The organism is Hydrogenophaga sp. (assembly GCF_011772445.1).
In the GTDB taxonomy this organism is placed as follows: Bacteria; Pseudomonadota; Gammaproteobacteria; order Burkholderiales; family Burkholderiaceae_C; genus Hydrogenophaga.
The window spans coordinates 111,700-167,782 of sequence record NZ_WVZN01000013.1 but is presented as its reverse complement, the minus strand read 5'-3'; the positions used below and the strand labels follow the sequence as shown (position 1 = coordinate 167,782).

The 56,083-nt window shown below is 66.6% G+C and carries 53 protein-coding genes (1 of these 53 cut by a window edge); 16 read left to right on the top strand and 37 right to left on the bottom strand.

The genetic code is table 11. The features are described from left to right. Nucleotides 1-187: 187 nt before the first annotated feature. The 14 genes from GTO19_RS06460 to GTO19_RS06395 form a co-directional block, all read right to left on the bottom strand. Nucleotides 188-661: a GspMb/PilO family protein gene (locus GTO19_RS06460; RefSeq protein WP_291019333.1), complete on the bottom strand. Its 474-nt coding sequence runs from the start codon at nt 659-661 to the stop codon at nt 188-190. A gap of 86 nt (nt 662-747) precedes the next feature. Beyond that, nucleotides 748-1,137 (bottom strand): Imm50 family immunity protein, encoded by a 390-nt coding sequence (locus tag GTO19_RS06455; RefSeq protein ID WP_291019331.1) that lies wholly within the window; start codon nt 1,135-1,137, stop codon nt 748-750. Nucleotides 1,138-1,272: 135 nt separating this feature from the next. After that, nucleotides 1,273-1,731 (bottom strand): hypothetical protein, encoded by a 459-nt coding sequence (locus tag GTO19_RS06450; RefSeq protein ID WP_291019328.1) that lies wholly within the window; start codon nt 1,729-1,731, stop codon nt 1,273-1,275. A gap of 236 nt (nt 1,732-1,967) precedes the next feature. Next, the gene (locus GTO19_RS06445; RefSeq protein WP_291019326.1) at nt 1,968-2,282 is read right to left on the bottom strand and encodes a hypothetical protein; all 315 of its coding nucleotides are present in this window, start codon (nt 2,280-2,282) and stop codon (nt 1,968-1,970) included. A 3-nt stretch (nt 2,283-2,285) separates the two neighbouring features. After that, a complete protein-coding gene (locus GTO19_RS06440; RefSeq protein WP_291019324.1) occupies nt 2,286-7,253 on the bottom strand; it encodes an RHS repeat-associated core domain-containing protein in 4,968 nt (1,655 codons plus the stop codon). A gap of 43 nt (nt 7,254-7,296) precedes the next feature. After that, nucleotides 7,297-10,374: an FG-GAP-like repeat-containing protein gene (locus GTO19_RS06435; protein WP_291019323.1), complete on the bottom strand. Its 3,078-nt coding sequence runs from the start codon at nt 10,372-10,374 to the stop codon at nt 7,297-7,299. A 267-nt stretch (nt 10,375-10,641) separates the two neighbouring features. Further along, nucleotides 10,642-11,817, bottom strand: a complete 1,176-nt coding sequence (locus tag GTO19_RS06430) for an NAD(P)/FAD-dependent oxidoreductase (protein ID WP_291019321.1) — start codon at nt 11,815-11,817, stop codon at nt 10,642-10,644. An 80-nt stretch (nt 11,818-11,897) separates the two neighbouring features. Continuing rightward, on the bottom strand, nt 11,898-12,443 hold the full coding sequence (locus GTO19_RS06425; RefSeq protein WP_291019318.1) for a phosphatase PAP2 family protein: 546 nt from the start codon (nt 12,441-12,443) through the stop codon (nt 11,898-11,900). Between the two features lie 83 nt (nt 12,444-12,526). Next, complete coding sequence (locus GTO19_RS06420; RefSeq protein WP_291019316.1) at nt 12,527-13,831, bottom strand: RNA polymerase sigma factor; 1,305 nt, start codon at nt 13,829-13,831, stop codon at nt 12,527-12,529. 13 nt (nt 13,832-13,844) lie between these two features. Continuing rightward, nucleotides 13,845-14,273, bottom strand: coding sequence for a VOC family protein (locus GTO19_RS06415; RefSeq protein WP_291019315.1), 429 nt, complete (start codon nt 14,271-14,273; stop codon nt 13,845-13,847). A gap of 52 nt (nt 14,274-14,325) precedes the next feature. Continuing rightward, nucleotides 14,326-14,742, bottom strand: coding sequence for a YciI family protein (locus GTO19_RS06410; RefSeq protein WP_291019314.1), 417 nt, complete (start codon nt 14,740-14,742; stop codon nt 14,326-14,328). Nucleotides 14,743-14,879: 137 nt separating this feature from the next. Then, a complete protein-coding gene (locus GTO19_RS06405) occupies nt 14,880-17,048 on the bottom strand; it encodes a hypothetical protein (RefSeq protein ID WP_291019312.1) in 2,169 nt (722 codons plus the stop codon). A gap of 99 nt (nt 17,049-17,147) precedes the next feature. After that, a complete protein-coding gene (locus tag GTO19_RS06400) occupies nt 17,148-17,513 on the bottom strand; it encodes a YciI family protein (protein ID WP_291019310.1) in 366 nt (121 codons plus the stop codon). Nucleotides 17,514-17,533: 20 nt separating this feature from the next. Then, on the bottom strand, nt 17,534-18,490 hold the full coding sequence (locus tag GTO19_RS06395) for a LysR family transcriptional regulator (protein ID WP_291019308.1): 957 nt from the start codon (nt 18,488-18,490) through the stop codon (nt 17,534-17,536). Between the two features lie 134 nt (nt 18,491-18,624). Between GTO19_RS06395 and GTO19_RS06390 the strand changes: the two genes are divergently transcribed. From GTO19_RS06390 to GTO19_RS06380, 3 genes are read left to right on the top strand one after another with little or no spacing between them, the layout of a single operon-like run. Then, nucleotides 18,625-19,179, top strand: coding sequence for a carboxymuconolactone decarboxylase family protein (locus tag GTO19_RS06390; RefSeq protein ID WP_291019305.1), 555 nt, complete (start codon nt 18,625-18,627; stop codon nt 19,177-19,179). A gap of 5 nt (nt 19,180-19,184) precedes the next feature. Next, a complete protein-coding gene (locus tag GTO19_RS06385) occupies nt 19,185-20,324 on the top strand; it encodes a DMT family transporter (RefSeq protein ID WP_291019303.1) in 1,140 nt (379 codons plus the stop codon). After that, complete coding sequence (locus GTO19_RS06380; RefSeq protein WP_291019300.1) at nt 20,321-21,646, top strand: hypothetical protein; 1,326 nt, start codon at nt 20,321-20,323, stop codon at nt 21,644-21,646. The genes GTO19_RS06385 and GTO19_RS06380 overlap by 4 nt, the downstream gene beginning before the upstream one ends. Nucleotides 21,647-21,679: 33 nt before the next feature. Here GTO19_RS06380 and GTO19_RS06375 read toward each other — a convergent pair whose 3' ends face one another. The 6 genes from GTO19_RS06375 to GTO19_RS06350 form a co-directional block, all read right to left on the bottom strand. Further along, entirely contained in the window at nt 21,680-22,882 is a 1,203-nt protein-coding gene (locus tag GTO19_RS06375; protein ID WP_291019298.1) for a tetratricopeptide repeat protein, read from the bottom strand. Nucleotides 22,883-22,960: 78 nt separating this feature from the next. Beyond that, on the bottom strand, nt 22,961-24,190 hold the full coding sequence (locus GTO19_RS06370; protein WP_291019295.1) for a Tm-1-like ATP-binding domain-containing protein: 1,230 nt from the start codon (nt 24,188-24,190) through the stop codon (nt 22,961-22,963). Further along, nucleotides 24,187-24,630, bottom strand: a complete 444-nt coding sequence (locus tag GTO19_RS06365; protein WP_291019293.1) for an SRPBCC family protein — start codon at nt 24,628-24,630, stop codon at nt 24,187-24,189. Before GTO19_RS06365 ends, GTO19_RS06370 begins: the two co-directional genes overlap by 4 nt. 42 nt (nt 24,631-24,672) lie before the next feature. Then, on the bottom strand, nt 24,673-25,506 hold the full coding sequence (locus GTO19_RS06360) for a phosphoenolpyruvate hydrolase family protein (protein ID WP_291019291.1): 834 nt from the start codon (nt 25,504-25,506) through the stop codon (nt 24,673-24,675). 32 nt (nt 25,507-25,538) lie between these two features. Beyond that, nucleotides 25,539-26,429: a branched-chain amino acid ABC transporter permease gene (locus GTO19_RS06355; RefSeq protein WP_363302957.1), complete on the bottom strand. Its 891-nt coding sequence runs from the start codon at nt 26,427-26,429 to the stop codon at nt 25,539-25,541. A gap of 119 nt (nt 26,430-26,548) precedes the next feature. Then, nucleotides 26,549-27,442, bottom strand: coding sequence for a branched-chain amino acid ABC transporter permease (locus GTO19_RS06350; protein ID WP_291019288.1), 894 nt, complete (start codon nt 27,440-27,442; stop codon nt 26,549-26,551). A 31-nt stretch (nt 27,443-27,473) separates the two neighbouring features. On the opposite strand from GTO19_RS06350, the gene GTO19_RS06345 reads away from it, so the two are divergent. Then, nucleotides 27,474-28,322, top strand: coding sequence for an AraC family transcriptional regulator (locus GTO19_RS06345; protein ID WP_291019286.1), 849 nt, complete (start codon nt 27,474-27,476; stop codon nt 28,320-28,322). A gap of 13 nt (nt 28,323-28,335) precedes the next feature. On the opposite strand, the gene GTO19_RS06340 is transcribed toward GTO19_RS06345, so the two are convergent. From GTO19_RS06340 to GTO19_RS06330, 3 genes are read right to left on the bottom strand one after another with little or no spacing between them, the layout of a single operon-like run. After that, nucleotides 28,336-29,040, bottom strand: coding sequence for an ABC transporter ATP-binding protein (locus tag GTO19_RS06340; protein ID WP_291019284.1), 705 nt, complete (start codon nt 29,038-29,040; stop codon nt 28,336-28,338). Next, nucleotides 29,033-29,824 carry an ABC transporter ATP-binding protein gene (locus tag GTO19_RS06335; protein ID WP_291019282.1) on the bottom strand — a complete coding sequence of 264 codons (792 nt, stop codon included), beginning with the start codon at nt 29,822-29,824 and terminating at the stop codon, nt 29,033-29,035. The genes GTO19_RS06340 and GTO19_RS06335 overlap by 8 nt, the downstream gene beginning before the upstream one ends. Then, a complete protein-coding gene (locus GTO19_RS06330; protein WP_291019279.1) occupies nt 29,821-31,038 on the bottom strand; it encodes an ABC transporter substrate-binding protein in 1,218 nt (405 codons plus the stop codon). The genes GTO19_RS06335 and GTO19_RS06330 overlap by 4 nt, the downstream gene beginning before the upstream one ends. Before the next feature lie 238 nt (nt 31,039-31,276). On the opposite strand from GTO19_RS06330, the gene GTO19_RS06325 reads away from it, so the two are divergent. Beyond that, nucleotides 31,277-31,816 (top strand): shikimate kinase, encoded by a 540-nt coding sequence (locus tag GTO19_RS06325; protein WP_291019276.1) that lies wholly within the window; start codon nt 31,277-31,279, stop codon nt 31,814-31,816. Here GTO19_RS06325 and GTO19_RS06320 read toward each other — a convergent pair. Beyond that, complete coding sequence (locus tag GTO19_RS06320; protein WP_291019274.1) at nt 31,808-32,122, bottom strand: hypothetical protein; 315 nt, start codon at nt 32,120-32,122, stop codon at nt 31,808-31,810. The genes GTO19_RS06325 and GTO19_RS06320 overlap by 9 nt on opposite strands. Before the next feature lie 139 nt (nt 32,123-32,261). Here GTO19_RS06320 and GTO19_RS06315 point away from each other — a divergent pair, with 139 nt between their 5' ends. Beyond that, nucleotides 32,262-32,762, top strand: coding sequence for a hypothetical protein (locus GTO19_RS06315; RefSeq protein ID WP_291019271.1), 501 nt, complete (start codon nt 32,262-32,264; stop codon nt 32,760-32,762). 42 nt (nt 32,763-32,804) lie between these two features. Here the strand turns inward: GTO19_RS06315 and GTO19_RS06310 are convergent, their stop codons facing one another. Next, a complete protein-coding gene (locus tag GTO19_RS06310; protein ID WP_291019269.1) occupies nt 32,805-33,569 on the bottom strand; it encodes an enoyl-CoA hydratase in 765 nt (254 codons plus the stop codon). A 105-nt stretch (nt 33,570-33,674) separates the two neighbouring features. Here GTO19_RS06310 and GTO19_RS06305 point away from each other — a divergent pair, with 105 nt between their 5' ends. From GTO19_RS06305 to GTO19_RS06295, 3 genes are all read left to right on the top strand, one after another. Further along, the gene (locus tag GTO19_RS06305; RefSeq protein ID WP_291019267.1) at nt 33,675-36,005 is read left to right on the top strand and encodes a patatin-like phospholipase family protein; all 2,331 of its coding nucleotides are present in this window, start codon (nt 33,675-33,677) and stop codon (nt 36,003-36,005) included. Between the two features lie 75 nt (nt 36,006-36,080). After that, complete coding sequence (locus GTO19_RS06300) at nt 36,081-36,362, top strand: DUF1778 domain-containing protein (RefSeq protein WP_291019265.1); 282 nt, start codon at nt 36,081-36,083, stop codon at nt 36,360-36,362. Next, nucleotides 36,359-36,859, top strand: a complete 501-nt coding sequence (locus tag GTO19_RS06295) for a GNAT family N-acetyltransferase (RefSeq protein ID WP_291019263.1) — start codon at nt 36,359-36,361, stop codon at nt 36,857-36,859. The genes GTO19_RS06300 and GTO19_RS06295 overlap by 4 nt, the downstream gene beginning before the upstream one ends. 37 nt (nt 36,860-36,896) lie before the next feature. Here the strand turns inward: GTO19_RS06295 and GTO19_RS06290 are convergent, their stop codons facing one another. Then, entirely contained in the window at nt 36,897-37,703 is an 807-nt protein-coding gene (locus GTO19_RS06290; RefSeq protein WP_291019261.1) for a thioesterase family protein, read from the bottom strand. A 214-nt stretch (nt 37,704-37,917) separates the two neighbouring features. On the opposite strand from GTO19_RS06290, the gene GTO19_RS06285 reads away from it, so the two are divergent. The 5 genes from GTO19_RS06285 (at nt 37,918) to GTO19_RS06265 (ending at nt 42,656) form a co-directional block, all read left to right on the top strand. After that, nucleotides 37,918-38,703, top strand: a complete 786-nt coding sequence (locus tag GTO19_RS06285; protein WP_291019259.1) for an ABC transporter ATP-binding protein — start codon at nt 37,918-37,920, stop codon at nt 38,701-38,703. Nucleotides 38,704-38,790: 87 nt separating this feature from the next. Beyond that, complete coding sequence (locus GTO19_RS06280; RefSeq protein ID WP_291019257.1) at nt 38,791-39,495, top strand: ABC transporter ATP-binding protein; 705 nt, start codon at nt 38,791-38,793, stop codon at nt 39,493-39,495. Between the two features lie 60 nt (nt 39,496-39,555). After that, on the top strand, nt 39,556-40,761 hold the full coding sequence (locus GTO19_RS06275; protein ID WP_291019353.1) for an ABC transporter substrate-binding protein: 1,206 nt from the start codon (nt 39,556-39,558) through the stop codon (nt 40,759-40,761). A gap of 19 nt (nt 40,762-40,780) precedes the next feature. Further along, nucleotides 40,781-41,668 (top strand): branched-chain amino acid ABC transporter permease, encoded by an 888-nt coding sequence (locus tag GTO19_RS06270; protein ID WP_291019255.1) that lies wholly within the window; start codon nt 40,781-40,783, stop codon nt 41,666-41,668. 97 nt (nt 41,669-41,765) lie between these two features. Beyond that, entirely contained in the window at nt 41,766-42,656 is an 891-nt protein-coding gene (locus GTO19_RS06265) for a branched-chain amino acid ABC transporter permease (protein WP_291019351.1), read from the top strand. A gap of 13 nt (nt 42,657-42,669) precedes the next feature. Here the strand turns inward: GTO19_RS06265 and GTO19_RS06260 are convergent, their stop codons facing one another. The 7 genes from GTO19_RS06260 to GTO19_RS06230 form a co-directional block, all read right to left on the bottom strand. Continuing rightward, the gene (locus tag GTO19_RS06260) at nt 42,670-42,975 is read right to left on the bottom strand and encodes an addiction module antidote protein (protein WP_291019253.1); all 306 of its coding nucleotides are present in this window, start codon (nt 42,973-42,975) and stop codon (nt 42,670-42,672) included. A 9-nt stretch (nt 42,976-42,984) separates the two neighbouring features. Then, the gene (locus tag GTO19_RS06255; RefSeq protein WP_291019251.1) at nt 42,985-43,275 is read right to left on the bottom strand and encodes a type II toxin-antitoxin system RelE/ParE family toxin; all 291 of its coding nucleotides are present in this window, start codon (nt 43,273-43,275) and stop codon (nt 42,985-42,987) included. A 139-nt stretch (nt 43,276-43,414) separates the two neighbouring features. Then, nucleotides 43,415-44,623, bottom strand: coding sequence for an acetyl-CoA C-acyltransferase (locus GTO19_RS06250; protein ID WP_291019248.1), 1,209 nt, complete (start codon nt 44,621-44,623; stop codon nt 43,415-43,417). A gap of 11 nt (nt 44,624-44,634) precedes the next feature. Next, nucleotides 44,635-47,034: a 3-hydroxyacyl-CoA dehydrogenase/enoyl-CoA hydratase family protein gene (locus GTO19_RS06245; RefSeq protein ID WP_291019246.1), complete on the bottom strand. Its 2,400-nt coding sequence runs from the start codon at nt 47,032-47,034 to the stop codon at nt 44,635-44,637. Between the two features lie 26 nt (nt 47,035-47,060). After that, the gene (locus GTO19_RS06240; RefSeq protein ID WP_291019244.1) at nt 47,061-47,495 is read right to left on the bottom strand and encodes a DUF2147 domain-containing protein; all 435 of its coding nucleotides are present in this window, start codon (nt 47,493-47,495) and stop codon (nt 47,061-47,063) included. A 111-nt stretch (nt 47,496-47,606) separates the two neighbouring features. Then, nucleotides 47,607-49,403, bottom strand: a complete 1,797-nt coding sequence (locus GTO19_RS06235; RefSeq protein ID WP_291019242.1) for an acyl-CoA dehydrogenase C-terminal domain-containing protein — start codon at nt 49,401-49,403, stop codon at nt 47,607-47,609. 44 nt (nt 49,404-49,447) lie between these two features. Continuing rightward, nucleotides 49,448-50,071, bottom strand: coding sequence for a TetR/AcrR family transcriptional regulator (locus tag GTO19_RS06230; protein ID WP_291019348.1), 624 nt, complete (start codon nt 50,069-50,071; stop codon nt 49,448-49,450). A 342-nt stretch (nt 50,072-50,413) separates the two neighbouring features. Between GTO19_RS06230 and GTO19_RS06225 the strand changes: the two genes are divergently transcribed. Further along, on the top strand, nt 50,414-52,282 hold the full coding sequence (locus GTO19_RS06225) for a ShET2/EspL2 family type III secretion system effector toxin (protein WP_291019239.1): 1,869 nt from the start codon (nt 50,414-50,416) through the stop codon (nt 52,280-52,282). Between the two features lie 190 nt (nt 52,283-52,472). Beyond that, nucleotides 52,473-52,901 carry a hypothetical protein gene (locus GTO19_RS06220; RefSeq protein ID WP_291019237.1) on the top strand — a complete coding sequence of 143 codons (429 nt, stop codon included), beginning with the start codon at nt 52,473-52,475 and terminating at the stop codon, nt 52,899-52,901. A 9-nt stretch (nt 52,902-52,910) separates the two neighbouring features. Here GTO19_RS06220 and slmA read toward each other — a convergent pair whose 3' ends face one another. The 4 genes from slmA to argB all read right to left on the bottom strand — a co-directional run. Beyond that, the gene (gene slmA, locus GTO19_RS06215; RefSeq protein ID WP_291019345.1) at nt 52,911-53,564 is read right to left on the bottom strand and encodes a nucleoid occlusion factor SlmA; all 654 of its coding nucleotides are present in this window, start codon (nt 53,562-53,564) and stop codon (nt 52,911-52,913) included. Nucleotides 53,565-53,724: 160 nt separating this feature from the next. Continuing rightward, the gene (locus GTO19_RS06210) at nt 53,725-55,191 is read right to left on the bottom strand and encodes an ATP-binding protein (protein WP_291019235.1); all 1,467 of its coding nucleotides are present in this window, start codon (nt 55,189-55,191) and stop codon (nt 53,725-53,727) included. Further along, the gene (locus tag GTO19_RS06205) at nt 55,163-55,855 is read right to left on the bottom strand and encodes a response regulator transcription factor (RefSeq protein ID WP_291019232.1); all 693 of its coding nucleotides are present in this window, start codon (nt 55,853-55,855) and stop codon (nt 55,163-55,165) included. The genes GTO19_RS06210 and GTO19_RS06205 overlap by 29 nt, the downstream gene beginning before the upstream one ends. A 51-nt stretch (nt 55,856-55,906) precedes the next feature. After that, nucleotides 55,907-56,083: the end of an acetylglutamate kinase gene (gene argB / locus GTO19_RS06200; RefSeq protein WP_291019229.1), read on the bottom strand. The gene runs 720 nt beyond the window's last position; only the last 177 of its 897 coding nucleotides appear in the window; its start codon lies off the right edge, out of view — the gene reads right to left on this strand; the stop codon is at nt 55,907-55,909.

Here is a 56,083-nt window from a genome sequence, read left to right as displayed (position 1 = left end):
TGGCCAGTGATGCTGCGAATCGGAGGACAGCCCGAGCTGTGGCGACGCTGGCACCACAGCCTTCGGCACGGACTGGGACTGAACACCAGTGAGACGAACGCCTGTCACGCCGGCAGCAACCAGCACGGCTACTCCCAACACCGAGGCCATTTGACCCCGCGATTGAAAGCGGCTCATGAGGTGCCAATCAGGGGGTTTCATACATTACCCAGGACATCCGAGCCTCCACGGCCTCACCGGCTCCATCTCGTGTCTGAGAGCGCAACTGCAGGTTCAACATGGCAATGAACGGGTCGCCCTGCTGCAAGTCGATCTGCCAACGCCGCAGGGCGGCATAGCTTCCTTGAGCTGACCAGTCCATCCGCACGCTACGCAGACGTTGCGGGTCGGGAGACTCGTGTGTTGCAGACAATGACCGAAGCGTCACGCGCTGGGCCGTGGCGCTTTCAAATAGTGCGTTAAAGCGCTGATCGAAGGTGCGGCTCCACGAAGCTTGGTACGCAAGACCTGACGAATTCGCCGCCACCTGCGGCACGCGTACCTCGTCGCTTTGGACGTGAAGGTGATCAATTCGCTCAGTCAGCTCGAGGCGCTGTTTGAAAGCCGTCCCGCCCAAAAGCATCAGTCCAATGACTGCGAGAGATATTGCGAGAGAAGTCATTTAATTGGAAATAATTCGGTCGGGCAAAAATCCGCAAACGACGACGACTGTCATTGACCAAGTACCACGGCGCAACCCCCAGTTGCTCATTCCTTATAAGCACTGACCGTCTCCACAAATACCGACGTCGCCCTCATATCAAACCGCACGACACCGTTGTCGGCGCGAAGGCGTACACGGGCTCCATCCTTGACCACAGCTAGATCCAATACCATATTTTTCCCCAAGCCCTCTAGTTTCACGCTTTGAACGTCTGTAGCACACAAGCGTATCTGCACTCGATTGAATCCTGAAGAGGACCATTTTTTTGGGGGGAAAGATGGAAAATCCTTTAAATCAAACCGCAGCAGCGCTCGTGGTCCGTCACGATGTAGGCATATTTCATGGAGATCTATGCCCTCAAGTGTGGGAAGGTGCAAGCCATATATCGCTTTTATAGGCGCTGCATCCCGCAACAAATCGGTCCAGTTGCTCATTTTCTATCCTTTGCCAGCTTAAAAAACCCACTCACTCCATACGCCAAGCCTATCAATGAGAATGCGACTACAAGATTTCTGCGTCACCGCGATGGTTAGTACGCGTGCATAGTTTTAAAAATTGGAAGCGCCCTTCTAGGAGTCCTGCTGAAAGCAATATTTCACTTCGCTCCAGTTCCTCCCCTGCACCTCAACTTTCATTCGATGCTCGCCGGCAGACGAAGAAAAGAAGTCCAGCAACAACCTGTCTTGAACATCCTCAGTCAAAAAAACGAGCACCCCCTCTGAATTGATGTCAAATCCAAAATTATACTTTATTGTTGAAATGGGACCTGCAAGATACACACCACACGCGTCAGTGCGAGGCGTCCATATATAGACAGCCGAAGGGTTTGCACAACACAGCCTTTTGATGAAATCCAAAAATTGTGCTGAGCATCGCTCTGAGAACGGCATCTCGAAAGACTGCAGCGGTTCCGGATCAATGACCTTCGCTGCTTTCTGCAATGCAGCCGGCTGCTCAATCGGGCCCAATTCCGCCACGGCCACCGGCGCCCCCACCAATGGGGCCAGCTCTTCCAAATATGCCTTCAAGTGCGCTCGCCTTTGAATCTTCCGTGATAAGGATTTCTCCAACATTAGCAGCCGACCTTGGATTTGTCGTTTATGAGCGCGGGTCGGCCGTAGCTATTCTGGCGTCCAGACCCCGAAACTGGATCAGTCTTAACTCGCCCGACTCGCATTGCGGCGGCGCTTATATTTCCAGAGATCACAAACTCACCTCCCTATATTGGGCCCAGTCTTTCCATGACATTAAACATTACGTCCACTCATGACCAAACAACCCTTGCACCATCGGGCCCAATGTACTCCATGGCTTCAGCCCCTCGGTAGTCAGCATCCCCAATAGCGACACAAATGTGTCGCCCGCTCGACATTATCAAACAGACTTCACCCTCAGTGGAAATTAACTCCGCCACTTCATCGCCGATAATATCTGCATCCGAGCCACCAACGACACGGTAGCCATTAAAGATGTTCAAAATTGAGCCATCACTTAAACAAAATTGAACATAGTCATGAACTGGCTCAAATTTCACAATGCGTCGGCGCAACAGCAACTTCCGCACAATGTCCATCTTCAACCCCTAATCAATGGAAAAATGACTTTGACTATTTGGCAAGGTGCGCCCTGAGTATGGATCCACTCCTTGCCCCCCACGATTTTCATATTTTATGTATCCATTGGGATATCCAGGGCTACTACCACGCGCGGGCGTGGGATTCATGATGCGCATGGTATCAACCTGTCCGTTGGCCCCACCACTACCTCCGGTGAAAGCGGTCCCTGTCGTTTTGCCGGCCGGATTTACGACCGGAGTAGGACCTTCAGCCCCCTTCGGGACAGGATATGCGGTACCCCTTGGAGACACGATGAAATCCGGCGCATCACTTCCCCCTCTTGCGGAACGCCCACCGCCGCCTGCTCCACCACCCGCACACATTTCAGGCCCACAAAGCGCCGCATTTCTCTGAAATCGACTAGCCAACTGATTGAAGAGGTAACCATAGGCTGCAGTTTCCACGCCTTTCCAGAAATTCCCGCCTGTGAGTTCAGCCCCCACTCCTCCTGCGAAGGAAACCGCCGCACCCTGAAGAATCAACTCCTCTAAGCCAGCGTTAGGCGCCGGTTCACCCAGATAGAAGCTGGTGAGTTTCCCAAACAAGGCGCTCGTCGCTCCGGTATCACAGGCCCCACCGCCGGCAATTGAAGATGCGCACCCGACCAGCATATGGGCACCGAAGTGCGCAAAGCTGTATTGCCCATATATCTCGCCGATCTTTCCTGCCCATCCAAACGCTTGGTAAGTTGCCATGATGATGGCACCCACCTTTGCCGCCTCCGACATGGAACCCGTGCGTTGATAGGTGTAGTACGACGCCCAGATCGCCCCCCCACACCCTCCACATGCCGCAGTGAACGCAGTCGCGGCTATCTGCCCGATCGAGTACGCCCACTCGTTCGTCATGATGAAGTTGTCAATCTGCGCCTGCCCCGGGTGTGCGGAGATGAACTTGAACAGGTTCTTGGCCGTCGGCGCACGCCAGAACTTGTGATGCGCCTTGATGAACTTCTTCAGACTGAAATAGCCACTGGGATCGGTATAGGCCAGCGGGTTGTTCAGCACATACGCATAGCGGTTGAAGCTCTGCAGATCGTCCGGATGCTGGATGAACGGGTCCGCGCTCATGAAGCGCCCGATCAGCGGGTCGTACAGGCGCCCGTTCATGTGGACGATGCCCACCTCGTCGAGGTGCTCATGCATGGTGTAGCCGCGGTCGGTGTGCACGCCATACAGCGCATCCAGCACGTCACTCTGGCCGTCGACGTTCCTTCGTTTGCCCCAGGGGTCGTAGGCCAAGCGCTCACTCACGGCACCGGTTTCATTGGTGATCACCGCCACCGACCCCAGGTGGTCGTGGTGCAGGTAGCTCACCGTGGTGGCGGGTTTGCCGTTGAGGCTGCCCTCGCGCTTGACGTAGAGCGCGAAGGTCATGCTGCCGACTGAGACGTAGTGCTTATGCTCGATCAGGCCGTTGGCTTGAACGGTCTTCTCGTAGGTCAGGCCCTGGCTGTCGGTGCCGTTGAGGTACCAGGTTGTGCCCGGTTCCATGTGGCTGGGCGCGGTGCTGGTCAGTTCGACCGTCTGGCGAACGCGTTGGTGTTCGGGGCCGTAGGTGAAGGTGAGCTTCCGGTCGGCGACCACGTTGGTGGGGTCGCTGCAGGTGTTGCCATTCAAGGCCAGACCGGCCGGACAGCTATAGACCGGAGTGGCCGCTTGCGTTTGGACTTGCGTGGAGGAGCCTTGGCACGATGCCCCACTCAAAGTGGTACCGGCAGGACAGGTGTAGGAGCTTGCGGCGGCCTGCGTCAAGGTTTGCGCGCATGTGGCTCCGCTGAGCAAGTAGCCTGATGGGCAAATCCGAACAACCGTGAACAGGCACTTGCCGATCTGTTCGCCTTCCCACATGCCCGTTTGCTCAAAACCGATTTGGGTGGCGCCGAAGTCGGCCGCCCAGATCGGACAGGCGCTCGGTGTCACCTCGCCTCGTTCGCAGCGGTTGTAGGTCGCGTTGTAGGTGGCGCCGGGAACCGCGCAGTGGACGGTACCCGCTGTTGTACTAACTGTGGTGCAGTTGGATCCGTTGAGCGTGTAGCCAGCTGGGCAGCTATAGACCACGGTCGCAGGAGTGCTGGTCGGCGTGACCACCGTGCGTTCACAAGAGGTGCCATTCAGTGTGAAGCCGGCCGGACACGTGTACCCCGTCAAAGTCGCGGGGGTGGGCGTCCCGGGGCTGCAGACAGACCCATTGGGAATCGAGCCAGAAGGGCAACTGTAGACCGGCATTGCCGCCACGGTATGAGTGGTCGTTCCCTGGCAAGTGTTGCCGGACACCGTAGCACCCGCGGGACAGCTGTAGCTGGTCACCGCTTCGGCTTGCGTCACGACGCTGATGCAGCTTGAGCCCGATAACGTCGTGCCAGCAGGACATGAGTAGGTGATGCGGGGCGCGACACGGACAGTCAGCCCGACATCTTCCACGATGACCCAACCTTCTTGTTGTCGATAGTTGCGCCAAATCACCTTGGCGGTGAGGTTCGACGCGGTGTAGGTGCAGCTCGGCTGCGGGCAGAGTTCCGTCGCTGTGGCTGGTGCGCTGGTGCTTCTGGTGCATGTCATGCCGGACAGCGTGAACCCGACAGGGCACCCGTATACCGGTGTGGCGGCGAAGGTAGTGGCCTCTGTTTTGGTGCAGTTGGTGCCTGCGAGTTGATAGCCGCCCGGACAGGAATAGCCTGACACGGTCGCTGGCTCACCGTCTTGACCCAGATTTGCCCACTGCAATTCGCGGGGCATGTTGAAACTGGTGTAGGACTCCCAGCGCACGGTGTGGCGGCCGTGCGTCTCGTCTTCGCTCACCGTGTACCAGAGGTTGCCGTTGCCCATCGACAGACTGGCGCCGTTGGCCTGGATGCTTCGTGCACCTGCACGGCTTTCGTCGTAGGCATAGGACAACGCACGCGTGCCGGTATTGGCCACCGTGACCGAGCCGACCGCGCTCCAGTTCGATTCGGGCGCCAGCGTGACATGGTTGAGTCGGTTCGGCCGTTGCACGTCGTAGTGGTAGTAGCCGACGTCGCTCTTGTATTTGAGGTTGCCCCTCGCGTCGTAGAGCGTTTGTACGGACTGTACGCTCGACAGGCCTCCGCCCAGGGCGGTGTAGAGACTGAGCCGATTGAGTGCATCGTATTGAAAGCTCTCGCTGACCCCTGTATTCAGGTCGGAGCGCGTGAGCAGATTGCCCACCTTGTCGAAGCCGTAGTTGTGGCTCAGGACGTTGCCGTCGCTCTGACCCTGCAGCGTGGCGCGCACGCTGTTGAGTTTGCCGGTGGGCTGGTCATAGGCCCGCACCGTGGTGACGTTGTTGCCCTGCCTGTATTGCGTCACGCGCCCTTGCGGGTCCATCGCGAGCACTTCGAGGCTTACGAGCTGCGCGTGACCTGCGACACCGCCCCCTTCGACTTTGCTCAGGAAGCCGGAGCTGGTGTAGGTGTAGCTCGCGCTGTAGCCGGTGGGCCAAGTCTGGCTCGCCACGCGGCCAGTGTTGGGTTCGTAGGTCTGGCTGACTGCGGCCAGGCTTGTCGAACTGTCCAGCGCGGTCTCTGTCCTGTCCGGGCGCCCTTGCGCATCGTAGCGATGCAACCGTCGGTAGCCGTTGTCGGCGGTGGCTTCGCACAACTTGCCGACACTCAAGCCACAAGCGGTGGCATCTGCCTTTGTGTCAAAGTACCAACGGCTGACCAGGTCGGGCTCATTGCGTTGAACCATGCGCCCCAGGCGGTCGTACGCCATAGTGGCCGTCTGCCCCAGGCTGTCTTGCTGCCAGACAAGCTCGCCGTGTACGTTGTAGGCATAGTCCCAACGCCCCATGGCGGGGTCTTCCATGCTGGCCTTCTGGCCTCGCTGGGTGTAGGTGATTCGGGTAATCAAGCCAGCTGCCGTGGTTTGCAGCAGCTGCCCCAAGGCATCGTGAACATAGAGGACTTCACCACCCAGGTGGTCCACCAGCTTGGCTACGTTGCCACTCGCGTCCTTGTGCGTGGTTTTGATCTGACCCAAGGGATTGGTCACCGAGCTCACAAGGCCGCTGTAGGCCATCTGTGTCACAGCGCTGCCCCCGCTGCCATCCGGACTGGTTTCCGTGAGTGGTCGACCGATGGCGTCGTAGGTCAAGGTCGTCCAGTGCGGGTTACCCCCGCTCAGGCGATAGACGATGGACTTCTTTTCGATCTGGCCCAGTGCGTTGTAGTGCGTGTCCTGGACCACATCCTGGCCGTGGAAGTCTTTGGTCTGCGTGCGGATCGGCCGGTCGAGGGCATCGTGGAACTGAAGCTTGAGTGGTTCCAGTTGCGCGCCGTCGGCTCCGTGCACGGATTCGCTGACGTACCACACCAGGGCATGGGGTCCAACCGTGGTGGGGCACAAGGGATCGCGCGCTTGACCGACCACTTGGCACAGCTTGTAGTCCCAAACTGAGTAAGTACCGTCAGAGCGTGTCTCTCGAGTCTTGCGACCCCAGTCGTCGTACGTCCAGTTCGTCGCCAGGCCATTGGGGCCGACGAGTCGGGTAACGCCCCCGTGCCGGGGGTCGAACTGCTTGCTCTCGGAGTGCCCCAATGCATTGGTCACCGACGTGGGGAACATGCCCGCGACGTTGCTCAGGGCCACGCCGCCCACCGTGACGGCATGCGCCTGAAAGCTGCCTGTATTCGTGCGAGCGGTACCAGCGCTGGAGACCGAGTGGCCACTGGCGCCTGCGCAAGCACTGACGCTGCTGGACACCTGGTTGCCGAAGGTGTCGAGCGCGTAAGTCGTCCGCAGGCAATCGTCGGGGCGATCGGGCTCGACTGTCTCCGTGATCAATGCACCTTCTTCGTCGTACTCAAAGCTGCTGACCCGGGTCAAGGTGCTGGATTGAGCCCAAGCGGAGTTGGTCGCACACAGCACCGCCAGCAGCGCGAATCGGCTGGCCACTTCACGAATCTTCTGCATCCTACCCCTCCGGTCCCTGAATATATGGGCGGTTCTCGCTGTCTCAGTACTGGCTACTGCTCACAGTGGCCTTCTTCAGGCGTCCTAACTGCCATTGGTTGCCGCTCGCTTTGGCGGGGTAATACTCATTGACCGTCTGCTTGCGGTGTTTGAGAACGCCCCCATGGTGGATGTCAACCGTGATCTGCGTGGGATCACCAAACTGCCGAGTCGAACCGACGTCGTCTGGATAGCCTCCATAGATGTGAGAGGTCGAGACCTGCGGCATTTGCGCACCATTGAGGTCCCAGCCTTCCTCGACCGCCAGTTGGAGTACTGGCGCGTACACCTTGCCAGCCGCCCAGCTGCCGCAGGGGGCCGTTGCACTGGCGGGCGGCGCGCCCCCGGCGACAGAGTGGCTCAAGATGCATCCGTGCGTATTGGTTGTTCGATTCAGTACACCGCCGCTGCCCGCCCCGACGAGGCGGGTTTCGCTTTTGACGACGCCGCCGATCGTTGGCCAGGTCTGCGAGTACTCGGTGTAGGCCTCGATGCCCGTGGCCAACTCCTTGGACTTCATCCAGCGAAAGCCCAACACGCCACGCCCACTGCCGGGGTGGGCGGCCGAAGCGTGCTCGGCTTTCAAACCCCCATAGGAATAGCTCATCGCGTTGACGCCACCCAGCCCATTGCTTCGGGAGCTGGTGGCGACCAGTGGAATGGGATAGGTTGGCACTGACAGGGGATAGGCTCCAGCGGGTTCCCGCGTATGTACCGAGGGCGAGCTTTGCGAACCGTAGGTCCACTGCATGACCGAGGCGCTTGACGCCGCTTGCGTCATCAATCGTGGCAAACCGTTGTTCTGAACGGTATAAAGGTTTGTGCTGAACTGGGCGACCTGATTGCACTCGTGGTCACCGCACACCCACTGCATCTTCTTGCCGTGCAGCACCATCTGCGTTGAACCATCGCCTCGATTCCCGATCGCCTGCAAGGTAAGCGACTGAGGGTCAACGTTCGCCATCAACTGCGGCTCACCGAACACCGACCAGTTGCGCACCACGAACAGGCCTTGCTCATCAAAGAAGAAGGGCAACATGTGCAATTGACCTTGGCTCTGACGGGTTCCATACACCATGACGTCCAGCCGGCCATCGTGATTGAAGTCGCCCAACAGCCAATTCCAGGCACTGCCCACCGGTTGACCCAACGCAAACCACTGCGCTGCCTTGGCTTCGTAGCTGCCTTCTCCTTTACGAATATAGACCTTCATGGTGAGCGCGTCTTGCACCGGACCAGCATTAAAGATGCTGTCGTTTCTCAAATTGGTGGTGAAAAAGTCGACTTGCCCGTCGCCGTTCACATCGGCCGCAACAGCGAGCCATTCAGCGAAACTCCCGCTATCGACAAGCTGCTCCGCTTGAACCGAGAACCCTCCACCTGGGAAACCATGCAGCTCACGCACGCGAAGCCCGCTGGCATCTGCCTTGTAGACCAACAGATCGGTGATTCCGTCGCCGTTCAACTCTGTGGGAACGAGTTCCCACCCCGTCATACTGGAGGCGATGTGGGTCACCTCTGACTGCATGGAGAACCCACCCACACCGTTGGACAACAAGGCCTTGGTGATAAGACCATTGGGGCCCAGGTAGTACATCAACAGATCAGAGCGACCATCGCCGTTCAGATCCAGAGAAAGCGGCGCCCCCAATGCCCAATAAGACGCGCCTGTGTGCAGTTGATGGGCGTGGTGCGTAAAGGCTCCCGACGAAGTTCCGGTGGCCACCATCGTCCGAAGCCCTACGCTTGACGACGCGTCGTACGCAATCAGGTCCGAAATACCATCGCCGTTGATGTCCCCCGTCGTCATGGCCGCGTATCGAAAATCGAGCTGCCTCGTATCGAAGCCAGCGCTGACATTCATGGGCACGAACCCTCCGATTCCATTGGAGAGCATCACGCGGTACTGAATCAGCGTCTCATATGTGATGCAACCACCTTCGTCGCATGGGATGGCGTACTCGGAGTTTGGGGTCAGGAAGAGCACCAGATCTTCCAAGCCATCGCCATTGAAGTCACCCCCGTGCACTCGCTGGTTGGGCTCTTTTCGTCCAGGCGCTGTGTGCACCACATTGAGGGCAGGACTCGAGGTCGTCATCGACAAGGCGGCCTGAGTGACCCCTGAGGCCGCTCCTCGGTAGCTCAACACCACCGGATCGGTGCATTGATTCGACGGTGTGCACTGCTGCAAGGAGGCCGGCAGCGAACCATAGACACTCGAGTGCTCCGAGTAGACAACCCGCCACTCCATGACCGGGGATTCATCGACGAAGGCACGAATCCGCATTAACCTCGCGTCCAGCGTCTGTTTCGCGCCGGCAATGTAGACAATGGAGATGTCTGGCCGGCTCTCATACTCGAACCGCACAGAACGGTTCGCATAGCTCACGCGTTCAAGGCGATGGATGCCTTTGATAGCGTCCTTGAAATAGGAAAAATCGATCGCGTTGCCCTTCACATCGCGCATGCGACTCACCGACCAGGCATGCACGGCAGACTTGCCCTGGGCTTCCATGCGTGCGTCCACAGTCCCGCCCAGCTCAAAGACCATCCCTTCCTTGGAGAAGACGTCAAAGCGTTCGGGCCCGTTGACGGCGTTCCCGCCAGCGCTTCCGACAGCCAGCACCTTCTTGAAGCTATCCACTTCTGTGCGGTATTCGCTTCCAGCACTGCCGTACGCACCAGCGACATTTATCAAACGCTGGCCGTCGAGGCAAAAGCGGTCTTCAACGTTGTATTGGATTCGTCCTCGCATGCCATCAGTCGGCATGGTCTTTGCGCAGCGCGTCACGGCAGACAGTCCTTCCAGACTCCAACCCGCCCCCATGAGACCATTCCCCGCGTGGCTGTTGTAGACCAGCGCCAACTGAGGCTTAACCCCCGCCACACCAGGCGGGACCTGTATGGGCACCCGGAAGATCGCCGCGCCCGTGGGCGACACACTGAACTCAGCACCAAGTTTTCCCGGTGTATTCGGCTGCGCCGAAACCAAGCTCGCCCACATGAAGGCCGATACACCAACAAGCCGGCGCACCCGTTCGCGCATGGCTGCGCCTGCCTTGCTTGGCAAGAAAACTGACATGGGGATCCCTCCGCTGATTCAACGCCTCACGCTTGTGGCCGTGGCTCGTCAGGCGCGCGACATGGTCGCATTCAGGTTTTTAAACGTGAAGGAATGTAAGAGAGCGCTACACCACATGTCAATCGTTGTTCACTCAGGGTGATCACGAACTTGTCACTGTGAAGCTGGAGGCAGCTGAATCCGGCTATTTGATGCTACGAATGAAGTAGTGTTGAAGCAGAAACGCTTGATCTAAAGAACACTATTTCTCGCTCGACTACGCTTCACTCACATACTTTTATCGCTCATGGCGAGACGCCGCGCCACCCGCTCGGCCTGCATCGCGATCGTGCGCAGCAGCCCACCCGGCTGGCGGATGTCGAAGCCGACGAAGTGCAGGCCGTCGAGCGGTCCCTCGCCGTGCAGCACCGTGGGCAGGCCGCGCTCATCGAGCGGCAGGGGGTGGTCGGGAAACAGGCCCTGCAGCAGGGGCTGGTAGCCGGTGGCGAGCAGGATGGTGTCGAAGGCCTGGCCGCGTCCGTCGGTGAAGCGCACGCCGCCGCGCATGAGCGTGGCGATGCCGGGGTACACCGGAATCTCGCCGCGCTTGATGCGCGCGAGCGTGCCGACGTCGATCACGGGCGTCTTGCCCTCATGGCGCAACTGGCGCAGCGGCGACACGGCCGGTGTGCGCAAGCCCCAGCGCGAGAGATCGCCCACGGTGAGATGGCGCAGCAGCGTGGCACAGGCGTCGCCGATGGGCTCGGGCAGCTTGGCCAGCGCGATGCTGGAGAGTTGCGTGGGCCGGCCCAGCACGTCGCGCAGCACGATGTTGACCGGCGAGCGCACCGACAGCGCCACGCCCACGCCCTGCTCGGCCAGGTCGAGCGCGATCTCGGCCCCCGTGTTGCCCATGCCCACCACCAGCACGCTCTGGCCCTTGAAGGGCGCGGCGTTGCGGTAGGCGTGGCTGTGCAGCACGCGGCCAGTGAAGGCGTCCTGCCCCGGCAGCACGGGCGTGCGCGGTTCGCGGTTGGCGCCGGTGGCCAGCACCAGGTGGGTGGCGGTCCACACACGGCCGCTGGCGGTGTGCACGCGCCAGCGCGCCACGTGCTCGGCGGTCGGCCCGGCGGTGATGCGCACCACCGTCTGGCCACCCAGCGGCTCGATGCCGTGGTGCCGCGCGTAGGCCTCGAGGTAGTCCACCACGCCCTGGCGGGGCACGTAGCGCGGCGCCGCGTCGGGAAACGGCAGGCCCGGCAGGGCCGAGTGCGATTTGACGGTGTGCAGGTGCAGGCGCTCGTAGTGCTCGCGCCAGGACGACCCGGGCAAGGCGGCTTCGTCGACCACGGTGGACGACCGCCCCAGCAGGCGAAGGCTGCCGGCAACCGCGAGGCCCGCGGGGCCGGCACCGACGATGAGCACGGGGTGGTGATCGGGCGGGGCGGCGGCGGGCTCGGTCATGGTGCCCGCAGTGTGACGGGGCGCCCCGCTGGCGCGCCATCGGTGTTCCCCCGTGGCGCAACTGCCCCGCAATCAGGCCATCATGCCGGGAGCACGAGCCCGAAGGCCAGGCCGCTGGCCACGCCCAGTGCCAGGCCGGCGGCCACGTCGAGCGGGAAGTGCGCGCCGGTGTGCACGCGCGCCCAGCCGGTGCCCAGGGCCACGGCCGCCATGGCGGCCATCAGCGCGCCGCTGCCGGTGTGCGGCAGCAGCACGCCCAGCACGGCGCCCATCACCAGCGCGTGGCTGCTGGGAAAGCCCGCGCGGCCACCGTGCCCCAGGTGGTTGGCGCACAGACCCATGGCGAAGGGCCGCTGCGCCTGCCAGCGCCGCGCCAGGCGCTTGCCCGCCAGCTGCACCAGCCCGGCCCAGGTAAGGCACATCAGCGCCAGCCACGGGCCCAGCCGGTGCGGCAGCGAGACCAGCACCACGAGCACCAGCAGCGGCAGCCAGCTCCAGTTCGCCACCAGACGCGCCAGCGCGAGGCCGATGGCCGGCCCGCGTCCCGCGCCGATGCGGCGGAACAACCACACGTCGAAGCGCAGCCAGGGGCTGGCGTGGGAAAGGGTCAGCGTCGGATCGGGCATGCGCGCACTGTGCGGCGCGCAGATGACGTGAACATTAAGAACGTGTTCACCGTCCCGGCGCGGGTCGGGACAGTGAACACGTTCTATGCGCGACCGGCGCGCGGCTGGTCCGACGGAGCGTCGCGCAGCGCGTCGGCGCGCTCGCGCATCAGGGCGCGGTCGGCCTCGTTCTCGGTGAGGCCGGCCGCGCGCTCGAAGGCCTCGCGCGCCTCGTCGGCGCGGCCCAGTTGCTGCAGCAGGTCGCCCCGCACCGCGCTGAGCCAGGGGTAGCGCGCGAGCGCGGGTTCGTCGAGCAGCGGCGCGAGCACGGCCAGGCCGGCGGCCGGGCCGGCGTGACGCGACACGGCCACGGCGCGGTTGAGTTCCACCACGGGCGATGGCGTGATCCGCGCGAGTTCGGCGTAGAGCGCGGCCATGCGCGCCCAGTCGGTCTCGTTGACCGAGGCGGCGCGCGCGTGGCAGGCGGCGATGGCGGCCTGCAGCTGGTAGGGCCCGGGCGATTCGGCGATCAGGTCGGCGCGCGAGAGCGTGTCCAAGCCGCGGCGGATGAGCAGGCGGTCCCAGCGGGCGCGGTCCTGCTGCTCCAGCAGCACGGGGCGGCCTTGGGCGTCGGTGCGCGCGGCGCTGCGCGAGGCCTGGATCTCCAGCAGCGCCTGCAGGCCCAGCACCTCGGGCTCGCGCGGCATCAGGTCGGCCAGCACGCGCGCCAGACGAAGGGCTTCGTCGCACAGCGCGGGGCGCATCCAGTCGCTGCCGCGCGTGGCGGTGTAGCCCTCGTTGAAGATGAGGTAGATGACTTCCAGCACCGAGCCCAGGCGCTCGGCCAGCGCGGGGCCGTGCGGCAGTTCGAAAGGCACGCCGGCGTCGCGCAGGGTGCGCTGGGCGCGCACGATGCGCTGCGCCACCGTGGGCTCGGTCTGGAGCACGGCGCGGGCGATCTCGTGCGTGCTGAGGCCGCCCAGCAGCTTGAGCGTGAGCGCCACGCGCGCGTCGGCCGAGAGCACGGGGTGGCAGGCCGTGAAGATCAGGCGCAGCAGGTCGTCGCCGATGGGGTCGCGGCGCGCGGCGTCGACCTGATCGGCCACGTCGGGCGCGCGGTCGGCCTGCAGGGCCACCAGGTCGGCGGCGATGTCGGCCTCGTGCCCCTCCCGCGTGGCGCGCTGGCGCAGGTGGTCGAGCGCGCGGTTGAGGGCGGTGCGCATCAGCCAGGCCCCCGGCTTGTCGGGAATGCCGTCCTTGGGCCAGTGCTCCAGCGCGGCCACCAGGGCGTCCTGCGCGATGTCCTCGGCCACGCCGAGGTCGCGCACGCGGCGCATGACGGCGGCCACGACCTTGGCGGATTCGAGGCGCCAGGTGGCGGCGATGCGCTGGTGGATGGCACTGTGCATCGGTCGACGCGCCTCAGGCCTGTCCGTCCTGCTGGGCCTGTTGCGCGAACGCCGCCTCGTCCATGTAGAAGACCTCCCACTGGTGGCCGTCCGGGTCGGCGAAGCCGTGCTGGTACATGAAGCCGTGGTCCTTGGCCGGGTTGGGCGTGCTGCCGCCGGCGGCCAGGGCCTTGGCAACGAAGGACTCGACCTCGGCGCGGTTCTCGCACGACAGGGCGTTGAGCATGGCCGTGGCCTTGGCGGGCTCGGCCACGGGCAGGTGGGTGAAGGTCTGGAAGTACGGGCGCACCAGCAGCATCACGTAGATGTGTTCGCTGATGACGATGCAGGCGCCCTCGTCGTTGCTGAACTGCGGGTTGAGCGTGAAGCCGAGGCCGGTGTAGAAGGCGCGGGCGCGCGGCAGGTCGGCGACGGGGAGGTTGACGAAGATCTGGCTGGGCATGGTGTGTTCCTTTTGAGGGTGTGAATGATGAGGGAGGCGAAGGGCGATGCCATCATGTTTGCAGCATCTGGCGGAAGGCTTCGACGCTGGGGCCGTCGGCCTGGATCTCGTCCAGGTCGACGAGCTGGCGCACCTCGACGGTGGCGGGCTTGCCTTCGCCCACCGGGTTGGGGAATCGGCGCGACCACTCGATGGCCTCGTCGCGGCTGCGCACCTGGATCAGGGTGTAGCCGGCGATGAGTTCCTTGGCCTCGGCGAAGGGGCCGTCCACGATGCGCGGCGCGCCCTGGCCGTGGCGCACCTGCCAGCCCTTGCGGCTGGGGTGCAGGCCCGAGGCGTCGAGCAGCACGCCGGCGCGGGCCAGCTCCTGGTGGAAGCGCAGCATGGCGTCGAAGACGGCCGGATCGGGGCTGGGCGTGGTCTCGGCCTCGAACTCGGGGATGGAACGGACGATGATCATGAAACGCATGGGGATCTCCTGATCGGTGCGGGCGACCCATTTCGCCCGCTTCATGCCCACGACGGTCCGGGACACCGGTTTTCGACGGGGTCGATCTAGGTGAAAACCCTAGCCCCTGGATGACGCACCCGCATCGCGCCCCGGGCTCATTCCTGCGCCGCCGAGTGCTCCACGGCTTCCAGCAGCTTCAGCAGGTGTTGGCCCCGTTCCACCGTTCGGCGCGCCCAGCCGTTGATCCACACCCGGTACAAGGGCGAGAGCGTCGGGTCGTCGGTGAAGCCCTGGCGAATGGCATCCGGATCCCATGAGCCGGACAAGGCGGCCCGGATCGCCTTCACCCGTTCCTCATACGCCTGGGGCGGCGAGATGGCCTGGAAGGCGTTCTCCCGCTGGGCGCTGCATTGCTCCAGCAGCTGGCGGCACTGCTGGAGCGAAAAATCGCTGCTGCGCGTCAGTGCGCCACGCAACGTCTGTTCACTGTCACGTTCAACGGCCTGCGCAACGAAATGAGCAGCGACGGCAAATTGGCTTTCCTGCATGCCCTCTCGTTGACTCGAGGTGTCCAGATGGCTCAATGTCTGCGCGAATGCCCTGATCTCGGCAAACCGCTTCGGCGATCGTTTCGCATCGAACAGCATCTGTCGCAGTTCGTCGTCGTGGCCGAGATCCAACTGCATCCACAAGCGCCGCTTGTCAATGGGCTCAGGTGCCTTCGGCACGCGGTTCCCGTCCTCATCCTCGAATACCCAGCCCTTGCGCGACAACTCCTCTAATTGAGGTTGCAGCGCCGTGATCTGATCTACGTGCAACACGATCACCGGAACACAGGCCGGCACATCGAATCCATCGAGCGTCCTGACGTCGCCCTCGCCGAAGCCGGCCCATTGGAGGCGAATGGCGCCCGGAATTCGCCCGTCCTTCACTGTCCAGGTGCGCAGATCCAATGTGCGCAAACCACTGTCGATGAAAGTCCTTAGGAACTCAGCCCGTCCGCCCGACGAGGCCAACACCTCGACATTGGCGAATCTCAGCGCGCTGAGGGGACAGTCCGGGTGTCTGAGCAACTTCGCCAGTTCGCGCCAGACCTCGCGGCCACAGTGGCCGGCACCAAATCCCAACTCCAGATAGGTCGTGCGAAATTCCGGCCACTGGAACAGCTGATCCGGGCTGCCAGCCACCTTCCTCTTGAGCAAGCGATCCCAGCACTGCTGCTGATACTTGAAGGCCCCTGCCTCGTTGAATCTCGCCAGGTCCTTCACGCGCAGATTCGGCAACTGGGCGCCACACGCCACGAGCGTATCGACGTCGTCGGAATCCCCCATCTCGGGTACGACCAGGTACAGCCCCACCGGTCGCAGCGCCAGGGCCGATGCCTGCTTGTCCACCTGCCGGGGACTCCAGTCCCGCAGCTCGACCACGTCCAGCGCGGGATAGCGACGGGGGCCCTTGTCCACCGGGCCAAAGATCCGATCGAGGTATGCCTTCCGTTCACTGACATGCAGGCCGAACAGGTGGAGGATGGTTTCGCACGGTGGCGGCAGCACCAGGGTTCGAACGGGGCAGGCCTGGCTGGCCAGCACCAAGGGCAAGCCCCGCCAGGGACGCCCCTGCTGGAGCATGTCGGCCACGTTCAGTTCGCGCATGTCCTTGAAGCGGGGATCGGCCAGAAGGGCATCCACCTCCTCGGCCGTGAAGCCGCCGCACAGCAGTTCCTCCCACGCGTCGCGGACCAGGGTCTGAACCTCCTGCGCGCTGAGGTCCGACGGTGCGAACTCGAGCTGCACGCCGAGTTCGCTCGACAGGTCCTGCCAGCCCTTCTCCTGCGCGCTCGGGCACGTTTGAGAGGCAATGACCACTTTCTGGAGTGGGTGCCCGCGGGTGTGGGATTCGCGGAACGCCGCCTGCAAGCGCTTCACCTGTTGGATGGAAGGCACAACATAGCGCTCCCCGACCCGTACTCGCAGCCGCGACAGGTCCAGGGTCTGCACGTATCGCGACCACGGGTGCCCGCACAAGGCCCGGACATCATCGACCTTGCCCAGCTTCAGGATCGGGACGCAAGGCGGTTGGTGATTCCACAAGCCCTGCAGCGCCCAGAACAGCCGATCGGTCGCCTGCTCGCTCAGGGCGTCTTGCTGCGACAGATCCAGCACGCCCGCGGGCAAGGTCTTGAGCAGGCTTTCGACTTCCCGCTGCCCGCCATCGGACTGCAACAGCCTCCATACCCGCTGGCCAATCTCCTGCACCGAGGGCGGTGGTTTCGGCCCCTCCCCCATTTTTTTTGAAACGCCACCGCTTCCCGACACGCCACGCATTCCCGGTCTCCAATGAACACAAGGCTGCTTGCGTGCGGCCTCGCCCCCTGGAGTTCCCTGGCCCCGCGCGGCGCGGCCAAACGACTGGCTACGCGGGTCTCAGGCGCGGCTCTCGTCGAAGCACGGCGCCAGCCCGCGCACCTCCACCGTGGCCCATTCGGCCGCCGGGCACTGGCGAGCGAGTTCGATGGCCTCCTCGCGCGTGACGCCGTCGAGCAGGAAGAAGCCGCCCACCATTTCCTTGGCCTCGGCGAAGGGGCCGTCGAGCCGGCGCGCGGCGCCGGGCGCCTGGCTCACGCGCACGGCGCTGTTCATGCCCTCGAGCGATTCCACCGCCTTGAGCTTGCCCTGCGCGCGCAGCGAATCGCCGAAGGCCTGCATGCGGGCGTAGACCTCGTGGCCCTGGGCCTCGGTGCGTTCGGCGCGCTGGCCGGTGGGTTCGATGATGAGCAGCATGTAGGACACGAATTTCCCCTGTGAATGGATCAACCGGCATCGTATGCGGGGAAAGCGCGCGCGCCTTGACGTGGCAGGTCAAGCCGCGCCGCGACGTGATCGCCGAAGGCGCGCACCTTGGCCGACTGGCGCCGCTGCGCGGGGCTCACCAGGTGGATGGGCAGGTCGGGCGAATACCAACCGGGCAGCAACTCGATCACCTGGTGATTGAGCGCTTCGGCGCCGAACAACCAGCAGGGCGTGTGCGCCACGCCCAGCCCGGCGAGCACGGCCTCGCGCACCACCTCGGAGTTGTTGCATTGCAGCCGCCCGGTCACGCCCACTGTCTGCTGCGTGCCCGGGGGCTGGCTCGCGCCCTGGCCCGCAGTGAAAGACCAATGGTGCCGCGTGGCCAGGCCGGTGTAGACGATGCACTCGTGCGCCAGCAGGTCCAGAGGCTCGCGCGGCGAGCCCGCCGCGCCCACGCGCGACAGGTACTCGGGCGCGGCGTACACACGCCGCACGGTAGTGCCCACACGGCGCGCCACCAGGCTGCTGTCGGGCAACTCGCCGATGCGCACCGCCACGTCCACGCCTTCCTCCACCAGATCGACGAAGCCGTCGTCCAGGCGCAGGTCCACGCGCACCTCGGGGTGCAGGCGCAGGAACTCGGGCAGCAGCGGCATGATGCACAGACGCCCGAAGGCCACCGAGGCGGCCACGCGCAACCACCCCTTCAGGTGCAGCGTGCCGTCGCGCAACTCGGCCTCGGCCTCCTCCACTTCGGCCACCAGGCGCCGCGCCCGCTCGAAGTAGCGCTCGCCCTCGTCGGTGAGCGCCAGCGAGCGCGTGGTGCGGCTCAGCAAGCGCGCGCCCAGCGTGCGCTCCAGCGCGGCCACCTGCTTGCTCACCGCGCCCTGGGTGCTGCCCAGTTCGCGCGCCACCGCCGAGAAGCTGCCGCGCTCCACCACGCGCACGAAAACCTGCATGCCGGTCAGGCGGTCCATGCTTGCTTCCTTTCATTCCAGACTGGAATTTGATTTAGGCGAAAGAACAGTCTACCGGCGGATTCAAGCATCAATCACAGTTCGATCCACGCCGCGCGACGCCCTTCCACCCGACACCGTTTCAGGAGATCGAGATGAACACCGCCACCACCGCCCTCTTCCACGTGCCCTCGCGCGACGAGGTCAGCCCCGTCAACCAGGCCCTCTTCGACAACCTGCAGAAGGGCCTGGGCAAGGTGCCCAACCTGTACGCCACCCTGGCGCACTCGAACCAGGCGCTCTCCAGCTACCTGGCGCTGCAGAACGCGAAGTCGTCCGTCACCGGCAAGGCGCGCGAGGTGATCAACCTCGTGGTGAGCCAGTACAACGGGTGCGAGTACTGCCTGGCCGCGCACACGGTCATCGGCAAGATGCATGGCTTCAGCGACGCGCAGTTGCTGGAGATCCGCTCGGGCCGCGCCAGCTTCGACCCGAAGCTCGATGCGCTGGCGCGCTTCACGCGCCGGGTCGTGGAGGCCCGTGGCCACGCCAGTGCCGAGGACCTGCAGGCCGCGCTCGACGCGGGCTGGACCCGCGAAAACGTGGTCGATGCGATCGTGACCATCGGCGACAAGGTGATCACCAACTACCTGCACGGCGTGACCCAGGTTCCCGTGGACTTCCCGGCCGCGCCGGCCTTGAAGGCCTGAGGCACATGGCCTGCACGAACGCGACCGCCGCGAGCCCCCTCGCGGCGCCCGTCACCGCAGCGACCGCGCCGTCCCTGCCGGGCGGTGCGGCGCCGGGCGACACGTCCACTCTGCGGCGCGGCATCGCCGTCGGCCTGGTGGCCGCGAGCATCGGCGCGCTCTATACCGTGTTCGCTCGCTGGGGTGTGGCGCAAGGACTGGCCGCGCAGGACATGACCGTGTTGCGCTTCGGCGTCGCCGGTCTGCTCACGCTGCCGGTGCTGTGGACCGCGCTGCGGCGCGACGCCGCGGGCCTGCGGCGCCGTTGGCGCGCCTGGCTGGGGGTGAGCCTGCTGGCCGGCCCGCCCTTCGGCCTTCTGATGTTCGGCGCGCTGCAGTGGGCGCCGCCCAGCCACGCGGCGGTGTTCCCCTTCACCGCCATGAGCGTGATGGGCACGCTGCTGGCCATCTGGGTGCTGGGCGAGCGCTTCACGGCGCGCAAGGCGCTGGGCATTGGCGTGGTGGTCGGCGGCCTGCTGGTGCTCTCGGGCGTGTCGCTGGGCAGCCTCACTCCGCGCGCCATGCTGGGCGATGCGATGTTCCTGCTCGCCGGCACGCTGTGGGCCGGCTTCGGCATCGTCATGCGCCGCGAGCGCTTGGATCCGCTGTTGGCCACGGCGGTCATCTCGGTGGTGGCGCTGCTGACCTACGTGCCGGCGTACTTCGCCTGGGCCGGGACCGAGCGGCTGCTGTCGGCCGCGCCGTCCGTGCTAGCGGTGGAGGTGCTGGTGCAGGGCGTGATCGCCGGTGCCGGCACGCTGTACACCTATTCGCGCATGGTGGCGCTGCTGGGGCCTTCTCGCGCGGCGGTGTTTCCGGCGCTGGCGCCGGGTATTGCGGCGCTCATGGCCTGGCCGGTGTTGGGCCACGTGCCCCAGGCCAGCGAATGGCTGGGCCTGGGCATCGTGATGGCGGGGCTGGTGATCACGGTGCGGCCGGGGCGGGGCGATCAGGGGAGGCGACGGAACCGCCGCCGCGCCGGCCGGGACTCAGGCGATTTGTTGCACTCCGAGTCACCATGCCGAAAAAGTCCGCGCCGTCATCCGCCACGCTCCCGCCCCGAACCCACCTCGCGCCAAGGATCCGGGTGCCTGCCACCCCCGTGAACCATGAGGAAAGCCCCTCGTCCGCATCGCAAGCCCGTATCCAGCTGCTGGAGCAGCACGGTCTCGTCGTGCCGGACCGACACACGGGGGGAACGACGGGGCTTTACCGGTTCATCGACAACGAACCCCTATCCCGCGACGACTGCGCAGAGCTGTCGGACTGGCTGAGGCAGGACCGGCCACAAGACATCGATCTGCTGCGAGCCATGCAAGCCATGGAGAGCAGCTTCGTTCCCGTGCTGGACCTGACACGCACGGGTGCCGATCACTCTCTCGACACGTGGGCCCAGCTGGCACAAGACAACGCGCAGCTGCTGATGGATGCCCAGCGATGCGAACTGCGCTTCGCCGTGCAGTTGGACGAGACACTGGCGTGCGGAGTCGCCTTGATTCTTGCGCAGGCCATGACAGACGAGCGGTCGAAAGCCCGCGTCACCGAACTCCGGTTCCCGTCACGACCGCCCCACGTGCACTACGAGGACGTGGACAAGGTGCTTCGCTACGCCATCGACCACTGCAAAACCCCGCTCTGCGTGCGCGGCACCCTCGACGTGCTGCGCTTGATCCATCGACCAGTTGCGCTCCTTGACCTGGTGGCATCCGACACCCAGTCCCACCAAGAGGAGTTGATACGCGTTCTGAAGCTGAGAAACGGAAGAATCATTTTCAGAAGCGACTATTCGCGGGCATTCCTGGCATTTGCCCGCTTGATCAAGGCGTTCAACGCCAGTCAGCCATTGCCGGATTGGGTGAACAGCGTCGAGCTGCACGGGCTGGACCTCTCACCCAATGACTTCCTGCTTCACCCAACCGACGTGTTCCTTGACGGCTCGGCACGCGATGAGATGCGCGAAACGCTAAAGTTGTTGTTGTCCACCAATCACCTTGACGAGCTGATCGTGTCCGAGGTGAGTTGGATGCAACTGGCGAGCGTGCAAGACATCGTGGACAGTGCACATCAGGGTTCGCTGCAAACCCTGTGCATCCAGTCCCGCGAAGGGCTTGACGATGGCGCCCACGATTTCGGCAATACGCTGCGTCTGCAGCGGGTGACGACGCTGCTGGAAGGCCCGCTGGCCAAGCGCCATGAGCGTGAATTCTGGATCACGTTCCGGACCGGTCAAGCGCTGTCGGTTGTGCTCACCCGCGGCCACGAGATCGATGGCCTCGCCGCCCAGATTGCCTGGGACTTCAGCGAAACGCCCACACGCCATGCCCTGGTCCTGGTCAGCAAAGCCACATTCCACGCGGCCAAGGCGGCCCGCCAGGAACAGAATCTGCTAACCAGCGGCGTCGACGACGGATCGGTCTTGCGGGTGTGAGGCCGTCGGCGGTGCTGCCTCCAGGCGCTTTCCTCAAGGCGCCTTGCGCAACCAGGCGTACCAGCCCATCACCACCCGCCCCTGCTCCTCGCGGATCGCGCCGGCCTCGATGGCCTGCACCGCCAGACCGTGCGCGGTGGCCAGGCGTTCGATGAGTTGGCGGGAGTGCGCATAGCGCAGGCTGGGGCGCAGTTGCAGCTCGCGGCCGGCGTCGGCTTGCTCCACGCTGAAGGCGAAGCTGCCGCCCGGCGCGAGGCGCGCAGCGGCGGCGGCGAAGACCTCGTCGAGCGGGCCCACGTAGATGAAGACGTCGGCCGCGACGATGAGTTCGGCCGGTGCGTCGCCGGCGCGCAGGAAGCCCAGCAGGTCGCCGTGCGCCACGTCGCGGTAGGCGCCGCTGGCGCGGGCGCGCTCGACCATGGCCCGCGAGGCGTCCACGCCTTCGACGGCATCCGCGTGCGGCGCGATGAGCCGTCCACACAGGCCCGTGCCGCAGCCCAGGTCCAGCGCCAGACCCAGGCGGCGGCCATCGCTCAGCAGCGGCTTGAGCAAGGTCTCGGGCGCGGTGTACTTGAGCTGCGCGAGCAGGTGGTCCTGGAACTCGTCGGCGTATTGGTCGAACAGCGCCCCGGCGTACACCGGCGGCGGTGGTGGCGGATCGCGCAGGTCCTGCACCGCGGCGAGGAAGTGGCGGTGCAGTGCGGGCTCGCCGCCGTGCTTCACGGCTTCTTCGTAGCAGCGCGCGGCTTCTTTCAATTGGCCGGTTTCGCGCATCAGGTGGCCGCGCTGGCTCCAGGCCTCGGGCTCGCGCGGGTCGATGGCGAGCGCGTCGTCGAGCGCCTGCAGGGCCTCGCGCGGGCGGTCCTGCCGGAGCTCGCACTGGGCGATGGACAGGAACAGACCAGGCACCTGCGCGCCCAGTGCGATGGCCTGGCGCAGCGCGTGCGCGGCGCCGGCCCACTGGCCTTTGGCCTCGCGGCTCAGTCCCAGTGCGGCCCAGGCGTCGCGGTGCGTGGGGTCGGCCAGCAGCGCGGCGTCGAGTTGTGTGATGGCGGCGTCCCACTCGCCCAGGCGGCACAGGGTGACGCCCAGGTTGGCCAGCACCGACGGACGGCCCGGAACGAGCGCGAGCGCTGCTTCGTAGTCGGCGCGCGCCGCGGCCAGGCGGCCGGCCTCGAAGTGCGCGTTGCCGGAGAAGAAGTGCGCCTTGGCGCGTTCGGTGGTGTCGTCGGACATGGGCGGGCCTGCGATGGAACAGCCGCGCATCGTAGGCGATGGCGCCGGTGAATCGGCCACCTTCTGCCCGACGCAGCCTCAGGCGAGGGCCATCACCTCGCGCACCTGCCGCGCCACCGTGTCGGCGAACGCCGGGTCGTTGATGTGCAGGTCGAGTTCGATCAGTCGGTGCGCCTCGCTCGCGGCGAAGCACCGGCGCAAGGTGTCGAACAGCGCGGCGTTCGCCTCGGGCGCGTGGAAGGCCTGACCCGGCGCATCCAGCATCGACAGGCCGCGCAGCGGCAGCAGCAAACGCACCGGCCCGCGCGCCCGGTTGAGCTGTTCGGCGATGCGCTCGCCCGCCGCGCGCAACTCGTCGGCGTTGCTGCGCATCAGCGTCACGTCGGGGTTGTGCACGTGGAACAGGCGGTCGCGGTGGCGCTCGGGAATGGTGTGGCGCGCGCCGAAGTTGATCATGTCGAGCGCACCGAGCGAGCCGACCCAGGGCAGGCCGTGGCGGGCGGCGGCGTCCAGGCGGTTCGGGCCCGCGTCGCACACGCCGCCGTGCAGGTGCTGGCCGACCTCGGTGGTGGTCAGGTCCACCACGGCGTTGAGCAGGCCGGCGGCGGCCAGCGCTTCCAGCGTGCGGCCACCCGAGCCATTGGCGTGGAAGACCTGGGCGTCAAAGTCGGCCTGCAGGATGGAGCGCACGGCCTGCACGCACGGCGTGGTGACGCCGAACATGCTGAGGCCGATGGCGGGCTGGTCCTGCGCGGCGTCGAGCGCGGGCGCGTGGTGCGTGAGCATGCCGGCCATGGCGTGCGCCGCGTTCGCCAGGATGGTGCGCGAGAGCCGGTTGAGCCCCGCGATGTCGGTCACCGGGTACATCAGCATCAGGTCCATCACGTCCACGTAGGGCGCCACGTTGCCCGAGGCCATGGTGGACACCAGCAGCTTGGGCATGCCGATCGGCAGGCGCCGCATGGCGGGCGCAATCATGGAGGTGCCGCCCGAGCCGCCCAGGCCCAGCATGCCGGCGATGCGACCGTCGGCCAGCCCGGCGAGCACACACAGGCCCAGGGCCTCGCCCATGGCGGTGACCGCCTCGCCACGGTCGCTGGTGCCGAACACGGCACCGGACCCGCGTGGGTGGTGCGCGGCCACGTCGCGCGCGCCCAGGTCGGCCACGCCCTCGGCGCCACGCGTGCCGATGTCCACGGTGAAGACACGCACCCCGGCCGCACGCAGCAGGCCGGCGACGTAGTCGAGCTCCGGCGCCTTGGTGTCGAAGGTGCCGACCACCCAGGCCGGCGCCGTTGCCACGTTCATCGCTTCGGGCCGAAGTGCGCGTCCACGCACTCGAAGAAGGTGCGGAAGGTGCCCTTCACGCGCTCCACGGCCTCGGCCTCCTGGTCGGCGGGCACGTCCCACTCGGCCCACCATTCGCCGAAGCACTTGTCGCCTTCGGTGATGGGCAGCAGGTGCATCTCGGCCACATAGTTCGTCCAGTCGGCGTCGATGTGCAGGATCTTGTAGCGGCAGCGGTGCGTGTCGTCGGACAGCGCCAGCAGTTGCTCGCGCAGGGTGCCGCCGCCGTCGCGCACGGTGAAGTGGCGCACGCAGCCCACCTGATCGGCGGGTTTGCCGTCCTCGATATAGGACTTCTCGAAGTACGGGTGGTATTCCCCGAGGCGACCGAAGTCACGCAGGTAGCCCCAGGCCTGCTCCAGCGTGGCGTTCATCACCGCGCTCACGTAAACCCTTGCCATGTGTTTGTCTCCTGTCTCGTGTCTTGTGTGTCGCGTTTGCCTTCAGCCGGCGGCCACCTGCCGAAAGCGCTCCACGTGGGCCTTGATCGCAATCTCGGTCGGCAGTCGCTCCATGCTGCTGGCGCCATAGAAGCCGTTGCAGTGCGAGCTGTGCTTCAGCACGTACGCCACGTCCTCCGGGCTGCTGATGGGGCCGCCGTGGGCGATCACGATCACGTCCTTGCGCACCCGGCGCGCTGCCTCACCCCACTCGTCGATGAGCTGGACACAGGCGTCCAGCGACTTCGCGGTGGTGGCGCCGATGGTGCCACCGGTGGTGACGCCCATGTGCGGCACGATGAAGTCGGCACCGGCCTCGGTCATGGCCACGGCCTCGGCGGCCGAGAACACGTAGGGCGTGGTGAGCAGGTCCAGCGCGTGGGCCTGGCCGATCATCTCGACCTCGGTGGCGTAGTTGATGCCGGTCTCTTCCAGGCTCTGGCGGAAGGTGCCGTCGATGATGCCCACGGTGGGGAAGTTCTGCACACCGGAGAAACCCAGTTCCTTGAGCTGCTTCAGGAACACCGGCATGACGATGAAGGGGTCGGTGCCGTTGACGCCGGCGATCACCGGCGTCTTCTTCGCCACCGGCAGCACCTCGCCCGCCATCTCGAGAACGATCTGGTTGGCGTTGCCGTAGGCCAGCAGACCGGCCGATGACCCGCGCCCGGCCATGCGGTAGCGGCCCGAGTTGTAGATGACGATGAGGTCGATGCCGCCGGCCTCCTCGCACTTGGCGGAGATGCCGGTGCCGGCGCCGCCGCCGAGGATGGGCTGGCGCGCGCGCACCATGGACTGGAACTTGTCCATGAGGGCCTGGCGTTCGAAACGCGGCATGGGGAACTCCTGTGTGTGACGAAGGGGAAGGTTCAGGAACGGCGGCGCGCCACGAAGGCATTGAACGCGCCGGCGATGCCGGAGCGGAAACAGAGCACGCACACCATGAAGATCAGGCCGGTGACCAGCGTCACCCAGCCACCGAAGGCATCGAGGTAGTACTGCAGCGCCACCACCAGCGCGGCGCCGATGGCCGGGCCGAACACCGTGTGCAGGCCACCGAGCAGGGCCATGAGCACCACGTCGCCGGAGAGGTGCCAGTGCACATCGGTGAGCGCGGCCACCTGGAACACGATGGCCTTCATCGAGCCCGCCAGGCCGGACAGGCCCGCCGAGAGCACGAACAGCATGAGCTTGTAGCGCTCCACCGGGTAACCGAGCGAGCGGGCGCGTGGCTCGTGCTCGCGGATGGCGACGACGACGTGGCCGAAGGGCGAATGCACCACGCGGTGGATGAGCCACAGGCCCGCCAGCGTGAGGGCCAATACCAAGTGGTACATCGCGAAGTCGCTGCGCAGGTCGATGAAACCCAGCAGCGCGCCGCGCGGGATCTGCTGCAGCCCGTCCTCGGCGCCGGTGAAGGGCAACTGCAGGAATATGAAATACACCATCTGCGCCAGCGCGAGCGTGATCATGGCCAGGTAGATGCCTTGGCGGTGGATGGCAAGCGCACCGAACACCGCGCCCAGGCCGGCGGCGAACGCGGTGCCCACGAGCAGCGCCAGCTCGGGCGGCAGGCCCCAGGTCTTGGCGGCCAGGCCGGTGAGGTAGGCCGCACTGCCGAAGAAGGCCGCGTGACCGAAGGACATCATCCCGCCGAAGCCCAGCAGCAGGCCGTAGGCACAGGCGAACAGCGCCATGCACAAGAGCTTCATCACGAAGACCGGGTACAGCAGCTGCGGCACCCAGGGCACGACGAGCAAGGCGGCGATCAAAACGATGAGGGCAATGGGCGTGATTCGCCGCCGGGCCGCCCCAAGGCGAATCGCACCCCCTTGGGGGGCAGCGACCCGCGCAGCGGCGGAGCGTGGGGGCACGGTGTTCATTGCGAGCCCTCCCGGCCGAACAGGCCCCGTGGCCGGAGCAAGAGCACCAGCGCCATCACCACGAAGATGATGGTCGTCGACGCCTCCGAGTAGAAGACCTTGGTGAGGCCTTCGATGACGCCGATGCCCAGCGCCGTGACGATGGAGCCGAACACCGAGCCCATGCCGCCGATGACCACGATGGCAAAGACGATGATCACCAGGTTGGAGCCCATGCCTGAGTTCACGTGCAGGATGGGCGCGGCCAGCACGCCGGTGAAGGCCGCCAGCGCGATGCCCGCGCCGTAAGTGATCGTGAGCAGCAACGGCACGTTGACGCCGAAGGACTGCGTGAGCGCCGACTTCTCGGTGGCGGCGCGCAGCCGCGCGCCGAGCGCTGTGCGCTCGATCAGCCACCAGGTGGCCCCGCAGGCCAGCAGCGCGGCCACGATCACCCAGGCGCGGTAAATCGGCAGCACCATGAAGCCGAGGTTGAACACGCCGCGCAAGGCTTCGGGCACCGGATAGGGCTGGCCCGATGTGCCATAGGCCACGCGCAGTCCGCCCTCGATGAACAGCACCAGGCCGAAGGTGAGCAGCAGGCCGTAGATGGGGTCCAGGCCATACAGCCGGCGCAGCAGCAAGCGCTCAAACGTGCCCCCCAACGCGCCCACCACCAGCGGGACCACGAGCAGGGCCATCCAGTAGCCCAGGCCCAGGTAGAGGTGCAACATCCAGGCCCCGAAGGCGCCCAGCGTGAAGAAGGCACCGTGCGCGAAATTGACGATGCGCAGCAGGCCGAAGATGACCGCCAGGCCCAGGCTGAGCACGGCGTAGAAGCAACCGTTGACCAGGCCCAGCATCACCTGGCCGGCGATCACCGGCAGCGGCAGGCCGAAGATTTCAATCATGCGAACCCCGCTTGCCTATCATGCGAGCGCCATGCGCAACCCTCATCCCGACATCTCCGTTGAGACCCATGTGATGGGCGAACACTCGGTGCAGACCGTGGTGCGCGCCGAACAGTGCGAAGCGCTCGCGGCGCGCCGCATCGCGCACGTGGCGGTGGTGGATGCGGCCGTGCCCTACACCATCGTGCGCACCCACCTGAGCGGCGCCTTCATGCAGGTGTGCCTGGAAGGCGAAGGCCGCACCTTCCTGGACGGCCGCTGGTACACGCACAAGCCCGGCAGCGTGAGCTTTTCTCCCGCGCACGTGCTGCATGCCTTCCACTGCGTACCGGGCCAGCGCTGGCGCCTGGCCTGGGTGCGCTTCATGCCCGAGTCGCCCTACTCCGTCGACGGCGCGCTCTCGCCCACCATCTCGCCCTTCGACGGGCGGGTGCTGGAGCACGCCATCCTGGGCCTGGCCAGCGAGATGGAGGGTGCGGCCGACCCCGGCACCTGCGGCGTGTGGGTCGATGTGATCGAGCGCTACGCCGCGCGCATCCTGGCGCCGCTGCAGCGCGAACCACGCCTGGTGCCGCTGTGGAACGCGGTGAAGGCCGACCTGGCGCGCGACTGGAACCTGGCCGAGATGGCCGCGCTGGCCAGAACCAGCGAGGAGAACCTGCGCCGCTTGTGCCAGAAGAGCCTGGGTCGCAGCCCGGGCAAGCAATTGGCCGCGCTGCGCATCGCGCACGCGGCGCACCTGCTGGCCACCAGCGAGGACAAGGTCGAGGTGGTGGCGCGCAGCGTGGGTTACGCGAACCCCTTCGCGTTCTCCAACACCTTCAAGCGGATGACGGGGTTTCGCCCCTCGGAGTACAGGCGGCGGCCGCAGGCGACGTGAGTGCTTCATCGCGTCAAACACCAATACGCGACGCGATCGCGTCGAAATCGCGCCGCATCGTCGCGGCGTCGAAACCATCGACCACGCGGCCCGAGGCCATGAGGTAGTGCCGGTCGGCCAGGTTGGCCGCGAAGCGCACGTTCTGCTCGACCAGCACGATGGTGTAACCACGGCCACGCAGTGTGGCGATGAGCTCACCGATGCGCTCCACGATCACCGGCGCCAGGCCTTCGGTGGGCTCGTCGAGCAGCAGCACGCGCGCACCGGTGCGCAGGATGCGTGCGATGGCCAGCATCTGCTGCTCGCCACCCGAGAGGTGTGTGCCGGCCGACGCGGCGCGCTCGGCCAGGTTGGGGAACAGCGCGAGCAGTTCGGCCTCGCCCATGCCGCCCTCGGCCACCACGGGCGGCAGGCGCAGGTTCTCGCGCACGCTCAGGGTGGCGTAGATGCCGCGGTCGTCCGGGCAATGGGCGATGCCCTGGCGCGCGATGCGGTGCGGCGCCAGGCCGATGAGTTCCTGGCCGCGCAAGCGAATCGCACCCTCGCGCCGCCCGACCAGGCCCATCACGCTGCGCAGCAGCGTGGTCTTGCCCGCGCCGTTGCGGCCCAGCAGGGCCACCACCTCGCCCTCGTTCACGTAAAGGCTGGCGCCGTGCAGGGCCTGGCTGGGGCCATACCAGGCGCGCAGCTCGCGGATGTCCAGCAGCGGCTCAGCCATGGCCGGCCTCCGTGGAGACCGCGGCGTGCGTCTGCGTGTGCGTGCCCTGGCCCAGGTAGGCCTCCACCACGCGTGGGTTGCGCGAGACCTCGGCGTAGTCGCCCTCGGCCAACACCTCCCCGCGCGCCAGCACGGTGATGCGGTCGCACAAATCGGCCACCACCGACAAGTTGTGCTCAACCATCAGCACCGTGCGCCCCCGCGCGGCGCGGCGGATGAGCTGCGCGGCCTGCGCGATGTCCTCGGCGCCCATGCCGGCCATGGGCTCGTCGAGCAGCAGCACGCGCGGGTTCAGGGCCAGCGTGGTGGCCAGCTCCAGCGCGCGCTTGCGGCCGTAGGGCAGCTCGGCGGCGGGCGTGGCGGCCCACTCGCTCAGGCCGACCTCGGCCAGCAGCTCGTGCGTGCGCTCGTCGAAGCGTGAGAGCACCCGCTCGCTGCGCCACCAGTCCAGCGAATGGCCGCGCTCGCGCTGCACGGCCAGGCGCACGTTCTCGAACACGCTGAGCTGCCCGAACACCGCCGAGATCTGGAACGATCGCACCAGCCCGTCGCGCGCCACCGCGTCGGCCTTGCGGCGCGTGATGTCTTCGCCCTGGTAGCGGATGCGGCCCGCCGTCGGATCGATGAAGCGCGTGAGCAGGTTGAAGCAGGTGGTCTTGCCCGCGCCGTTGGGACCGATGAGCGCGTGGATGCTGCCCTCGGCCACCGACAGGTTCACGTCGCGCACGGCGTGAAACCCGTTGAAGCTGCGGCTGAGCCCCTGCGTGTCGAGAACGGCCCTCACTTCTTGACGAGGTAGCAGGTGCTTTGCGACAGCGGCATGAAGGCCTGCTCCGCCGGTATCGTTTTGACCGGCTTGAGGTAGTCCCACGGGCCCTTGGATTCGGCCGGGCTCTTCACTTCCCACAGGTACATGTCGTGCACCATGCGGCCGTCGGCGCGGATCTTGCCGTTCCTGGTGAACATGTCGCTGATGGGCAGTTCGCGCATCTTGGCCGACACGGCGTCCGGGTCGTCGCTGCCCGCGGCCTGAACGGATTTCAGGTAGTGCATCGTGGACGAGTAGTCGCCCGCGTGCGCCATGTTGGGCATGTGGCCCACGCGCTGCTGGAAGCGGCGAGCGAAGGCGCGCGACTCGTCGTTCATGTCCCAGTACCAGGCATTGGTGAGTTGCAGGCCCTGCGCGGTCTGCAGGCCGAGCGAGTGCACGTCCTGGATCCACAGCAGCAGCGCGGCCAGCTTCTGGTTCTTGGTGACACCGAATTCCTGCGCGGCCTTGATGGCGTTGATGGTGTCGTTGCCGGTGGAGGCCAGGCCGACGATCTTGGCCTTGGACGCTTGCGCCTGCAGCACGTAGGAAGAGAAATCGGTGGTGCCCAGCGGGTGGCGCGCGGCGCCGACCACGCGGCCCTTGTTGGCGCGCACCACCTCGCTCACCTGCTGCTCCAGGCCGATGCCGAAGGCGAAGTCCACGGTCAGGAAGAACCAGGTGTCGCCGCCGCCTTCGGCGATGGCCTTGCCGGTGCCGTGCGCGAGCGAATAGGCGTCGTAGGCGTAGTGCACGGCGTAGGGTGAGCACTGCGCGTTGGTGACGCCCACGTTGGAGGCGTTGTTGACGATGACGTGGCGCTTCTTCTCCTTGGCCACGCCGGCCACGGCCAGGGCCACGCCGGAGTTGGCCAGGTCGTTGATCATGTCCACGCCGCCGGTGTCGAACCACTCGCGGGCCTTCGCGGCACCCACATCGGCCTTGTTCTGGTGGTCGGCGAAAACCACCTCGATGTTCTTGCCGAACACCTTGCCGCCGAAGTCCTCCACGGCCATCTTGACGGCCTCGACCGCGCCCTTGCCCGAGATGTCGGCGTACACGCCCGAGATGTCGGTGAGCACGCCGATGCGCACCACGTCGTTGGACAGCGTACCCGACTGGGCCTGCGCGCTACCCACGCCCGCGGCCACCACGCTGGCGGCCGCCCAATGCAACAGTTTCTTGCCCATGTGTCTCCTCTTGGATGGTCAGCCCCGAACCGGTGTTCGAGTGGGGCGAATCCTAGGAAGGCGGGGCCGCGTGAACCATGGGCCGAAGGCACAGGCGTCTACTCAAAACCCACATTCCTTCGGGTCGTCCCGATGCGGGTTATCCCGCACCGGCGGTGGGCGGGCGAACGGTCCATCGTGGGGGCGTCCTCGCGCACAGGCGCTGGGCGGCCCGCCGGCGACGGCCACAATAGCCCGCATGGAGCTCGTATTCATCCATGGCCCTGTCGCCTGCGGCAAGCTGACCATCGCCAGGGCCTTGGGCCGCACAACCGGCTACGCCGTTTTCCACAACCACCTGATCGTCGATGCGGTGGCGGCGGTCTTCCCGTTCGGCAGCGAGCGCTTCGTCAGGCTGCGCGAGCGGTTGTGGCTCGACCTGCTGCGCGAGGCGGCCGAGGCGCGGCGCTCGACCATCTTCACGTTCGCGCCCGAGCCCACCGTCGCCGACGGCTTTGCGCAGCGCGTCGCCGAGGCGGTGAAGGCCGCCGGGGGCCGCACGAACTTCGTCCAACTGACCGTTCCGGCCAGCGTGCAGGAACAGCGCCTGACGGCCCCCAGCCGGGCGGAGTTCGGGAAGCTGCGGTCACTGGAGCTGCTGCGGGAACTGCGCCCCCAGTTCGAGGCCTCGGAACGTGCGATGCCGCGCGCGCAGCTGGTCATCGACACGGCGGTCCTCGACCCCGAAGGCGCCGCGCGCGCGATCGCCGAAGGCCTCGGCTTGCCACGGTCAAGATGAAGCCGCGCGCGGCCACCGCCGGCCCTCACAGGGCCAGGTGTACATCGCCACCACCGTTCCCTTGTGCCGCTGCTTGGCGCGCGAAGGGCAGTCGAGCCCGACCATGCCGGTCAATGCACCGCTGTCGTCGAAAGCGCCCCAGAAAGGCACCGACACCGACGCCAGGCGTTGCCGAGACTCCTCCGGTGGTCGTGAGCGCTCGGTCTGCCAGTCGGACGTAAAAGCCTCGGGGTGCTCACGCAGCGCGCGCAAGCGCAGTTCGCGGTACGCGGCGGCGTCGTCGGGCGTGAGGCGGCGGATGGGCATCGGGGCCAGGTCGTGAACGCGGGCATGGGTGTCTGGGCCCGCTCGCGGCATCGCGCCAACGCAGCCCCATGTCCAGCCGGCTATCCTACGACCCGCCATCTCGGGACAGCCTGTCCAGCCAGACTTCAGGAGCCTTGTTTTGAACTTCCATCGGTCTTGTTCCCTTTGCGTCCTCTCGCTGGCGGCTTGGTTGACCGGCTGCGCCAGCACCCGCCCGGACCCCGCGCCCGCCAGCCAAACCGCCCCCGCCGCCACCCAGGCCAGCGCCCCGAAACCGGCCGCCGGCCAGTGGCGCGTGCCGATGCTGCGGGTAAAAACGGACTGCGGCAGCTGCGAGGTGAGCGAGACCGTGCGGGGGTACATCACCGACGCCTATGCCCGGATGGCCGCTGAGGAGGGGGCGCAGATGTCCAGCACCGACGTGGCCACCCTGACCATCAAGTCCTACACCGCGCGATCGGGTTTCGCCCGCCTCACGGCCGGGGCCCTGGCGGGTAAGGACGAGATCAAGGCGACCATTGAGCACCAGGGCAAGTCCCATGAGGTCGAGGACTACTACCGCAACGCCTGGCAGGGCATCGGCCAGGTCGCGGAGAACATCGGCGAACTCGCCTACAGCAAGTTGAAGCAGCCGAAGTGATCGGGCGGGCCGGCGGCGTCTGCCGGCCCCGCCCGTCCTCGCTCAAACCTTCGAAAAATCCGGCTTGCGCCGCTCCATGAAGGCGCCAAAGGCCTCCTTCGCCGCCGGTTCACGCAGCATGCGCCCGAAGCTCTCGCCCTCTTCGGCGATGGTGCGCAGCACGCGCTCTTCCTGCCCCTTCTTCATGAGCCGCTTGGTCTCCACCAGCGAGCTCAGCGGCTTGGCCGCGAGCTTCTTCGCCACCGACTGCGCGTAGTCGTTGGCTTCGGTGGGCGGCAGCACGCGGTTGACCAGGCCCACCTCCAGCGCGGCTTCGGCCATGAAGGGCTCGCCCAGCAGCAGGGCCTCGGCGGCACGGTGGTACCCCAGCATCTGCGGCACCAGCAGGCTGCTGGCGGCCTCGGGGCACAGGCCCAGGTTCACGAAGGGCATGGAGAAGGCGGCGTTGTCGCCTGCGTAGACCAGGTCGCAGTGGAACAGCAGGGTGGTGCCCACGCCCACCGCGGGGCCGCACACCGCCGCCAGCAGTGGCTTGGGGAAGGTGGCGATGCCCTTGAGGAAGCGAAACACCGGCGAGTCCAGGCCGGCGGGTGGGTTGTTCAGGAAATCGCCGATGTCGTTGCCGGCGGAGAACACGGTCTCGTGGCCCTGCAGCAGCACCACGCGCACAGCGGGGTCGTCCACCGCGCTGGCCAGGGCGTCGGCCATGGCGCCGTACATGGCCGAGGTGATGGAGTTCTTCTTGTCGACCCGGTTGAGGGTGACGGTGCGGATGCCGGCTTCGGTGTGGACGAGGATGTCGCTCATGGTCGTTCGCTGGAAGGGTTGAACACAGCAGCCGGGCAAGTTACCACGAAGGCCCCCGGGGCGCCCTAGACTTGCCTCCCTCGACCTGTCTCTCACACGACGCTCATGCGCCTTCGTCTGCCCCGTCCGTCGCGCTTGCCGTTCCTCCTGCTGCTGTGTTTCCTGTTGCCGGGCCTGGGCCTCGCGGTCGCCCCGGCGCACGCCCAGGACAAGCTGCCTCAAGCCCGGGAGGCCACCGCAGCCCAGGCGCCCCTGCCCCCGCAGCCGCGCCCGCGCGTGGCGCTGGTGCTCTCGGGCGGCGGCGCGCGCGGCTTCGCGCACGTGGGCGTCATCAAGGCGCTGGAGGCCGCGCGGGTGCCGGTGGACCTGATCGTCGGCACCTCCATGGGCGCCATCATCGGCGGCCTGTACGCCAGCGGCATGACGGGCGAGCAGCTCGAGCGCGAGATCCTGTCGGTGGAGTGGAACGGCCTGTTCAATACGCGCCAGCCGCGCCAGATGCTTTCGCAGCGTCGCAAGGAGGAGGACTTCGAGCTCTCGCCGGTGCTCCTGCTCGGGTTTCGCGATGGCGAGTTCCGCCTGCCCACGGGCGCGGTGTCTTCGCGCTCATTGGAGATGCTGCTGCGTCGTTACACCCTGCCCACGCGCCACCTCAGCAGCTTCGACGCGCTGCCCACGCGCTTTCGCGCGGTGGCCACCGACATGGAGACCGGCCAGGAGGTGGTGATGGACCGCGGCGACCTGGCCGCGGCGCTGCGCGGCAGCATGTCGGTGCCGGGCGTGTTCTCGCCGCTGGGGCTGGACGGGCGCATTCTGGGCGACGGCGGCCTGGTGAACAACCTGCCGGTGAGCGTGGCGCGCGAACTGGGCGCCGAGGTGATCATCGCGGTGAACATCGGCACGCCGCTGGCCGGGCGCGAGACGCTGTACTCGCTGGTGGGGATCACCACGCAGATGGTGCACATCCTCACCGAGCAGAACGTCAAGGCCAGCATCGCCATGCTCACGCCGCGCGACCTGCTGCTGACCCCGCCACTGGGCAAGCTCACCTCGGCGGACTTCGACCAGGCCGCGGAGCTGGTGCGCCTGGGCAACGCGTACGCGCAGACCGTGGGGGCCGCGCTCGAACGCTTCGCGGTGGATGAGCGCCAGTACGCCGACTGGACGCAAGCCCGGCACAGCCAGAGCGAGCTCAACGCCACCCGCGTGGGCACCATCGCGGGCATCCGCTTCGAGGGGGTGGACGAGGCTCGCGCGCAGCGCCTGGGTGTGGGGCTGGAGCACCTCAAGGGCCAGCGCGCCGACGTGGACGTGATCGAACACGACATGGAGGCCCTGGCCGCCAGCGGCGACTACGAGCGCGTGGACTACCGACTGGTGCGCGACCCCGACAGCGGCGGGGAAGACCTGGTGGTGGGCCTGCGCGAAAACAACTGGGGACCCAACTACCTGCGCGTGGGCATCGACCTGCGCACCGACTTCCGTGGCGAGGGCGCCTTCAACCTGCGCATCAGCCACAACCGGCACTGGCTCACGCCCAGCGGCACCGAATGGCGCAACCGCGTGCAGCTCGGCGAGACGCTGGGCCTGTACTCCGAGATCTACCAGCCGCTGGGCCTCTCCGGCGAGACCTTCGTGGCGGGCTACGGCGACATCACCGTGCGCAAGATCGACCTGTACGACAGCGAAAGCCGCCCGCTGGCGCGCATCCAGCGCGAATCGCTGCGGCTGGGCGCCGACATCGGCTGGCCGATCGGCCGCCAGGGCTCGGTCGGCGAGATGCGCCTGGGCGTGCTGACGAGCGCGCGGCAGTCCGAGCTGGAACTGGTGCAACCGGGCTTCGACATCCTGCCCGGCGTGCTGAACGTGCATTGGCGCGAGGCCGGGGTGCGCGCCGCCGTGATGGCCGATCAGCTCGATTACGCCAACTTTCCCTCGCGCGGCTACCGCGCCTTCGGCGAGGTGGTGGTGGGCCGGCGCGAGGTGCGCGGCGGCGAGCGCAGCAGCTTCGCGCGCGTCGAAGGCTCGTTCACCGGTGTGCGCAGCTTCGGTCAGCACACCTTCAACGTGGGCCTGCGCTTCGCGCACGCCAACAACATCCCGATCGGCGCGATCGACGAGTACTCGCTGGGCGGTTTTCAGAACCTGTCGGGCTTCCGCTCCGGGCAGGTGGCAGGCAACTACCTGGCCTTCGGCCGCCTGACGTACTACCGCCGCCTGCCCTGGGATGTGGGCATCGCGCGCGCGCTGTTCGTGGGCGGCTCCCTGGAGGCGGGCAACGCCTGGCTGGACCGCCGCGAGGTGTCCTTCAGCGACCTGCTGGCCGGCGGCAGCCTGTTCGTGGGCGCGGACACGGGCATCGGCCCGCTGTACCTGAGCGTGGTGAGCGCGCCCAAGGGCTTCACCGGGCTGTACCTGTTCCTGGGCCGGCCCTGAGCGGCGGGGCGGTTGGACGACCCTACGAACAGAGCGATAATCCGGCAATCTGCCGTACGCCTCCTCTGCCAAACCATGCGCTCAACCTCATCCACCGCCCGCCTTGAGGCCCGGATCAGCACGAACCTGCATCTGATGCTCAAACGGGCCGCCGAACTTCAAGGACGGACGATGACGGATTTCGTGGTGACTGCCGTTCAGGACGCCGCGCAACGCGCCATCGAGCAAGCCGACGTCATGCGTTTGTCGTTGGCGGACCAGGCGTGCTTCGCCAAGGCGCTGCAGTCACCTCCGAAGCCCTCGCCGGCCTTGAAGCGGGCCATCGCCCACCGCCGCAAGCTCTTGCGCGCGGAATGAGCCGCGCGCCGTTTCGCCTGGCCTTGCTGGACGGGGCGCATGACCGTGCCGCATTCGACAGTGGCTCACCCGCGCTGGACCGCTACCTCAAAGAACAGGTCACCCAGGACATCCCCCGACGCGTGGCCACCTGCTTCGTGGCGCTGGCCGATGAGTCCCGCATTGCGGGCTACTACACCCTGGCATCGGCCAGCGTTCTGCTGGCCGATCTGCCCGCCAGCACCGGCAAGAAGCTTCCGCGCTACCCCTCTGTACCAACCGTGCGCATGGGGCGTCTGGCCGTCGACGCGAACTTCAAGGGGGAAGGTCTGGGCGGTGCACTGCTCGCGGACGCACTCGACCGCGCGGCCCGCGCCGAGATCGCGGCCCACGCGTTGATGGTGGACGCGAAGGACGAAACGGCGGCCGCGTTCTACCGTCACCACGGTTTCATCGCATTGCCTGACTCGCCGTGCACCTTGTTCCTGCCGCTGGCCGGCGTGCCGGCCAAGCGGTGACGATGCGCCCGGCGTTGCCGCACCCCACCGGCAGCACCTATTCCTTGTAGTAGACGACCTGGTGCGTGGTGGCCAGCAGCGCCCCCGCCTGGCTCCACACCTGGGCGCGCTGGTCGAAGTAGCCGTTGCGAAACGCACTGGCCTCCGCCTGCCCGATGAGCCAGCCGTCTCCCACCGCGGCCAGTTCGGCGCTGCCGGCGTGGAAGTAGACCGTCATCGACACGGTGCCCGCCGGCACGCGCGTGGCGCGGCGGCGCCAGACGCGCGGGTAGAACACGTCGCACAGCGCGGTGAGGCTGGCGAAGTCCAGTGGCCGCGGCGGCTCGTCGCGCACCCACACGGTGGTCCGGCTGTTCTCGCCCTCGCCGTCCCACACGCGCGGGATCGGCCCTTCGGCGAAGCGCAGGTCGTAACGCTTCACCCATTCCACCAGGGCCGCCATCTGCGGCTTGCCCAGGCCCGCGGGCGACAGCACCTGCGGCGGACGCAGTTCCTGCGCGCCCCAGGTCTCGCGCCGCGTGGCCGTCAGCGCGGTGGCGGTGAGCACGGTCTCGCCCCCCTGCTCGATGCTCACCGCCCAGTGCTGCGTGGAACGGTTGGTGCGAACCGCCTGCGCCTCCACCTCGAAATCGCCATCGGCCAGCGCCGAGCAGAAGTTGACGGTGAACGCGACCGGCTCGCCGAGGCGGTCGGCGTGCTGAAGGATGGCATTGAGCGCCGTGGCCGCGGTGATGCCGCCGAACGGCCCGACCATGTTGGCCCAGGCCGGATCGGTGTGGCCCCCATAGCGGCCGGGAGCGAGGGTGTCGAGCGCGATGGCCTGATCGAGTGGGTGCGAATTCATCTCCGGCAGTGTGCACCAGCCGCGTGCACGCGCACGCGACTGTCGGCCAGTTGACAGTCACACGCTGTTGCTTGCGCGACAGCCTGGCACCTGGAGTGGCAAGCGCGCTGGCGGCCAAGCTTGCAATAGCCTGAATCCATAGCAAGCCATCGATGCCCCGTGGGGTTTCCCCTCATTCTTCATATGGGTGGCATGCCCACAATGCCCCTCCTACATGGCAACGAACACCCCCACCGACTGCATTCTGGAAGCCCGCGGACTGGTCAAGGAGTTCAAGGGCTTCGTTGCCGTGAACGACGTGAACCTGCGCGTGCAGCGCGGCCAGATCCACGCCCTCATCGGGCCCAACGGCGCGGGCAAGACGACCGTCTTCAACCTGCTCACCAAGTTCCTCATCCCCACGCGCGGGCAGATCCTCTACAACGGCGAGGACATCACCCCGCAGAAGCCCGCGCAGGTGGCGCGGCGCGGCATGGTGCGCTCGTTCCAGATCTCCGCCACCTTCCCGCACCTGAGCGTGCGCGAGAACGTGCGCATCGGCCTGCAGCGCGCCACCGGACAGTCTTTCCATTTCTGGAAATCGAAGAAGGCGCTCGACCGCCTGGACGCGCGCGCCATGGAACTGCTGGAGACCGTGGGTCTGGCCGAGTTCGCCGACTGGGTGACGGTGGAGCTGCCCTACGGCCGCAAGCGCGCGCTTGAGATCGCCACCACCCTGGCCACCGAGCCCGAGCTGATGCTGCTGGACGAGCCCACGCAGGGCATGGGCCACGAGGACGTGGAGCGCGTGACGCAACTCATCAAGAAGGTGTCGGCCAACCGCACGGTGCTGATGGTGGAACACAACATGAACGTGGTGTCCAGCATCGCCGACACCATCAGCGTGCTGCAGCGCGGCCAGGTCATCGCCGAAGGCGACTACGCCACGGTGTCGGCCAACCCGCAGGTGCTGGAGGCCTACATGGGCAGCGCCGAAGCCGAACTGCAAGGAGCCCATTGACGTGACCCCCCACGCTCATCACTTCGTGTATTCGCTGCCCCCTCAGGGGGTGCGGACCTTCCTTGGGGCGGCCCGGCGGGAGACCCAATGAGCGAAGAACTGCTCAACCTCAGCGGCGTCAACGCCTGGTACGGCGAGTCGCACATCCTGCATGGCGTCGACCTGCGCGTGAACCGCGGCGAGGTGGTGACGCTGCTGGGGCGCAACGGCGCGGGCCGCACCACCACCCTCAAGGCCCTCATGGGCATGGTGGGCAAGCGCACCGGCTCCATCCGCCTGTTCGGCCAGGAGACGGTGAACATGTCCACGCACCAGGTGGCGCGCCTGGGCCTGGGCTACTGCCCCGAGGAACGCGGCATCTTCGCCAGCCTGAGCTGCGAGGAAAACCTGCTGCTGCCGCCCGTGGTGGCCGATGGCGGCATGCCGCTCGATGAGCTGTACGAGCTGTTCCCCAACCTGAAGGAACGCCGCAACAGCCCGGGCACGCGCCTGTCGGGCGGCGAGCAGCAGATGCTCGCGGTGGCGCGCATCCTGCGCACCGGCGCCAAGCTGCTGCTGCTCGACGAAATTTCCGAAGGCCTGGCGCCGGTGATCGTGCAGACGCTGGCGCGCACCATCCGCACGCTGCGCGAGCGTGGCTTCACCATCGTGATGGTCGAACAGAACTTCCGTTTCGCGGCGCCATTGGCCGACCGCTTCTACGTCATGGAACATGGCCGCATCGTCGAGGGCTTCTCCGCTGCCGAGCTCGACGCGAAGATGGGCATGTTGCACGAGTACCTCGGTGTCTGAACAACGCCGGTGGGTCTTTCCACGTTCACACTGACTGAAGGAGACGACGACATGAAGAGGATGACGACGAAGCTGCTGGCCACCGCCGCCGCGGCGCTGCTGACGGCGGGGGCTGCGCAGGCGCAGATCTCCGACGGGGTGGTCAAGATCGGCGTGATGAACGACATGTCCGGGCTGTACGCCGACATCGGCGGCCCGGGCTCCGTGCTGGCCGCGCGCATGGCCGTGGAGGACTACACCGCCACCAACAAGGGCCTCAAGGTCGAGGTCGTCTCGGCCGACCACCAGAACAAGCCCGACGTGGGCTCCACGGTGGCGCGCACCTGGTACGACGTGGAGAAGGTTGACGCCATCTTCGACGTGCCGACCTCTTCGGTGGCCCTGGCCATCAACCAGGTCACCAAGGAAAAAGGCAAGGCATTCGTCAACACCGGCGCGGCCAGCTCCGACCTGACCGGCAAGCAGTGCAGCCCCAACACCGTGCACTGGCTCTACGACACCTGGATGCTGGCCAACGGCACCGGCAGCGCGATCGTGAAGACCGGCGGCGACACCTGGTTCTTCCTGACCGCCGACTACGCCTTCGGCCACGCGCTGGAGCGCGACACCGAGGCCGTGGTGCTGAAGAACGGCGGCAAGGTGCTGGGCAAGGTGCGCACGCCCTTCCCCGGCAGCGACTTCAGCTCCTTCCTGCTGCAGGCGCAGTCGTCCAAGGCCAAGATCATCGGCCTGGCCAACGCCGGTGGCGACACCATCAACAGCATCAAGCAGGCGGCCGAGTTCGGCATCACCAAGGGTGGTCAGAACCTGGCTGGCCTGCTGGTCTTCCTGCCCGACATCCATGGCCTGGGCCTGAACACCGCGCAGGGCCTGATCTTCACCGAGACCTTTTACTGGGACCTGAACGACCAGACCCGCGCCTGGAGCAAGCGCTTCGCCGAACGCAACGGCGGCAAGTACCCCAGCGCCGACCACGCGGGCGTCTATGCCGCCGTGCTGCACTACCTGAAGGCCGTGGAAGCCGGCAAGACCGACGACGGCACCAAGACCATCGCCAAGATGAAGGAGCTGCCCACCGACGACCCGCTGTTCGGCAAGGGCACGATCCGCCCCGACGGCCGCAAGATCCACCCGGCCTACCTGTTCGAGGTCAAGAAGCCCTCCGAATCGAAAGGGCCGTACGACTACTACAAGCTGCGCGCCACCATCCCCGCCGACCAGGCCTTCCGTCCCCTCAAGGACGGCGAGTGCCCCCTGGTGAAGTAAGCGAGAGGATGTCCAGAGCATGACCGAGATCTTCGGCATTCCCACCGCGGCCCTGTTCGGGCAGTTGCTGATCGGGCTGATCAACGGCTCGTTCTACGCCCTGCTCTCGCTGGGGCTGGCCGTGATCTTCGGTCTGCTCAACATCATCAACTTCACGCACGGCGCCCAGTACATGATGGGCGCCTTCGTGGCCTGGCTGCTGCTCAACAAGCTGGGCATCGGCTACTGGTGGGCGCTGCTGATCGCGCCCATCGTGGTCGGCATCACCGGCGTGCTGATCGAGCGCCTCATGCTCAAGCGGCTGTACAAGCTGGACCACCTCTACGGCCTGCTGCTCACCTTCGGCATTGCGCTGATCATCCAGGGCCTGTTCCGGCACGAGTACGGCTCCTCTGGCCAGCCCTACGCCATTCCGTCGCAGCTCATGGGCGCGCAGAACCTGGGCTTCATGTTCCTGCCCAACTACCGCGGCTGGGTGGTGGCGGCCTCGCTCATCGTGTGCCTGTCCACGTGGTTCGTCATCGAACGCACCAAGCTCGGCGCCTACCTGCGCGCGGCCACCGAGAACCCCACGCTGGTGCAAGGCTTCGGTGTGAACGTGCCGCGCATGATCACCCTCACCTACGGTTTCGGCGTCGGCCTCGCCGCGCTGGCCGGCGTGATGGCCGCCCCCATCTACCAGGTGAGCCCGCAAATGGGCTCGGACCTCATCATCGTGGTGTTCGCGGTGGTGGTGATCGGTGGCATGGGCTCCATCATGGGCGCCATCCTCACCGGCTTCGGCCTGGGCATCATCGAAGGCCTCACCAAGGTCTTCTACCCCGAAGCGTCCAGCACGGTCATCTTCGTGATCATGGCCATCGTGCTGCTGATCCGGCCCGCGGGCCTTTTTGGAACCGAGAAGTGAAGCCGCGATGAGCAGCACGACCACCACCATCGCGCACGCGGGCAGCGCCCACAAGGCCCCCGCCGGCAACTCGTCCCTGGCCATCGCCTTCGCCATCATGGCCGCGTTCTTCCTGATCGCGCCCACCGTGGTGTACCCGGTGTTCCTGATGAAGGTGATGTGCTTCGCGTTGTTCGCCTGCGCCTTCAACCTGCTCATCGGCTTCGGCGGCCTGCTCTCCTTCGGGCACGCCATGTTCCTCGGCGGCGCGGGCTACGCGTCGGCGCACGCGGCCAAGGTCTGGGGCTTCACACCCGAGCTGGCGATCCTCTTCGGCACCTGCTGCGCGGTGCTGCTGGGCGTGGTGGTCGGTGCCCTGGCCATCCGCCGCCAGGGCATCTACTTCGCCATGATCACCCTGGCCCTGGCGCAGATGGTGTTCTTCTTCAGCCTGCAGGCGAAGTTCACCGGCGGCGAGGACGGCATCCAGGCGGTGCCGCGCGGCCATCTCTTCGGTCTGATCGACCTGAGCCAGCCCCTGGCGATGTACGCGGTGGTGTTCGTGATCTTCTTCGCCGGCTTCCTGCTCATCTGGCGCGTGGTGCACTCGCCCTTCGGCCAGGTGCTGCAGGCCATCCGCGAGAACGAGGCGCGCGCCACCTCCCTCGGCTACGACACCGACCGCTACAAGCACCTGGCCTTCGTGCTCTCGGCCGGCCTGGCCGGCGCGGCCGGCGCCACCAAGGCCATCGTGTTCCAGCTCGCCTCGCTCACCGACGTGCACTGGAGCATGTCGGGCGAGGTCGTGCTGATGACCTTGCTGGGCGGCATGGGCACCCTGTTCGGGCCTGTGGTGGGCGCGGCCATCATCGTGTCGATGCAGAACTACCTGGCGCAACTCGGCGCCTGGGTCACGGTGGTGCAGGGCGTGATCTTCGTGATCTGCGTGCTGGCGTTCCGCCGCGGGGTGGTGGGCGAGATCGCGAACCTGATCAAGAAGCCGCTCTGAGCTTGCGGATGCCTCAGGCCGCGGCCTTTGCTCCGGCCGCCGATGCGTGAAGCTGCAAACCCAGCGCCGAAATCACCTTCATGATGGTGGCGAACGCCGGATTGCCTTCTGGCGACAGCGCCTTGTAGAGGCTCTCCCTGCCCAGACCCGTTTCGCGGGCGACCTGGGTCATGCCCTTGGCGCGCGCGATGTCGCCCAACACAGCGGCAATGAGCGCCGGGTCGCCGTCGGCCAACGCGACCTCCAGGTAGGCGACCATGTCTTCCTCACTGCTGAAGTGCTCGGCAGGGTCCCAGGGGTTGGTGATGGGTTTGCTCATGCTTGACTCCTATAGCTGGCGCGCCAGCGCCTTGGCTTCACGAACATCGCGGACCTGGGTGGACTTGTCGCCGCCCGCCAGGAGGAGGACGAATGTCGCTCCCCTCTGCAAAAAGTACACGCGATAGCCGGGCCCGTGGTCGATCCGCAGGTCAGAGATGCCATCGCCCACGGCTTTCACGTCTCCCGCGTTGCCCAGGGACAAGCGCCGAATGCGGATATCGATGCGCGCTCTGGCTTGTCGATCACGAAGGCCGGCAAACCACTTGGCGTAGACGCTGGTCTGGCGAACCTCAAGCATAGCAGCGGATGTATTTCATAGGATACACCGATTGCCGGGTCGACATCCTATCTGCTCGCCCATCCTGGGCACCTTGGGGGTATCGCACGCTCCCAAAAAAAGGGCGCCCCTTGGGCGCCTTCTTTGGATGCCATTGGAATCACACGCGCTCGAAGATCCCCGCTGCGCCCTGGCCCATGCCCACGCACATGGTCACCATGCCGAACTTCTTCTGGTGCCGCTGCAGCGCGTGCACCACGGTGGCCGAGCGGATCGCGCCGGTGGCGCCAAGGGGGTGGCCCAAGGCAATGGCACCGCCCATGGGATTGACCTTGGCCGGGTCCAGCCCCAGGGTGTTGATGACCGCGAGCGATTGGGCCGCGAAGGCCTCGTTGAGCTCGATCCAGTCCATGTCGTCCTGCTTCAGGCCGGCGTAGCGCAGCGCGGCGGGGATCGCCTCCACCGGGCCGATGCCCATGATGTGCGGCGGCACGCCGCGGCTGGCGTAGCTCACGAAGCGCGCCAGCGGCTTGAGGCCGAAGCGCTTGACCGCCGCCTCGCTCGCCAGGATCAGCGCGCCCGCGCCGTCGCTGGTCTGCGAGCTGTTGCCCGCCGTGACCGAGCCGCGCGCGGCGAACACGGTGCGCAGCCTGGCCAGGCCTTCCAGGCTGGTGTCGGGGCGCGCGCCTTCGTCCAGGCTCACGGTGCGCGTGCGCTTGCTCACCTCGGCCGATTCCAGGTTCACCTCACGCTCGGTCACTTCCACCGGCGTGATCTCATTGGCGAACTCGCCGTTCTTCATCGCGATCAGCGCGCGCTGGTGCGACTGCAGCGCGAATTGATCCTGCGCCTCGCGCGAGACTTTCCACTGCTGCGCCACCTTCTCGGCCGTGAGGCCCATGCCGTAGGCGATGCCGTACTGCTCCACGTCCTGCGTGTTGGCGAAGATGGCGGGCGACAGGCTGGGCGAGTTGCCCATCATGGGCACCATGCTCATGCTCTCGGTGCCGGCGGCGATCATCACATCGGCCTCGCCCACGCGGATGCGGTCGGCCGCCATGGCCACGGCCGACAGGCCCGAGGCGCAGAAGCGATTGACCGTGATGCCGCCCACGCTGTTGGGCAGGCCCGCGAGGATCGCGCCGATGCGCGCCACGTTCAGGCCCTGCTGGGCCTCGGGGATGGCGCAGCCGCAGATGATGTCTTCGATGGCCTTCGGGTCCAGCCCGGGCGCCTGCGCGAGCGCCGAGCGCAGCGCGATGGCGAGCATGTCGTCGGGCCGCAGGTGCTTGAACGAGCCCTTGTGCGAACGGCCGATGGGCGTGCGCGTGGCGGCGACGATGTAGGCGTCTTGAACTTGTTTGCTCATGTCGTGGCTCCTCAGTTGCGCACGGGCTTGCCGGTGTTGAGCATGCCCAGGATGCGCTCCTGCGTCTTGGGGTTCGTGATGAGCGCACAGAAGGCCTGGCGCTCCAGCGTCATGAGGTATTCCTCGCTCACCAGCGTGCCGGGGTCCACGTCGCCGCCGGTGACCACGTTGGCGATCAGGCTGGCGATGTGGAAGTCGTGCTGGCTGATGAAGCCGCCGTCGCGCATGTTCACGAGCTGGCCCATGATCGTGGCCTTTCCGTCGCGGCCGGCCACGGGGAACAGGCGCTTGTGCGGCGCGCGATAGCCGGCGCGGAACATGGCCTTCGCTTCGTTGAGCGCGACGAACAGCAGCTCGTCCTTGTGCGGCACGATGAGGTCGGACTCGAGCAGGTAGCCGATGCTGCGCGACTCGATCGCGCTGGTGCCGACCTTGGCCATCGCCGCGGCGGTGAAGCCTTCGGTGAGGAAGGGCAGCAGGTCCTTGCCTGTGGACGCCTGGGCGTTCTCGGCCGCGCGGCGCGCGATGTAGGTGAGGCCGCCGGCGCCGGGGATCAGGCCCACGCCCACTTCCACCAGGCCGATGTAGCTTTCCATGTGCGCCACGCGCTTGCCGCTGTAGACGGCCAGCTCGCAGCCGCCGCCCAGCGCCATGCCGCGGATGGCGGAGACCACCGGCACGTTGGCGTAGCGCAGGCGCAGCATGGTCTGCTGCATGAAGCCTTCGGCGTCTTCGATGGCGGCCACGCCCACGGCCAGGAAGGCGGGCAGCATGGCCTGCAGGTCGGCGCCCACGCTGAAGGGCTCGTCGCCCGACCAGACCACCAGGCCCTGGTACTGCGCCTCGGCCAGTTCCACGGCCTGCATCAGGCCCTCGCAGACCTCGGGGCTGATGGCGTGCATCTTGGTCTTGATGCTGGCGATCAGGACCTCGTTGTCCAGTGTCCAGAGGCGGACCGCGTCGGTCTCTTCGATGGTGGTGCCCGCGTCGGCGAAGCGCGGGCCGGCTTCGCCGAGCAGCAGCTCGGGGAAAGGCTGGCGCTGGTACACGGGCAGTTCACGGCGCGGCTCGAACACGCCCTTGCCCGGGTTCCACGAGCCCTGCGCGGTGTGCACGCCGCCGGCCTCGGCCACCGGGCCCTTGAACACCCAGTCGGGCAAGGGCGCCTTGGACAGTGCCTTGCCCGCGTCGATGTCCTCCTGGACCATCTTCGCCACCTCGAGCCAGCCGGCTTCCTGCCACAGCTCGAAGGGGCCCTGCTTCATGCCGAAGCCCCAGCGCATGGCCAGGTCCACGTCGCGCGCGGTGTCGGCGATGGAGGCCAGGTGCACGGCTGCGTAGTGGAAGCTGTTGCGCAGGATGGCCCAGAGGAACTGGCCTTGCGGGCCGGTGCTGTTTCTCAGCAGCTTCAGGCGCTCGCCCGCGGGCTTCTTGAGCATGCGGCCATAGACCTCGTCCGCCTTCTCGCCGGAGGGCACGTACTCGCCGCTCTCCAGGTCGAAGCGCAGGATGTCGCGGCCCACCTTCTTGAAGAAGCCGGCCTTGGCCTTCTGGCCCAGGTGGCCCTTCTCCAGCAGCGCCTTCAGCACGGGCGGCGTGCCGAAGCTGGCGTAGAACGGGTCGGTTTCGGCGCTCAGGTTGTCCTGCAGCGTCTTGATGACGTGGGCCATGGTGTCCAGGCCCACCACGTCGGCGGTGCGGAAGGTGCCGCTGCTGGCGCGGCCCAGGCGCTTGCCGGTGAGGTCGTCCACCACGTCGAACGTGAGGCCGAAGTTCTCCACCTCCTTCATGGTGGCCAGCATGCCGGCGATGCCGATGCGGTTGGCGATGAAGTTCGGCGTGTCTTTGGCGCGCACCACACCCTTGCCCAGGCCGCTGGTGACGAAGGTCTCGAGCTGGTCCAGGATCTCGGGCTGCGTGGTGGGCGTGGCGATCAGCTCCACCAGCGTCATGTAGCGCGGCGGGTTGAAGAAGTGGATGCCGCAGAAGCGCGGCTTGATGGCCTCGGGCAAGGCCTCGCTCAGTTTCGTGATCGACAGGCCCGAGGTGTTGGATGCGACGATGGCGTGCGCGGCCAGGTGGGGCGCGATCTTCTGGTACAGGTCCAGCTTCCAGTCCATGCGCTCGGCGATGGCCTCGATCACGAGGTCGCACCCGCCCAGCAGGGCCATGTGCTCTTCGTAATTGGCGGCGACGATGAGGTCGGCGTCGGCGGCCACGCCGATCGGCGAGGGCTTGAGCTTCTTCAGGTTCTCGATGGCCTTGGTGACGATGCCGTTCTTCGGGCCTTCCTTGGCAGGCAGGTCGAAGAGGACAACGGGCACCTTGACGTTGACGAGGTGGGCCGCGATCTGCGCGCCCATCACGCCCGCGCCGAGCACGGCGACTTTTCTGACGTTGAATCGGTTCATGTGGTTTCCGTGAATGGCTGGCGGTGTCACTCGACGCGGTGCCAGACTTGCGTTCGGAAGAAGGGGCCGAGGTAGCCACGCATTTCGAGTTGCGCCCCGCCGTTCACCGGCTTGAGGCGCGCGCGGTAGCTCTTGCCGTTGTTCGGGTCGACGATGGTGCCGCCCTCGTACACGGCCTTGTCGTTCTCGCCCTGGCGGATGCCACGCAGGATCTCCAGGCCAAGAATGGGCTTGTCCTTGCGGTCGTCACTGCACTTGTCGCACACCGCTTTCTGGTCGGTGGCGGGGTCGAGCAGCTTCTCGATGCGGCCGCTGAAGACGCCGTTGCTCTCGGTGATGCGCACCAGCGACTTCTCCTTCTTCGAGTCGTCGTCGATGGTCTTCCACAGGCCCGTGGGCGTCATCTGGGCGTGGGCCGGGCCGGCGAGGGACACGGCAAGAGCAAACACATGCATCTTCATGACTGTCTCCTTAGAGTGAAGGGAAGTTGTCGCGGAACACCGAGGAACCGGCTTTGCCGGGCCTCAGGTGTTGTCCCCCTTCAGGGGGAAGACGCGAAGCGGCGCAGGGGGTCATGCCAAAGCTGCGTCGGTGTCCATCAGCACCTTGCTGCCCGAGCGCGCCAGACGCATGAGCGTGGCCGTCTCGGGGAACAGCTTGGCGAAGTAGAAGCGCGCGGTCTGCAGCTTGGCGGTGTAGAACGGGTCGGTGCTGCCACCGTCGATGGCGCGCTGCGCGGCCTGGGCCATGCGCGCGAAGAAGTAGGCAAACACCAGATGGCCGGCCACGCGCAGGTAAGGCACGGCGGCCGCGCCCACCTCGTCGGGGTTCTGCAGGCCCTTGAAGCCGATCTCGGTGGTGAACTTGGTCATCTGCTCGCCCAGGTAGCCCAGGGGGTTGATGAACTCGGCCATCTTCTCGTTCACGCCCTCTTCTTCCACCAGCGCGGCCACGAGCTTGCCGAACTTCTTGAGCGTGGCGCCGTTGTTGCCCAGCACCTTGCGGCCCAGCAGGTCCAGGCTCTGGACCGTGTTGGTGCCCTCGTAGATCATGTTGATGCGGGCATCGCGCACGTACTGCTCCATGCCCCATTCCTTGATGTAGCCGTGGCCGCCGAACACCTGCATGCAGTGGTTGGTGGCCTCGAAGCCGTTGTCGGTCAGGAAGGCCTTGGCAATGGGCGTCAGCAGCGCAGCGAGGTCGGCGCAGTCCTTGCGCACCTTCTCGTCGGGGTGGTGCAGTTCCTTCTCGAGCAGCAGCGTGCAGAACATCAGCAGCGCGCGGCCGCCTTCAGCGTAGGCCTTGGCGGTGAGCAGCATCTTGCGCACGTCGGGGTGCACGATGATGGGGTCGGCCGGCTTGTCCTTGGCCTTCACGCCCGACAGGCTGCGCATCTGGATGCGGTCCTTGGCGTAGACGAGCGCGTTCTGATAAGCCACTTCCGTCAGGCCCAGGCTCTGGTTGCCCACGCCCAGGCGGGCGGCGTTCATCATCACGAACATGGCGGGCAGGCCCTTGTTGGGCTCGCCCACCAGGGTGCCCACGGCACCGTCGAGCACCATCTGCGCGGTGGCGTTGCCGTGGATGCCCATCTTGTGTTCGAGGCCGCCGCAGTGGATGCCGTTGCGCGCGCCGATGCTGCCATCGGCCTTCACCTGGTACTTGGGCACCAGGAACAGGCTGATGCCCTTGCTGCCCACGGGCGCGTCGGGCAGGCGCGCGAGCACCAGGTGCAGGATGTTCTCGGCCAGGTCGTGCTCACCCGCGCTGATGAAGATCTTCTGGCCGGTGAGCTTGTAGGTGCCGTCGGCCTGGGGTTCGGCCTTGGTGCGCAGCAGGCCCAGGTCGGTGCCGCAGTGGGGTTCGGTCAGGCACATGGTGCCGGTCCACTCGCCGCTGGTGAGCTTGGGCAGGTAGAGCTTCTTCTGCTCGGGCGAGCCGTGCGCGTGCAGGCATTCGTAGGCGCCGTGCGACAGGCCGGGGTACATGGTCCAGGCCTGGTTGGCGCTGTTGAGCATCTCGTAGAGGCACTGGTTCACGATCAGGGGCAGGCCCTGGCCACCGAACTCGGGGTCGCACGAGAGCGCGGGCCAGCCGCCTTGCACGTACTGCGCGTAGGCTTCCTTGAAACCCTTCGGCGCTTTCACCTCGTGCGTGGCCTTGTCGAGCGTGCAGCCTTCTTCGTCGCCACTGATGTTGAGCGGAAAGGTCACCTCGGCCGCGAACTTGCCGCCCTCTTCCAGCACGGCGTTGATGGTGTCGGCGTCGATGTCGGCGTGATTGGGGCAGGCCTTGAGTTCGTCGACGACATTGAAGACCTCGTGCATCACGAACTGCATGTCGCGCAGCGGCGGGGTGTAGACGGGCATGGGTGGGTTCTCCTGTGGTTTCGTCGAAGTGAAGAAAAGAAAAGTCAGCTCTTGCGGCCGGCGGGCAGGCGCGCGCCATTGCGTTCGAGGATGGCGCCGAAGCCGCGCCACGCGCGGTCGATGCAGCCGGGGCTGCGCAGGAAGCGCGCCTCGTAGTGCAGGGCAAGAATCAATCCGTGGATTTCGAAGGCGACCTGTGACGCGTCCGTGTCGGCCGACAGGTGGCCCTCCTCGATGGCGAGCTCGATCGACCGGCGCAGCGCGTCCTGCCAGGTGCTCACCGAGCTGGCCAGCGCGTCGCGCACGGGGCCGGGGCGGTCGTCGAACTCGACCGCGCCGCTGATGTAGATGCAACCCGAGTCGATCTCGACCGAGGTGCGCTTCATCCAGTTGTCGAACAGGGCACGCAGGCGCGGCAGACCGCGCGGGGCGTCCATGGCGGGGTAGAAGACCTCGTCCTCGAAGCGCGTGTGGTACTCGCGCACCACCGAGATCTGCAGCTCCTCGCGCGAGCCGAAGTGCGCGAACACGCCGGACTTGCTCATCTGCATGACCTCGGCGAGCGCGCCGATGGACAGGCCTTCGAGTCCGATCTGCGTGGCCAGGCCCAAAGCGGCGTCGACGATGGCGGCCTTGGTCTGCTGGCCCTTGGGCTGGGGCTTGGCCATGCCGCCATCGGTGGTGGCGGCGCGGCGGGGGCGGCGGGCGGTGGTGTCGCTCATGCGGGGCCTGGGTGGATCGGCAGGGGTATCGGCCGAAAGAAACGAACGGTCGTTCTATTTTTACCCGGATTTCGTTGATCCACACAAGCAGGAAGCCGAATTCACACCCTCCGGTTTAGAGCCAAGGCTCTAAGGCCGTCGCAGTAGTGCGATACCAGCAGGTGGTATTTCGCCCGCCTTGGTCAGTTATCAGGAAAGGATTTTTTCGAAGTCGAACAGCCTTGCGGCCGACGGCGAAACCGCAACAAGCGGGCGCCACAGGGAGCCACCACCAGACCAGGAGGCACCATGCGCGTCGGTTCACTCTCCCGCTCCTCATCGACCCCACGACTGTCCACGGACTTGCAAGAGCCGTCGCCCAGTCCTGGCAGGCGGCTGGAAGTGGCTCAGGTTCGCTTCAAGGCGCTGGAAGAAGAGTGCCTGGGGTCGTTCCACGAGAGGCATGACGAGTTCACCCTCAAAGACAGAGACCTGTGGCATCTGCTGGAGCAGTTCGCCTTGCACGGCGGTGTGGTGCTGGACCTCCGTGCGCACGGTTTTGCATTGGAGCGTGTGCCACCCGAGGTGATGGACGCGCTGGCCGACATCTGCCGTGACATCGAACCGTCGCCGCGGGAACTTCTGCTGCCCCCGCTGAAGAAGTTGCCCTTCAGGGTCGACGCCCTTCCCGCGCTGCAACGACTGAGCGTTGAGGGATTCTTCGGCCGTCGACTGGACTTGCGCTCCTTGCCTCGTCTGCAACACCTCGACCTGGGCTGTGTGCCGATCAAGCGCATGACGCTGCGGATCCCGAACCATTGCGTCGTCGCCGCGACTCACGCCGACGGCCATCCGGCGAAGTTCGTCGCCCAGGCGGCGGACGATCACCGCGTGCTCCGACTCCGCCCTCGCGGCCTGAACTTCAATGGCGTGGCCAGGTTCAAGGGCACCACGGTCGACATTCTCTGCCGGCACCTGTCGTTGACGATGCTGCGCGCATGGAAGGAGTTCGAGTGGCGCCCGGCCGTTTTCGACGACCTGGACAGCCCGCTGAGCTGGCTGGGCTCGCCGTCGGCGATCCAGCAGAACGTGTCGCCCGAATCGGAAACCATCTGCAAACAACTGATCGACCGTCCGAAAGACGCTCACTTGGTGGCCGAGGAGGAATGGGACCGGTTCGTGCAATGGCAGTTCGACCGCATGCGGCGCGAAGGCAAGACCAGCGGCTACGCCATGGTCTCGACCAACAACCACGCCATGGCCATCAAGTTCGACGCCAGCACGCCCGGCCAGGAGCTCATCCAGTGCTTCGACCCCAACTTCACCACGGAACTCGTGCGCAGCGGGGCACCGTTCGAGATGGACACCTTGTTTCACCAGTCGGCCCGCGTCAGGTCCGCCTACCTCGGCACCCAGGATCGACCGCTGGGCGCGGCGGGCCATCTGCGGGTCACCATGATCGAAAACCCCTTCGATCTCGAGGGCAGCATCGCGTCCCAGCGCAGCGAACGCTCCTTGTCCACCGCATTCGCGCGTTTGCCGCAGCGCTGGCACCCGTCCATCGTGAAGGAACTGATGGAAGGCGGGTTCGTCGAGTCGCTGGACAGCCTGCCCCTTTGGCTGGAAACCGCCGACGTGACGGCGGAAGAGTTCAAGGCGTTCGTGGTCAGCGCCGATGCCCACGGCTATTCGTCTCTCTACCTGGGCTGTGAACTTGGGCATGCGCAAGCCATGCCCGTGCTGAAGGCGTGCCTGTTGGTCGGTGTGCGGCGCGGGCTGCTGACAGAAAAGGACACCGTAGGCGTACTGACCGCCCAGACCCCTTTGGGCAAAACCGCGCTGGAGATCGCGTTTCGCAACAACCACACAGAGGCGGTCAAAGCCTTCGGTGCCCTGGTGCTGGACCTCGCCAAGAGAGGCCTGCTCTCGCCCAAGTCCGTGTACCAGTTGATGCGCGCGAAGACGCCCGCAGGCCTGTCGCAGGTGAGCGGCATTCACTCCAACAAGCTTGCAACCGCCTTTGGCGACACCATCGGCAAGCTGTACAAGTCCGGGGCCCTCACGAAGGACGCCTTCCAGGATCTGCGCGAGGAGCTGAAAAGTGTCCGCGAGGACATCGCCCTCGACAAGGTCAAGCGCAAGCAAGCGAAGAAGGCCGCGAAGGCCGCGCTCATCTGAGTCTCGCGCGAGGGCGGTAGGCACCACACTCAATGCCTACTGCCAAGGAAGCCCCCGCCTTCCAGCCATCCGATCCGGACCGGCATGAATCGCATGGGTTTGGTGGACCCGATCACCCGGGCTCAAGCTGGCTTCCATGGACCACACCACCGCGCTACCGAGCGGCACGGGCACTGACGAGGAGACCGACATGTTCACCGATCACCGTCCCATCGAACGCGCCCGCCCCACTCACCGCCCCATGACCGCCAGACAAGAGACTCCCGAAGCGACGGCTCGAGAGACGTGGCGCAGCCGCTTCCTGGCCTTGCAGCTCATTGGCCTGGACTCGGAAGCTTTCACCCTGGCCGACTTCGCGCTCTGGCACACGCTGGAAGAGCACATCTGCCACGGCGGCGAGGTGTTGGACCTGAGCGCTCACGGTGACGCGCTCGGCCGTGCGGCCGACGAACTGATGGAAGCCTTCGCCGATGCCTGTCGCCTGTTCGAGCGGCGTGCGAAGGTGCTTCACCTGCCGGCCGGCTTGTCGGCCCTGCCCTCGTGGGTGGACGCCTTCCCCTGGGTCGAGCGAATCATGGCGCCCGGCGCGGTCGACGCGCCCACGCCGCAGGACGCCTGACCCGCCGGCTCAGCCCCGCCCGCCCGGCAGCAGCAGCGCCAGGCTGTGCTCCAGGCTTTCATTGGGCGAGCGCTTGAATCCGCTGCGCGCGAAGCGCTGCAGCCGGCCCACGCAGAAGGCCGTGATGACCGAGGCATCGGCCTGCGCATCCACGGTGGGCGTGGCGGCGCCGCCCAGCGTGGCGGCTTCCCGCAGGTTCTGGCGCAGGGTGGCCTCGATCTTGTCGAAGAAGAGGTTCATGCGCTGCTGCAAGCGCTCGTTCTCGAAGACCAGGGCGTCGCCGACCATGACGCGCGTCATGCCGGGGTTCTTTTCGCCGAACTGCAGCAGCAGGGCCACGAGCTTGCGGCAGCGCACCAGCGCGTCGGACTCGCGCTCGTCGAGCTGGCCGATCAGGCCGAAGACGGTCTGCTCGATGAATTCGATCAGGCCCTCGAACATCTGGGCCTTGCTCGCGAAGTGGCGGTACAGCGCCGCTTCGCTCACCTCCAGCCGCGCCGCCAGGGCCGCGGTGGTGATGCGCTCCGCACCGGGCTGCTCGAGCATGGTGGCCAGGGCCTGAAGGATCTGCACGCGCCGCTCGCCGGGCTTGGGGCGCTTGCGGCCAGGGGTTTCGGCTGCCTCGGCCGCGGGCGCAGTGTCCAGCGTGTCGTCGTCGGGCATGGGCATGTCGGGCGCGGCAGCAGTGGTCATGGTCGATGGTCCGTGAGGTGGCTGTCAGTCCGGTGGACTCGGGGCACCCGATGGGGCCCGGGGTATTCCCCGCGGCATTCTCGCACAGCCGGCTACATCTGGTTACCCAGCATCGGCGCGGCTCGCCCGGCTAGTGGGCGACCGCATCAAAGGCCACCCGCACCCGCAAGCCCCGCCCCAGGGCGCCCGCGTCGAGCTGCAATTGCGTGCGGTGCACACGCGCGATGCCGTCGGCGATGGCCAGGCCCAGGCCGTGCCCGCTGCCCCCGGTGCCGGGCACGCGGTAGAAGCGCTGTAGCACGCGCTCGCGCTCGCCCGGCGCGATGCCCGGGCCGTCGTCCTCCACCTCGATCCAGGCCGCTGCCGCGCCCTCGCCCTGGCCGCAACGCAGGGTGACGCTGCCCTGCGCCGGCGTGTACTTGATGGCGTTGTCCACCAGGTTGATCAGCAGCTCGCGCAGCAGCCAGGTGTGGCCCCGCACCTGAGCGGGGCTGGCTTCGAGTCCGAGGTCGATGCGGCGGGCGCTCGCCGCGTCCAGGAAATGGGCGAGCACGGTTTCGCAGAGTTCGGCCAGGTCCACCGTCTCCAGAGCCGCATGGTCGTCGCGCAGCGCGTCGGCGCGCGACAGGGCCAGCAACTGGTTGGCGAGCTGGGTGGTGTTGCGCGTGGCGTCTCGCAGGCGCAGCACCTGCTCGGCGCGCAGGCTGAGCAGGTCGCCCGCGCCCATGCTGCGCGCGGCCTGGGCCCAGGCCTCCACCTGCGCCTGCAGGCCGGCCAGGGGGGTGCGCAACTGGTGCGCGGCATCGGCCACGAAGCGGCGCTGCGTATCGCTCTGTTCGTTGACGCGCGCGAACAGGCGATTGAGCGCGTCCACCAGCGGGCGCACCTCGGCCGGGGTCTGGCGCCCGTCGATCGGGCTCAGGTCGCGCGGCGAGCGGCGCTCCACCGCCTGCTTCAGTTCCATGAGCGGCCGCAGCGCCCGCGTGACGCCCCAGCCCAGCACGCCGGCCGCCACCGCGAAGAGCGCGAGGTTGGGCAGCAGCACGCGCAGCAGGACGTTGCGCAGCCAGTGCTGGCGCGCGTCGCTGCCGTCGGCCAGCACGAGGATGAGTTCGCCCGCCTCGGTGGCTGCGCGCTGCACCACCACGCGGTGCGTGACGCCGCCCTCGACCACGCTCACGTACTCTGGCGCTTCGGTGGTGGGCAGCAGGACGGGCAGCCAATCGGCGCCGAACAGGCGCTCACCCTGCGCATCGAACACGCCCACGGCGGTGTGGCCTTCGCGGTCGGCCAGGAACTCCTGGATCGGTGGGGCCATGAGCAGCGTGAGGCTGGGCGCTTCGCGGGCGAGGTCGCCGGCCACCGAGGGCGCGTCGCGTGGCACCAGCACCGAATCGGCCAGCATGGGCACCAGGCGCAGCAGGCGCTGGTCCTGCTGCAGGGCGGCGGTGCCCGCGGCCTGGTAGTGAAAGGCCACCGTGACCGCACCGATCACGGCGATGGTGGCCAGCAGCATCACCAGCAGGCGCCGCCGCAGGCCGCCGATCGTGTCGCGCGGTGCGCCCGGCTCAGGCGGCGTCGGCGCGGCCGGCGGCATCGGCGCATTCCAGGCGGTAGCCGAAGCCGCGAATGGCGCGCACGGCAATGCCCGCGGGCTCGAGCTTGGCCCGCAATCGCGACACGTAGACCTCGATCGCGTTGGGCGTGATCTCCTTGTCCCAGCCGGTGAGCGCGGCCAGCAGCTTGTCCTTGGCGATGGGCTTGGGCGTCTGCATGAGCATGTACTCGAGCACGGTCCACTCGCGCGGACCCAGCTCCACCGGCTGGCCCGCGAGCGTGACGCGCCGGTGCGCCGTGTCCATCTCCAGCGCGCCAAAGCTCAGCACGGCGGAGGTGGCCGCCTGCGAGCGGCGCAGCAGCGCGCGCAGGCGAGCCAGCAGCTCGGGCAGCTCGAAGGGCTTGACCATGTAGTCGTCGGCGCCGAGGTCCAGGCCCTGCACGCGGTCCTGCAGGGCGTCGCGCGCGGTGAGGATCAGCACCGGCAGCGCGAAGCCGCGCGCGCGGATGTGCCGGGTGAGCGCCAGGCCGTCGCCGCCGGGCAGGCCGATGTCGAGGATGGCGGCGTCGAAGGCCTCGCGCTCGAGCACCTGCTCGGCACGCTCGGCGCTGCCCACCCAGTCGACGGTGTACCCCGCGTCCGTGAGGCCCAGCTTGATGCCGCTGGCGACCATGACGTCGTCTTCGACGAGGAGCAAGCGCATGGTGTCAACGCGGTGGTTTCGCCGCCGCGCAGCGGCGTAGCGTGGCGGCCGTCACGACTTGATCATGGTGCCGAAGGGCTCGTTGCCCAGCACCTCGAGCAACAGGGCGTGCGGCACGCGGCCGTCGATGATGTGCACCGCGTTCACGCCACTCCTGGCGGCGTCCAGCGCGCCAGCGATCTTGGGAATCATGCCGCCGGAGATGGTGCCGTCGCGCACCAGCTCGTC

What these genes read in the sequence shown, in the direction of transcription:
- GTO19_RS06330 (WP_291019279.1), bottom strand. Translation starts at nt 31,038, where the DNA reads ATGGGCAAGAAACTGTTGCATTGGGCGGCCGCCAGCGTGGTGGCCGCG.
- GTO19_RS06440 (WP_291019324.1), bottom strand. Translation starts at nt 7,253, where the DNA reads ATGCAGAAGATTCGTGAAGTGGCCAGCCGATTCGCGCTGCTGGCGGTG.
- GTO19_RS06225 (WP_291019239.1), top strand. Translation starts at nt 50,414, where the DNA reads ATGCGCGTCGGTTCACTCTCCCGCTCCTCATCGACCCCACGACTGTCC.
- slmA (WP_291019345.1), bottom strand. Translation starts at nt 53,564, where the DNA reads ATGCCCGACGACGACACGCTGGACACTGCGCCCGCGGCCGAGGCAGCC.
- GTO19_RS06280 (WP_291019257.1), top strand. Translation starts at nt 38,791, where the DNA reads ATGAGCGAAGAACTGCTCAACCTCAGCGGCGTCAACGCCTGGTACGGC.
- GTO19_RS06320 (WP_291019274.1), bottom strand. Translation starts at nt 32,122, where the DNA reads ATGCCCATCCGCCGCCTCACGCCCGACGACGCCGCCGCGTACCGCGAA.
- GTO19_RS06365 (WP_291019293.1), bottom strand. Translation starts at nt 24,630, where the DNA reads ATGGCAAGGGTTTACGTGAGCGCGGTGATGAACGCCACGCTGGAGCAG.
- GTO19_RS06305 (WP_291019267.1), top strand. Translation starts at nt 33,675, where the DNA reads ATGCGCCTTCGTCTGCCCCGTCCGTCGCGCTTGCCGTTCCTCCTGCTG.
- GTO19_RS06310 (WP_291019269.1), bottom strand. Translation starts at nt 33,569, where the DNA reads ATGAGCGACATCCTCGTCCACACCGAAGCCGGCATCCGCACCGTCACC.
- GTO19_RS06420 (WP_291019316.1), bottom strand. Translation starts at nt 13,831, where the DNA reads ATGCACAGTGCCATCCACCAGCGCATCGCCGCCACCTGGCGCCTCGAA.
- GTO19_RS06350 (WP_291019288.1), bottom strand. Translation starts at nt 27,442, where the DNA reads ATGATTGAAATCTTCGGCCTGCCGCTGCCGGTGATCGCCGGCCAGGTG.
- GTO19_RS06220 (WP_291019237.1), top strand. Translation starts at nt 52,473, where the DNA reads ATGTTCACCGATCACCGTCCCATCGAACGCGCCCGCCCCACTCACCGC.
- GTO19_RS06290 (WP_291019261.1), bottom strand. Translation starts at nt 37,703, where the DNA reads ATGAATTCGCACCCACTCGATCAGGCCATCGCGCTCGACACCCTCGCT.
- GTO19_RS06345 (WP_291019286.1), top strand. Translation starts at nt 27,474, where the DNA reads ATGCGCAACCCTCATCCCGACATCTCCGTTGAGACCCATGTGATGGGC.
- GTO19_RS06245 (WP_291019246.1), bottom strand. Translation starts at nt 47,034, where the DNA reads ATGAACCGATTCAACGTCAGAAAAGTCGCCGTGCTCGGCGCGGGCGTG.
- GTO19_RS06325 (WP_291019276.1), top strand. Translation starts at nt 31,277, where the DNA reads ATGGAGCTCGTATTCATCCATGGCCCTGTCGCCTGCGGCAAGCTGACC.
- GTO19_RS06375 (WP_291019298.1), bottom strand. Translation starts at nt 22,882, where the DNA reads ATGTCCGACGACACCACCGAACGCGCCAAGGCGCACTTCTTCTCCGGC.
- GTO19_RS06265 (WP_291019351.1), top strand. Translation starts at nt 41,766, where the DNA reads ATGGCCGCGTTCTTCCTGATCGCGCCCACCGTGGTGTACCCGGTGTTC.
- GTO19_RS06370 (WP_291019295.1), bottom strand. Translation starts at nt 24,190, where the DNA reads ATGAACGTGGCAACGGCGCCGGCCTGGGTGGTCGGCACCTTCGACACC.
- GTO19_RS06430 (WP_291019321.1), bottom strand. Translation starts at nt 11,817, where the DNA reads ATGACCGAGCCCGCCGCCGCCCCGCCCGATCACCACCCCGTGCTCATC.
- GTO19_RS06425 (WP_291019318.1), bottom strand. Translation starts at nt 12,443, where the DNA reads ATGCCCGATCCGACGCTGACCCTTTCCCACGCCAGCCCCTGGCTGCGC.
- GTO19_RS06210 (WP_291019235.1), bottom strand. Translation starts at nt 55,191, where the DNA reads ATGCCGCCGGCCGCGCCGACGCCGCCTGAGCCGGGCGCACCGCGCGAC.
- GTO19_RS06455 (WP_291019331.1), bottom strand. Translation starts at nt 1,137, where the DNA reads ATGAGCAACTGGACCGATTTGTTGCGGGATGCAGCGCCTATAAAAGCG.
- GTO19_RS06300 (WP_291019265.1), top strand. Translation starts at nt 36,081, where the DNA reads ATGCGCTCAACCTCATCCACCGCCCGCCTTGAGGCCCGGATCAGCACG.
- GTO19_RS06405 (WP_291019312.1), bottom strand. Translation starts at nt 17,048, where the DNA reads ATGCGTGGCGTGTCGGGAAGCGGTGGCGTTTCAAAAAAAATGGGGGAG.
- GTO19_RS06390 (WP_291019305.1), top strand. Translation starts at nt 18,625, where the DNA reads ATGAACACCGCCACCACCGCCCTCTTCCACGTGCCCTCGCGCGACGAG.
- GTO19_RS06275 (WP_291019353.1), top strand. Translation starts at nt 39,556, where the DNA reads ATGACGACGAAGCTGCTGGCCACCGCCGCCGCGGCGCTGCTGACGGCG.
- GTO19_RS06250 (WP_291019248.1), bottom strand. Translation starts at nt 44,623, where the DNA reads ATGAGCAAACAAGTTCAAGACGCCTACATCGTCGCCGCCACGCGCACG.
- GTO19_RS06395 (WP_291019308.1), bottom strand. Translation starts at nt 18,490, where the DNA reads ATGGACCGCCTGACCGGCATGCAGGTTTTCGTGCGCGTGGTGGAGCGC.
- GTO19_RS06295 (WP_291019263.1), top strand. Translation starts at nt 36,359, where the DNA reads ATGAGCCGCGCGCCGTTTCGCCTGGCCTTGCTGGACGGGGCGCATGAC.
- GTO19_RS06255 (WP_291019251.1), bottom strand. Translation starts at nt 43,275, where the DNA reads ATGCTTGAGGTTCGCCAGACCAGCGTCTACGCCAAGTGGTTTGCCGGC.
- GTO19_RS06415 (WP_291019315.1), bottom strand. Translation starts at nt 14,273, where the DNA reads ATGCCCAGCCAGATCTTCGTCAACCTCCCCGTCGCCGACCTGCCGCGC.
- GTO19_RS06460 (WP_291019333.1), bottom strand. Translation starts at nt 661, where the DNA reads ATGACTTCTCTCGCAATATCTCTCGCAGTCATTGGACTGATGCTTTTG.
- GTO19_RS06360 (WP_291019291.1), bottom strand. Translation starts at nt 25,506, where the DNA reads ATGCCGCGTTTCGAACGCCAGGCCCTCATGGACAAGTTCCAGTCCATG.
- GTO19_RS06235 (WP_291019242.1), bottom strand. Translation starts at nt 49,403, where the DNA reads ATGCCCGTCTACACCCCGCCGCTGCGCGACATGCAGTTCGTGATGCAC.
- GTO19_RS06270 (WP_291019255.1), top strand. Translation starts at nt 40,781, where the DNA reads ATGACCGAGATCTTCGGCATTCCCACCGCGGCCCTGTTCGGGCAGTTG.
- GTO19_RS06285 (WP_291019259.1), top strand. Translation starts at nt 37,918, where the DNA reads ATGGCAACGAACACCCCCACCGACTGCATTCTGGAAGCCCGCGGACTG.
- GTO19_RS06205 (WP_291019232.1), bottom strand. Translation starts at nt 55,855, where the DNA reads ATGCGCTTGCTCCTCGTCGAAGACGACGTCATGGTCGCCAGCGGCATC.
- GTO19_RS06230 (WP_291019348.1), bottom strand. Translation starts at nt 50,071, where the DNA reads ATGGCCAAGCCCCAGCCCAAGGGCCAGCAGACCAAGGCCGCCATCGTC.
- GTO19_RS06435 (WP_291019323.1), bottom strand. Translation starts at nt 10,374, where the DNA reads ATGTCAGTTTTCTTGCCAAGCAAGGCAGGCGCAGCCATGCGCGAACGG.
- GTO19_RS06240 (WP_291019244.1), bottom strand. Translation starts at nt 47,495, where the DNA reads ATGAAGATGCATGTGTTTGCTCTTGCCGTGTCCCTCGCCGGCCCGGCC.
- GTO19_RS06260 (WP_291019253.1), bottom strand. Translation starts at nt 42,975, where the DNA reads ATGAGCAAACCCATCACCAACCCCTGGGACCCTGCCGAGCACTTCAGC.
- GTO19_RS06340 (WP_291019284.1), bottom strand. Translation starts at nt 29,040, where the DNA reads ATGGCTGAGCCGCTGCTGGACATCCGCGAGCTGCGCGCCTGGTATGGC.
- GTO19_RS06385 (WP_291019303.1), top strand. Translation starts at nt 19,185, where the DNA reads ATGGCCTGCACGAACGCGACCGCCGCGAGCCCCCTCGCGGCGCCCGTC.
- GTO19_RS06410 (WP_291019314.1), bottom strand. Translation starts at nt 14,742, where the DNA reads ATGCGTTTCATGATCATCGTCCGTTCCATCCCCGAGTTCGAGGCCGAG.